The 55,886-nt window shown below is 68.4% G+C and carries 53 protein-coding genes (2 of these 53 running past the window's edge); 32 read left to right on the top strand and 21 right to left on the bottom strand.

All coding sequences use genetic code 11. The annotated features are described in order from the left end of the window. The 7 genes in view from J8I35_RS04715 to J8I35_RS04685 are tightly spaced (each overlapping or abutting the next) and all read left to right on the top strand, a layout consistent with a single transcriptional unit that may run on beyond the window. Positions 1-468, top strand: the 3' end of a protein-coding gene (locus tag J8I35_RS04715) for an ABC transporter ATP-binding protein (protein WP_089489048.1). The gene continues 615 nt to the left of window position 1, outside the view; only the last 468 of its 1,083 coding nucleotides appear in the window; its start codon lies beyond the left edge, outside the window; it ends in the stop codon at positions 466-468. Then, the gene (locus J8I35_RS04710; RefSeq protein ID WP_050014438.1) at positions 469-1,449 is read left to right on the top strand and encodes an ABC transporter permease; all 981 of its coding nucleotides are present in this window, start codon (positions 469-471) and stop codon (positions 1,447-1,449) included. Beyond that, entirely contained in the window at positions 1,446-2,240 is a 795-nt protein-coding gene (locus J8I35_RS04705; RefSeq protein ID WP_089436034.1) for an ABC transporter permease, read from the top strand. The genes J8I35_RS04710 and J8I35_RS04705 overlap by 4 nt, the downstream gene beginning before the upstream one ends. Continuing rightward, complete coding sequence (locus J8I35_RS04700; protein ID WP_209924635.1) at positions 2,240-2,587, top strand: (2Fe-2S)-binding protein; 348 nt, start codon at positions 2,240-2,242, stop codon at positions 2,585-2,587. The genes J8I35_RS04705 and J8I35_RS04700 overlap by 1 nt, the downstream gene beginning before the upstream one ends. Beyond that, on the top strand, positions 2,584-4,026 hold the full coding sequence (locus J8I35_RS04695) for an NAD(P)/FAD-dependent oxidoreductase (protein WP_209924634.1): 1,443 nt from the start codon (positions 2,584-2,586) through the stop codon (positions 4,024-4,026). Before J8I35_RS04700 ends, J8I35_RS04695 begins: the two co-directional genes overlap by 4 nt. Further along, the gene (locus J8I35_RS04690) at positions 4,019-5,170 is read left to right on the top strand and encodes an FAD-binding oxidoreductase (protein ID WP_050014434.1); all 1,152 of its coding nucleotides are present in this window, start codon (positions 4,019-4,021) and stop codon (positions 5,168-5,170) included. The genes J8I35_RS04695 and J8I35_RS04690 overlap by 8 nt, the downstream gene beginning before the upstream one ends. Further along, the gene (locus J8I35_RS04685; protein WP_209924633.1) at positions 5,167-6,213 is read left to right on the top strand and encodes an ABC transporter substrate-binding protein; all 1,047 of its coding nucleotides are present in this window, start codon (positions 5,167-5,169) and stop codon (positions 6,211-6,213) included. Before J8I35_RS04690 ends, J8I35_RS04685 begins: the two co-directional genes overlap by 4 nt. Positions 6,214-6,361: 148 nt before the next feature. Here the strand turns inward: J8I35_RS04685 and J8I35_RS04680 are convergent, their stop codons facing one another. From J8I35_RS04680 to J8I35_RS04670, 3 genes are read right to left on the bottom strand one after another with little or no spacing between them, the layout of a single operon-like run. Beyond that, a complete protein-coding gene (locus J8I35_RS04680; RefSeq protein WP_245170099.1) occupies positions 6,362-7,252 on the bottom strand; it encodes a hypothetical protein in 891 nt (296 codons plus the stop codon). Continuing rightward, the gene (tssI, locus tag J8I35_RS04675; RefSeq protein ID WP_209924632.1) at positions 7,218-11,072 is read right to left on the bottom strand and encodes a type VI secretion system Vgr family protein; all 3,855 of its coding nucleotides are present in this window, start codon (positions 11,070-11,072) and stop codon (positions 7,218-7,220) included. The genes J8I35_RS04680 and tssI overlap by 35 nt, the downstream gene beginning before the upstream one ends. Further along, the gene (locus tag J8I35_RS04670) at positions 11,073-11,342 is read right to left on the bottom strand and encodes a PAAR domain-containing protein (protein ID WP_209924631.1); all 270 of its coding nucleotides are present in this window, start codon (positions 11,340-11,342) and stop codon (positions 11,073-11,075) included. Positions 11,343-11,577: 235 nt separating this feature from the next. Here J8I35_RS04670 and J8I35_RS04665 point away from each other — a divergent pair, with 235 nt between their 5' ends. Then, positions 11,578-12,915 (top strand): MFS transporter, encoded by a 1,338-nt coding sequence (locus tag J8I35_RS04665; RefSeq protein WP_209924630.1) that lies wholly within the window; start codon positions 11,578-11,580, stop codon positions 12,913-12,915. A 119-nt stretch (positions 12,916-13,034) separates the two neighbouring features. Here the strand turns inward: J8I35_RS04665 and J8I35_RS04660 are convergent, their stop codons facing one another. Both J8I35_RS04660 and J8I35_RS04655 read right to left on the bottom strand, forming a co-directional pair. Continuing rightward, on the bottom strand, positions 13,035-14,045 hold the full coding sequence (locus J8I35_RS04660) for a 3-hydroxybutyryl-CoA dehydrogenase (protein ID WP_209924629.1): 1,011 nt from the start codon (positions 14,043-14,045) through the stop codon (positions 13,035-13,037). Then, the gene (locus tag J8I35_RS04655; RefSeq protein ID WP_209924628.1) at positions 14,042-15,148 is read right to left on the bottom strand and encodes an NAD/NADP-dependent octopine/nopaline dehydrogenase family protein; all 1,107 of its coding nucleotides are present in this window, start codon (positions 15,146-15,148) and stop codon (positions 14,042-14,044) included. Before J8I35_RS04655 ends, J8I35_RS04660 begins: the two co-directional genes overlap by 4 nt. Before the next feature lie 149 nt (positions 15,149-15,297). On the opposite strand from J8I35_RS04655, the gene J8I35_RS04650 reads away from it, so the two are divergent. Both J8I35_RS04650 and J8I35_RS04645 read left to right on the top strand, forming a co-directional pair. Next, positions 15,298-16,272 (top strand): AraC family transcriptional regulator, encoded by a 975-nt coding sequence (locus tag J8I35_RS04650; RefSeq protein WP_209924627.1) that lies wholly within the window; start codon positions 15,298-15,300, stop codon positions 16,270-16,272. After that, positions 16,269-17,300, top strand: coding sequence for a LysR family transcriptional regulator (locus tag J8I35_RS04645; protein ID WP_124652037.1), 1,032 nt, complete (start codon positions 16,269-16,271; stop codon positions 17,298-17,300). Before J8I35_RS04650 ends, J8I35_RS04645 begins: the two co-directional genes overlap by 4 nt. Before the next feature lie 38 nt (positions 17,301-17,338). On the opposite strand, the gene J8I35_RS04640 is transcribed toward J8I35_RS04645, so the two are convergent. After that, on the bottom strand, positions 17,339-18,457 hold the full coding sequence (locus J8I35_RS04640; RefSeq protein ID WP_124630840.1) for a porin: 1,119 nt from the start codon (positions 18,455-18,457) through the stop codon (positions 17,339-17,341). A gap of 410 nt (positions 18,458-18,867) precedes the next feature. On the opposite strand from J8I35_RS04640, the gene J8I35_RS04635 reads away from it, so the two are divergent. Beyond that, positions 18,868-20,271 (top strand): MFS transporter, encoded by a 1,404-nt coding sequence (locus tag J8I35_RS04635; protein ID WP_209924626.1) that lies wholly within the window; start codon positions 18,868-18,870, stop codon positions 20,269-20,271. Between the two features lie 215 nt (positions 20,272-20,486). Then, positions 20,487-21,464 carry a PDR/VanB family oxidoreductase gene (locus J8I35_RS04630; protein WP_209924625.1) on the top strand — a complete coding sequence of 326 codons (978 nt, stop codon included), beginning with the start codon at positions 20,487-20,489 and terminating at the stop codon, positions 21,462-21,464. 115 nt (positions 21,465-21,579) lie between these two features. On the opposite strand, the gene J8I35_RS04625 is transcribed toward J8I35_RS04630, so the two are convergent. Then, positions 21,580-22,497 carry a LysR family transcriptional regulator gene (locus J8I35_RS04625; protein ID WP_050014513.1) on the bottom strand — a complete coding sequence of 306 codons (918 nt, stop codon included), beginning with the start codon at positions 22,495-22,497 and terminating at the stop codon, positions 21,580-21,582. A 140-nt stretch (positions 22,498-22,637) separates the two neighbouring features. Between J8I35_RS04625 and J8I35_RS04620 the strand changes: the two genes are divergently transcribed. From J8I35_RS04620 to J8I35_RS04610, 3 genes are all read left to right on the top strand, one after another. Then, a complete protein-coding gene (locus J8I35_RS04620; RefSeq protein WP_209924624.1) occupies positions 22,638-23,921 on the top strand; it encodes an aromatic ring-hydroxylating dioxygenase subunit alpha in 1,284 nt (427 codons plus the stop codon). After that, positions 23,918-24,421 carry an aromatic-ring-hydroxylating dioxygenase subunit beta gene (locus J8I35_RS04615; protein ID WP_209924623.1) on the top strand — a complete coding sequence of 168 codons (504 nt, stop codon included), beginning with the start codon at positions 23,918-23,920 and terminating at the stop codon, positions 24,419-24,421. Before J8I35_RS04620 ends, J8I35_RS04615 begins: the two co-directional genes overlap by 4 nt. Positions 24,422-24,600: 179 nt before the next feature. Continuing rightward, a complete protein-coding gene (locus J8I35_RS04610; protein WP_209924622.1) occupies positions 24,601-24,987 on the top strand; it encodes a tautomerase family protein in 387 nt (128 codons plus the stop codon). A gap of 50 nt (positions 24,988-25,037) precedes the next feature. Here the strand turns inward: J8I35_RS04610 and J8I35_RS04605 are convergent, their stop codons facing one another. Further along, entirely contained in the window at positions 25,038-26,585 is a 1,548-nt protein-coding gene (locus tag J8I35_RS04605) for an ATP-binding protein (protein WP_209924621.1), read from the bottom strand. A gap of 153 nt (positions 26,586-26,738) precedes the next feature. Here J8I35_RS04605 and J8I35_RS04600 point away from each other — a divergent pair, with 153 nt between their 5' ends. The 5 genes from J8I35_RS04600 to J8I35_RS04580 all read left to right on the top strand — a co-directional run bounded on the left by J8I35_RS04600 (position 26,739) and on the right by J8I35_RS04580 (position 30,896). Further along, positions 26,739-27,932: an acyl-CoA dehydrogenase family protein gene (locus J8I35_RS04600; RefSeq protein WP_209924620.1), complete on the top strand. Its 1,194-nt coding sequence runs from the start codon at positions 26,739-26,741 to the stop codon at positions 27,930-27,932. Between the two features lie 96 nt (positions 27,933-28,028). Further along, entirely contained in the window at positions 28,029-28,406 is a 378-nt protein-coding gene (locus J8I35_RS04595; RefSeq protein ID WP_050014413.1) for a hypothetical protein, read from the top strand. A gap of 8 nt (positions 28,407-28,414) precedes the next feature. After that, positions 28,415-28,936, top strand: coding sequence for a nuclear transport factor 2 family protein (locus J8I35_RS04590; protein WP_209924619.1), 522 nt, complete (start codon positions 28,415-28,417; stop codon positions 28,934-28,936). A 32-nt stretch (positions 28,937-28,968) separates the two neighbouring features. After that, on the top strand, positions 28,969-30,093 hold the full coding sequence (locus J8I35_RS04585) for an amidase (RefSeq protein ID WP_209924618.1): 1,125 nt from the start codon (positions 28,969-28,971) through the stop codon (positions 30,091-30,093). 59 nt (positions 30,094-30,152) lie between these two features. Then, complete coding sequence (locus J8I35_RS04580; RefSeq protein WP_209924617.1) at positions 30,153-30,896, top strand: SDR family oxidoreductase; 744 nt, start codon at positions 30,153-30,155, stop codon at positions 30,894-30,896. 124 nt (positions 30,897-31,020) lie between these two features. Here the strand turns inward: J8I35_RS04580 and J8I35_RS04575 are convergent, their stop codons facing one another. Next, positions 31,021-31,653 (bottom strand): response regulator, encoded by a 633-nt coding sequence (locus tag J8I35_RS04575; protein WP_050014407.1) that lies wholly within the window; start codon positions 31,651-31,653, stop codon positions 31,021-31,023. 335 nt (positions 31,654-31,988) lie between these two features. On the opposite strand from J8I35_RS04575, the gene hpaC reads away from it, so the two are divergent. Then, positions 31,989-32,534 (top strand): 4-hydroxyphenylacetate 3-monooxygenase, reductase component, encoded by a 546-nt coding sequence (gene hpaC / locus J8I35_RS04570; RefSeq protein WP_124714549.1) that lies wholly within the window; start codon positions 31,989-31,991, stop codon positions 32,532-32,534. A gap of 11 nt (positions 32,535-32,545) precedes the next feature. Here the strand turns inward: hpaC and J8I35_RS04565 are convergent, their stop codons facing one another. Next, complete coding sequence (locus tag J8I35_RS04565; RefSeq protein ID WP_209924616.1) at positions 32,546-33,799, bottom strand: YbfB/YjiJ family MFS transporter; 1,254 nt, start codon at positions 33,797-33,799, stop codon at positions 32,546-32,548. Between the two features lie 179 nt (positions 33,800-33,978). Next, on the bottom strand, positions 33,979-34,524 hold the full coding sequence (locus J8I35_RS04560; RefSeq protein WP_209924615.1) for an alpha/beta hydrolase: 546 nt from the start codon (positions 34,522-34,524) through the stop codon (positions 33,979-33,981). Between the two features lie 115 nt (positions 34,525-34,639). Between J8I35_RS04560 and J8I35_RS04555 the strand changes: the two genes are divergently transcribed. The 3 genes from J8I35_RS04555 to J8I35_RS04550 all read left to right on the top strand — a co-directional run bounded on the left by J8I35_RS04555 (position 34,640) and on the right by J8I35_RS04550 (position 36,572). Further along, a complete protein-coding gene (locus J8I35_RS04555; protein ID WP_050014512.1) occupies positions 34,640-35,095 on the top strand; it encodes an Lrp/AsnC family transcriptional regulator in 456 nt (151 codons plus the stop codon). Between the two features lie 342 nt (positions 35,096-35,437). Beyond that, positions 35,438-35,560 carry a hypothetical protein gene (locus J8I35_RS34805; protein WP_006479692.1) on the top strand — a complete coding sequence of 41 codons (123 nt, stop codon included), beginning with the start codon at positions 35,438-35,440 and terminating at the stop codon, positions 35,558-35,560. 58 nt (positions 35,561-35,618) lie between these two features. Continuing rightward, positions 35,619-36,572: a leucyl aminopeptidase gene (locus tag J8I35_RS04550; protein WP_050014398.1), complete on the top strand. Its 954-nt coding sequence runs from the start codon at positions 35,619-35,621 to the stop codon at positions 36,570-36,572. Between the two features lie 16 nt (positions 36,573-36,588). Here the strand turns inward: J8I35_RS04550 and J8I35_RS04545 are convergent, their stop codons facing one another. Beyond that, positions 36,589-37,098, bottom strand: coding sequence for a GNAT family N-acetyltransferase (locus tag J8I35_RS04545; RefSeq protein WP_050014396.1), 510 nt, complete (start codon positions 37,096-37,098; stop codon positions 36,589-36,591). Positions 37,099-37,405: 307 nt separating this feature from the next. On the opposite strand from J8I35_RS04545, the gene J8I35_RS04540 reads away from it, so the two are divergent. Continuing rightward, positions 37,406-37,738 carry a type II toxin-antitoxin system RelE/ParE family toxin gene (locus tag J8I35_RS04540; RefSeq protein WP_124554435.1) on the top strand — a complete coding sequence of 111 codons (333 nt, stop codon included), beginning with the start codon at positions 37,406-37,408 and terminating at the stop codon, positions 37,736-37,738. Continuing rightward, on the top strand, positions 37,735-38,064 hold the full coding sequence (locus J8I35_RS04535) for a transcriptional regulator (RefSeq protein WP_006479699.1): 330 nt from the start codon (positions 37,735-37,737) through the stop codon (positions 38,062-38,064). Before J8I35_RS04540 ends, J8I35_RS04535 begins: the two co-directional genes overlap by 4 nt. 23 nt (positions 38,065-38,087) lie before the next feature. On the opposite strand, the gene J8I35_RS04530 is transcribed toward J8I35_RS04535, so the two are convergent. After that, entirely contained in the window at positions 38,088-40,106 is a 2,019-nt protein-coding gene (locus J8I35_RS04530; RefSeq protein ID WP_209924614.1) for an LssY C-terminal domain-containing protein, read from the bottom strand. A 114-nt stretch (positions 40,107-40,220) separates the two neighbouring features. After that, positions 40,221-40,673, bottom strand: a complete 453-nt coding sequence (locus J8I35_RS04525) for a hypothetical protein (RefSeq protein ID WP_124630851.1) — start codon at positions 40,671-40,673, stop codon at positions 40,221-40,223. Between the two features lie 333 nt (positions 40,674-41,006). On the opposite strand from J8I35_RS04525, the gene J8I35_RS04520 reads away from it, so the two are divergent. After that, positions 41,007-41,654 carry a response regulator transcription factor gene (locus J8I35_RS04520; RefSeq protein ID WP_050014388.1) on the top strand — a complete coding sequence of 216 codons (648 nt, stop codon included), beginning with the start codon at positions 41,007-41,009 and terminating at the stop codon, positions 41,652-41,654. Beyond that, on the top strand, positions 41,651-43,447 hold the full coding sequence (locus J8I35_RS04515; RefSeq protein WP_209924613.1) for a sensor histidine kinase: 1,797 nt from the start codon (positions 41,651-41,653) through the stop codon (positions 43,445-43,447). Before J8I35_RS04520 ends, J8I35_RS04515 begins: the two co-directional genes overlap by 4 nt. A gap of 161 nt (positions 43,448-43,608) precedes the next feature. On the opposite strand, the gene J8I35_RS04510 is transcribed toward J8I35_RS04515, so the two are convergent. Beyond that, on the bottom strand, positions 43,609-44,919 hold the full coding sequence (locus J8I35_RS04510; RefSeq protein ID WP_050014384.1) for an MFS transporter: 1,311 nt from the start codon (positions 44,917-44,919) through the stop codon (positions 43,609-43,611). A 123-nt stretch (positions 44,920-45,042) separates the two neighbouring features. Continuing rightward, a complete protein-coding gene (locus J8I35_RS04505) occupies positions 45,043-46,068 on the bottom strand; it encodes an ABC transporter substrate-binding protein (RefSeq protein ID WP_124630853.1) in 1,026 nt (341 codons plus the stop codon). A 237-nt stretch (positions 46,069-46,305) separates the two neighbouring features. On the opposite strand from J8I35_RS04505, the gene J8I35_RS04500 reads away from it, so the two are divergent. Next, the gene (locus tag J8I35_RS04500; protein WP_050014383.1) at positions 46,306-46,971 is read left to right on the top strand and encodes a response regulator transcription factor; all 666 of its coding nucleotides are present in this window, start codon (positions 46,306-46,308) and stop codon (positions 46,969-46,971) included. Then, entirely contained in the window at positions 46,958-48,382 is a 1,425-nt protein-coding gene (locus J8I35_RS04495) for a sensor histidine kinase (protein WP_209924612.1), read from the top strand. The genes J8I35_RS04500 and J8I35_RS04495 overlap by 14 nt, the downstream gene beginning before the upstream one ends. Positions 48,383-48,438: 56 nt before the next feature. Here J8I35_RS04495 and J8I35_RS04490 read toward each other — a convergent pair whose 3' ends face one another. From J8I35_RS04490 to J8I35_RS04470, 5 genes are all read right to left on the bottom strand, one after another. Further along, positions 48,439-48,888 carry a hypothetical protein gene (locus J8I35_RS04490; RefSeq protein ID WP_209924611.1) on the bottom strand — a complete coding sequence of 150 codons (450 nt, stop codon included), beginning with the start codon at positions 48,886-48,888 and terminating at the stop codon, positions 48,439-48,441. Between the two features lie 87 nt (positions 48,889-48,975). Next, on the bottom strand, positions 48,976-49,740 hold the full coding sequence (locus J8I35_RS04485; RefSeq protein WP_050014377.1) for an ABC transporter ATP-binding protein: 765 nt from the start codon (positions 49,738-49,740) through the stop codon (positions 48,976-48,978). Then, on the bottom strand, positions 49,737-50,594 hold the full coding sequence (locus tag J8I35_RS04480; protein WP_209924610.1) for an ABC transporter ATP-binding protein: 858 nt from the start codon (positions 50,592-50,594) through the stop codon (positions 49,737-49,739). The genes J8I35_RS04485 and J8I35_RS04480 overlap by 4 nt, the downstream gene beginning before the upstream one ends. Positions 50,595-50,605: 11 nt before the next feature. Next, a complete protein-coding gene (locus J8I35_RS04475) occupies positions 50,606-52,417 on the bottom strand; it encodes an ABC transporter permease (RefSeq protein ID WP_209924609.1) in 1,812 nt (603 codons plus the stop codon). Between the two features lie 34 nt (positions 52,418-52,451). Further along, complete coding sequence (locus J8I35_RS04470; RefSeq protein WP_050014373.1) at positions 52,452-53,645, bottom strand: ABC transporter substrate-binding protein; 1,194 nt, start codon at positions 53,643-53,645, stop codon at positions 52,452-52,454. A 355-nt stretch (positions 53,646-54,000) separates the two neighbouring features. Here J8I35_RS04470 and J8I35_RS04465 point away from each other — a divergent pair, with 355 nt between their 5' ends. Both J8I35_RS04465 and J8I35_RS04460 read left to right on the top strand, forming a co-directional pair. Beyond that, a complete protein-coding gene (locus J8I35_RS04465) occupies positions 54,001-55,014 on the top strand; it encodes a LysR family transcriptional regulator (RefSeq protein ID WP_209924608.1) in 1,014 nt (337 codons plus the stop codon). Next, a protein-coding gene (locus J8I35_RS04460; RefSeq protein WP_209924607.1) for an NAD(P)/FAD-dependent oxidoreductase crosses the window boundary here: on the top strand, positions 55,011-55,886 show its 5' portion. Its footprint extends 585 nt past the window's final position; the window shows 876 of its 1,461 coding nt (coding positions 1-876); its start codon is at positions 55,011-55,013; its stop codon lies beyond the right edge, outside the window. The genes J8I35_RS04465 and J8I35_RS04460 overlap by 4 nt, the downstream gene beginning before the upstream one ends.

The raw sequence follows: 55,886 nt of genomic DNA, 5'->3' as shown, positions 1-55,886 counted from the left end.
GTGATGGAAGCCGGCCGCATCACGCAGACCGATACGCCGTACCGCGCGTACGAACGCCCGGAGAATCATTTCGTGTCGCAGTTCATCGGCAAGGCGAACCTGCTGCCCGGCACGATCGTCGCACACGACGGCGACGCGATCCGCATCGACCTCGGACACGATCTCGCCGAGACCGGCCGCACCGCGCACCTGCCGCCGCGCGAACGCGACGTGCGCGTGGGCGACGCGGTGTCGGTCTGCATCCGCCCCGAGAAGCTGCGGCTGTGCGCGCCCGACGCCGGCCGCTTCGCCGCGACCGTCACGAGCCGATTCTTCCTCGGCAGCCAGTGGCTGTACCGCGTCGACAGCGCGCTCGGCGAAGTGCTCGTGTGCTGCCAGAACGAAGGCGCGGAGCCGCTCGAGGAAGGCGCGCCGGTCGGCATCGACTGGCACAGCGATGCCGTGCGCGTGATGCGCCGGGAGGCCTGAATGGGACAGCCTTCCCGCCCGCTCTCGACCGACGGCGCGCCGGCCGGGCTCGCGGCCGCCCCGGCCGCCGCCGATGCGGTATCGCTCCGCACCGTCGGCGGTAACGCGCCGCGTGCGAGCTGGCGCGCCCACGCGCCGCTGTGGCTGATGTGCGCGCCGGCCTTCGCGCTGTTCGCCGCGCTCGTGCTCGCGCCGCTCGCGATGACGTTCGTGCTGACGTTCTACCGGTTCGACCCGGCCACCGGCCCGATCGCCGCGTTCCAGTTCGGCAACTACGCGGAAGTGCTCGGCTCGTCGTACTTCCACACGATCTTCGCGCGCACGTTCGGCATCGCCGCGCTGACGACCGCGATCTGCGTCGCGATCGGCACGCCGGAAGCGTACGTGCTGTCGAAGATGCGCGACCCGTGGCGTTCGCTGTTCCTGCTCGCGATCCTCGCGCCGCTGCTCGTGTCGGTGGTCGTGCGCGCGTTCGGCTGGAGCATGCTGCTGAACACGAGCGGCCTCGTGAACCAGGCGCTCGGGCTCGTCGGGCTCGGGCCGTACAAGCTCGAATACACGACGTTCGCGATCGTGGTCGCGCTGGTGCACGTGATGCTGCCGTTCATGGTGATTCCCGTGTGGACCGCGCTGCAGCGGCTCGATCCGCAGACCGAACACGCGGCGCTGTCGCTCGGCGCGTCGCCGTTCACGACGCTGCGCCGCATCGTCGTGCCGCAACTGATGCCCGGCGTGCTGTCGGGCAGCCTGATGGTGTTCGGGCTGTCGGCGAGCGCGTTCGCGATTCCGGGCCTGCTCGGCGGACGCCGGCTGAAGGTCGCGGCCACGGCCGTCTACGACGAATTCCTCGGCTCGCTGAACTGGCCGCTCGGCGCGACGATCGCGGTGCTGCTGCTCGCCGCGAACCTCGTCGTGATGCTCACCTACTACCGCGTGCTCGAACGCCGCTACGCGCGCAGCCTCGGAGGCGCATCGCGATGAGAAAGAACGGCCCCTTCGCCCTTGCCTTCCACACGCTCGTGATCCTGTTCGTGCTCGCGCCGCTCGCGATCGTCGTGCTGGTCGCGTTCACGCCCGACGAAACGCTGACGCTGCCGACCCGCGGCGTGTCGCTGCGCTGGTTCCGCGCGATCCTCGACTATCCCGACTTCGTCACCGCGTTCGTCAACAGCGTGAAGCTCGCGTTCGCGTCGGCAACACTGTCGCTCGCGATCGCGTTGCCGGCCGGCCTCGCGATCGGCCGCGCGACGTTTCCCGGCCGCGCATTCCTGAACGGGCTGCTGCTGTCGCCGCTCGTGATTCCCGGTCTCGTGCTCGGCATCGCGCTGCTGCGCTTCTTCGCGCTGATCGGCGCGACCGGCTCGTTCGCGTGGCTGGTGCTCGCGCACATGATCGTCATCACGCCGTTCGTGATGCGGCTCGTGCTCGCGTCCGTCGCGGGCCTCGACCGCAGCATCGAGCAGGCCGCGTGCTCGCTCGGCGCGGACCCGTGGACGACGTTCCGCCGCATCACGCTGCCGATGATCGTGCCGGGCATCACCGGCGGCTGGCTGCTCGCGTTCATCAACAGCTTCGACGAGCTGACGATGTCGATCTTCGTCACGTCGCCGCAGACGGTCACGCTGCCCGTACGCATGTACATGTACGCGACCGAATCGATCGATCCGATGATGGCGTCGGTATCGGCGCTCGTCATCTTCATCACCGCCGGCGCGATGCTGCTGCTCGATCGCGTGTACGGCCTGAACCGCATCCTGATCGGCCAACATTGATGACGACTCCCGTTTCCCGTTCCCCCGGCATCGCGGACGACGGCGCGCAGTTCGTGCGCGTCGCCGAACGCGAGCGCGCCGCCGTCGCGTTCACGCTCGACGGCCGGCCTGCGCACGCGCTTGCCGGCGACACCGTGCTCACCGCGATCCTCGTCGCGCAGCGTCGCGTACGCGCCAGCGAATTCAGCGGGCAGCCGCGCGCGGGGTTCTGCCTGATCGGCGCCTGCCAGGACTGTTGGGTGCGCACCGAAGCCGGCGCACGCGTGCGCGCGTGCTCGACGCCGATCGCCGAAGGCATGCGGATTCTCACGGCCGCCCGGCCGGCCGCGACCGGAGACGCATCGTGAGCGCCGCACTGCAACCGGTGATCGTCGGCGCGGGGCCGGCCGGCGTGCGCGCGGCCGAGGCACTCGTCGACGCCGGGCTGCGCCCGGTCGTGATCGACGAGAACGCGCGCTGGGGCGGACAGATCTATCGTCAACCGCCGGCCGACGCCGCGTTCGTGCGCGGCAAGCGCACGCTGTACGGCTTCGAGGCCGCGAAGGCCGACGCGGTGCACCGGACGATGGCCGCGCTGCTGCCGCACGTCGACTATCGGCCGAACACGCTGGCGTGGTCGTGCGGCGCGGGCCGCGTCGACACGCTGCAGGACGGCCGCGAAGTGACGGTGCCGTACTCGCACCTGATCGTCGCGAGCGGCGCGACCGACCGCATGCTGCCCGTGCCCGGCTGGACGCTCGCGGGCGTCTATACGCTCGGCGGCGCGCAGGTCGCGCTGAAGGCGCAGGGCTGCGCGATCGGCCGACGCATCGTGTTCGCGGGCACCGGGCCGCTGCTTTACCTCGTCGCTTACCAGTATGCGAAGGCCGGCGCACACGTCGCGGCCGTACTCGACACGAGCCCGCTGCGCCGCCAGGCCGCCGCCGCGCCCGCGCTGCTGCGCATGCCGTCGATCTTCGCGAAAGGGCTCTACTACAACGGCTGGCTGCGTGCGCATGGTGTCGCGATCGAAACGGGTGTCACGTTCGAACGCGTGCTCGGCGAACAGCACGTGACGGGGATCGCATGGCGCGCCGCCGGAGACGACGCGCAGCCCACGCCACCGCGCGTGCTCGACTGCGATGCGCTCGGCCTCGGCTTCGGCCTGCGCGCCGAAACGCAGCTCGCCGATCTCGCCGGCTGCCGGTTCGAATTCGACCCGCTCAATCGCGCGTGGCTGCCCGAACGCGACGCGGCCGGTCGCACGTCGGTACGTGGCGTCTACGTCGCCGGCGACGGCGCGGGCATCGCAGGCGCCGACGCGGCCGAAGCGTCGGGCCGGCGTGCGGCGCTCGCGCTGCTCGACGATGCCGGCGTCGCATCGCGCTCGCCGCCCGGCCAGCCCGATGCGGCGGCGCTCGAGCGCACGCTCGCCCGCATCGGCGCATTCCGCGCGGGCCTCGAGGCGGCGTTCGCGCTGCCGGCCGACCAGGCTGCCCGCTGCCCCGACGACACGATCGTGTGCCGCTGCGAGGAGATCGACGCGGGCACGCTGCGCCGCTGCGTGCGCGAAGGCGCGGCGACCGAATTGAACCGGCTGAAGGCGCTGACCCGCGTCGGCATGGGCCGCTGCCAGGGCCGCATGTGCTGCGACGCGGCCGCGCTCGTGCTGGCCGCCGAAACCGGCCGGCCGCTCGCCGACGTCGGGCGGTTGCGTGCGCAACCACCCGTGAAGCCGTTCCCGATCTCGGCCGCGCTCGCGGGCGACGACGTCGCGGCGATTCCCGACGAGGCGCGCGATGAGTGAGATCCGGCATTACGACGTCGCGATCGTCGGCGGCGGCCTCGTCGGCGCGTCGGCCGCACTTGCGCTCACGCACCGCGGACTGCGCGTCGGGCTGTTCGAGCGGCGCGACTGCGGCGCGCAGGCGAGCGGCGTGAACTACGGCGGCGTGCGCTGCCAGGGCCGCCCGGCCGAGCAATTGCCGCTCGCGCTGCGGGCGCGGCGCATCTGGAATCACCTGCCCGAACTGATCGGCATCGACGGCGAATTCGTCGTGTCCGGCCACTTGCGGCTCGCGCGCAGCGATGCCGATCTCGACGCGCTCGACGCATACGCCGTGCTCGCCGGCGAACACGGCTTGCCGCTGCAGGTAATGCGCGGCGACGCGTTCCGCCGCCGCTACCCGTGGCTCGGCCGCGCGGCGCTCGGCGGCTCGCTGTGCGAGACCGACGGCCATGCGAACCCGCGCCTCGTGTCGCCCGCGTTCGCGCGCGCGGCCCGCGCAGCGGGCGCCGACGTGTTCGAGCACACGCCCGTCGACGCGGTTCATCACGATGGCGCACGTTTTCACTTGCAGGCGGGCGGTCGCGCGCACACCGCGACGTGGCTGATCAATTCGGCCGGCGCATGGGCGAACACGATCGCCGAACGCTTCGGCGAAGCTGTCCCGATGGAGCCGATCTACCCGAACATGTGGGTGACCGAGCCGCTGCCGCCGTTCATCGCGCACAACCTCGGCGTGTATGGCGGCGGCGTGTACGCGCGCCAGGTCGCGCGCGGCAACTGCGTGATCGGCGGCGGCCGCGGCCGCGGCGACGGCGAGTTCGGCCAGCCGTCGGTCGACACGACGCGCGCGGTGATGCGCGACGCCTGCGCATTGCTGCCCGCATTGCGCGACGCGCTGCTGATCCGCACGTGGAGCGGCGTCGAAGGCTGTACGCCCGACCACAACCCGATCATCGGCGCGAGCCGTACCACGCCGAACCTGCTGCATGCGTTCGGCTTTTCCGGCGGCGGCTTCCTGCTCGCGCCGGGCGTCGGCGACGTGCTCGCCGATCTCGTCACGACCGGCGAAACCGCCACGCCACTCGATGCATTCTCGATCGGCCGCTTCTTCCCCCAAGCCATGCCGGCCGCCCCTTTCCGTCAAGAGGAAACACAAAGATGAAACTGCTCGGAACGATCGCGGCCGCCGCCGCCCTCTGCATCGCAGGCGTCGGCGCGCCCGCGTACGCGCAAACGAAGACGATCTACGTCGGCATGAACGGCGGGCCGATGGAAAAGGCCTATACGAGCCAGGTGCTGCCCGACTTCGAGAAGGCGAACAACGTGAAGGTCGTGATCGTGCCCGGCACGTCGTCGGACGTGCTCGCGAAGCTGCTCGCGAACCGCAACAAGCCGCAGATCCACGTCGCGTTCCTCGACGACGGCGTGATGGCGCGCGCGGTGAGCCTTGGCGTGTGCCAGAAGCTCGACGATTCGCCGGTGCTGAAGGAGCTGTACCCGTTCGCGCGGATGAAGGACGACGTCGGCGCGGGCGTGCAGCTCGGGATGACCGGCATCGCCTACAACAAGAAGCTGTTCGCCGAGAAAGGCTGGGCGCCGCCGACGTCGTGGATGGATTTCGCCGATCCGAAATACAAGGGCAAGGTCGTGTTCCAGTCGGCGTCGAGCAGCACGTTCGGGCTGCACGGCTTCCTCGCGATCAACCGGCTGCTCGGCGGCAACGAACAGAACGTCGAGCCCGGCTTCGGCAAGTGGGCGAGCACGGTCGGGCCGAACGTCGTCGAGTACATCCCGAACTCGGCGAAGATCTCGGAGATGGTGCAGACCGGCGAGGCCGGCCTGTTCCCGCTGACGCCGACCGGCGTCGGCGACCTGCAGGACAAGGGCATCCCGGTCGCGTATGCGAACCCGAAGGAAGGTCCGGTGCTGCTGCTCGTCGACCTGTGCGTGGTCGCGAGCAATCCCGACCCGCAACTCGCGCAGAAGCTCGCTCAGTTCCTGCTGTCCGCGCCCGCGCAGACGAAGGCGGCCGAGGCCGGCAAGCAGATCCCGACCAACCGTCTCGCGAAGATGCCGGCCGCGATGCAGCAGAGCCTCGGCAACGTCGACGATCTGGTTCGCAAGGTGACCGTGGTCGACTGGACCGCGATCAACGCGCGCCGTGCGCAGTGGGATACGCGGTGGAACCGGCAGATCGAGCGGTAACGCGGGACGGCGTACGGGCGACGTGGCGCTGAGCGCGCCATGCCACGTCGCATGAAGGCCAGAATCGATACGCCGGGATGCGGGCGGGGACGTCCCGCAACGCGAGATTGTTGTCGGAAGCCCCGCCGCCCGTGCTGCAATTTTCAGGTCAGCCTTCCTTCATCCACTCCGGCTCCACATATTCCTTTACCCACATCCATTGACCCGGCTCAAACAAGTTCGTGTATTGCTTCCGTTCCGCTTGCTCCCGAGGGGTCAGCGTGCGGACATCGGGGAATTCATGTCCCTTCCGGATCATATGAATATCCGAACTGGAAGTCTTCGTGTATCCCTGCCAGATCCCCGTTTCAGGACACAGCATCCCCGTACACAGATTCATCAACCCGTATTTGTGGCGCTTCGCTTGTTGCTCTTCCAAGCGGCGCTGTTCGCGTTCCTCCGGTGTCAAAATCCTGTATATGCGGCTTATCTCAACTATCCACAGTCGCTGCGGAAAGGATCCATCCATCGGGTTGATGTAACCAAGATCGACGTCGATCGGAAATTTGCTACCCGGAACATCCTTTGATCGGTAACGAAAAGACTGCAAATTGGGAGCGTCGGGAGTGCGCCCCATTATTTCATTCCCGTACTCACGATTTCCATCCCCGTCAACCCAATAGTCCTCTAGTTGGAGGAGAGATTTGATTTCCGTATCAGGAAGATTGGCAACTCTTGCGTCCACGACAATTCTTACCCCAGCCGGAACAATTTTCACTTTATCGCGATCCTCACTGTAGTCCTCCGGATCGTCGCCAGTGGAAAATTCAATCTTCGTCCCGCGCAGCGCACGATTTTTGTATTTATAAAGAAACCCTTTTGCAGGAGGGTGCGTCCACGTCGTGTAGTTTGTCCCAAAGACAATATTCTTCGGATCGTATGGCGCATCATCGCGCAGGATTGCCATTGCTGTTTTAAGGATGGTGCGCAGTGCGACGCGCTGCTCTTCGTCGGTCGCCTGCATTTCAAATCCCTCCCCCAATGGCGTCAAGTGAAGCATCGTATCCTCCTGTGCATGTACCGGGGTTGCGCACGAAAGCACGATCAGGGCGGTCCCAATAGGCTTGCACCACTTCCGCACACGCATAAGCATCTTCTTCATGTAACTGGCTCCGGTATCCCTCTTCGAAACTCGCCATCTTCGCCGCCGTTTCCGGCGACACTCCCAACAGCTTGCACACCTCGGCTTGTGCAATTGGCACATCGGGTTTCATATAGGCTCCGCCCGTCTGATTTTGCATGTGCGAAATCATCCAGTAATAATGGAAAATCAACATGCGATGTAGCCCCGCCATCACACGCGTGTCATCTGGGATAGCGGCTTTTTTGGCTACGTTGAAGACATCCGTGCGCGTACCATCCTTGTAAACTTTTGTTGCATGGGAAAACATTGCATAATCGGCTGGATGTTGCCTAAATAGCGCCAACATCCAGAACGCCTGCTGGCAATGTCGCGCTTCGTGATAAAGCATGTCCGCGAATGCCTTCAGCGCCCCATCCAAGGCAATCGCATTATTCGATGATTTAACGATTTTATCTACTTCTCTCTCTTGGATAACTATTGTCCAGTACCTACCGACAAATGATGCACTGACATCAGAGCGCATGTTGTATTTGTCAACACCTTCCGTTGCATTAGCAATATCGATCTTTGGGGTCACTCCATTTGACCTCATTGGATCCCCTGAAGAACCTCTTGGTAATCCAAACGGACCCGTCGTAAGGGCGGTGCTCAATATATTTTCGACCGCAAGCGCGATGCTTTCCCTTGCCTCGTCCGATATCTCGCCGCTTAACGTATTGAACTTGCCCCACTCAATCCCATTGAGTGCCTTCTTGATCGCCGCCGTATAGGCCTTCGTCACCGGATACTCAACATCACGGCGCACCGGCATGTCTGGGGGCGTATCGCCCTGTTTCGCCCCGTCGATGAAGTGATGGAACCGCAACCCGAAGTTGAGTGGATCGCAGGTCGCGAACGCGGCCGGCTGACGCGCGGACGTCGCCCCCTGTTCCGGGGTGCTGACCTTCTTGCCCTTGATCGTCGTGGTGCGTTTGTCGGCGTTCGGCGCTTGCGCGGTGTAGGGCGTCGTGTTGTCGCGCACGATGGCGGCCCGGTTCACCGCAATCACCTTGTCCGGATCGCTCGCCGCCAGCAGTTCCACCGTGCCGAACGCGATGTCGTGGCTCGTCACCACATCCGTTTCGCCCAGTTCGTTACTCACCCCCTCCATCATGCGTCCGTTGTCGAGCGTGATCCGGTACGGCTGGTTCGGCAGTGCGAACCCGCTGTCATGCTCCAACAGCACGAAATGCGCCGCATACTGCCCGGGATTGTCGAGGGTGACCGGCACCCGCATGGGCCGCACCTGCGCATCGTCCGTCTGGTGACTGCCGGCATAGACCGTGTGCTCGCCGGCCGTTCGCACCACGTAACCCTGTTCGCTGATGCGAACCTCCGTACTGCCGGCGTGCAACACGATTTCCTCTGCCGCATGCAGGTGGATACTGTCGGTCGTGCTCGTGATCTGGATCGCCTTCCTGGCGCTCACGTCGACACCATCGGTCCGCGCCTCGATCCGCACTTTCCCCGCGGCGGCAATGAGCGCCACGCCCGCCTTGTGCACGAACAGCGAGAACGCATTCGACACGCTCGCGAACAGCGATCGCCCCACGGCAATCCCGACATGCCGGCCGCTCGTGACCGCCACATCCTCTGCGCTTGCAATATGCGCGCTACGTTCGGCCGCCAGACTGATGCCCGCCGACCCGGCCATCACAATGTCGGGTTCCGTCAGTTCCGGGAAGTCATCCGCACCGCGGGATGGTGTTCCCCGAATCGCATCGTGACGCGCCTTGATCGCACGGGTGATGTCGCTTTGGTCGGCATCACGTTGTTGTGCGTCGTGCTGTTGCGCCAGATTCGTAAGGCTTTCCTGCAGTTCGCGTGCTCGCGTCAGCCGGCCGATCGCCTCCTTGGCGTCCTTCGCGTGGCCGGGGCCACCCGATTGACCGTCCGTTGATATGAACAGTCCCTTCAACGCCCGAACGACACCCCAGTCGTCGGTGCGCAGATCGAAGCCTTTGCCGCGCGCGTCGTCGCGGCCTTTCTTCCGGGTGATGCGCCGAAGGTTGCCGAGACTCAACATCGACGCGCCCGCGTCGCTCGCAAGCTGCGTCTGGATTTGCTCCCGCGTATCGTCGATCGCCAGATGGCCGGATGCAATGCCGCCGAGTTCCCGGCCGCGAATGACCGATACCGCGTGATTGTTCGGCAAGTCCAGCGCGGGCTGGCGGAGCTCGTTGACGGCGCTACCGATGATCACCGGCAAGTCGGGGTCGCCGTAGTAGTGCGACACCGCCACTTCATGGCCGATACGCGGAACGAACGTCGCGCCCATGTCCACGCCTTGCCACGGCGACAGCACGCGCAGCCAGATACCCGAATGCTCGTCGTGCTGACCCTCGCGGTCCCATTGAAACTGCACCTTGACCCGGCCGTATTGGTCGGTCCAGATTTCCTGCCCGGCCGGGCCGACGACGATGGCTTTCTCGGGGCCGCCCATGACGGGCTTGCGAACGCTGCGTTGCAGACGGAACGGTTCGTTCGTCGGCAGCAATTCGAACCGTGCGTCAACGCGATAGTCCTGCGCGCCGCTGGTCCGTCCCGCGACTTCCTCGATGTCGAGCGCGCACGATACAACGAGGTATTCACGGTTTGCCGCCAGTTGCGGGTAGCCGGTGAGGGTAAAAGTGCGCCCGACCGTCAGGCCGCGCAGATTCCCTTTCCCGTTCGCGCGTCGCCCCGCGCAGCGCTGCGCGTCCAGTTGAACGTATGCGAAGTGGTGCGCTTCACGAGCCGTGTCGTTCGGTTGGCCCGTGAGCCCTTGCGCGCTCGCGAGCGGCTGGCTGTAATCGCCCCAACCGTATAGCTCGCCGTCGGCGCTTGCGCTCGGGCGAGGGTTGTCCACCACGGCCGCCAGATCGGCGCGCGGGCGTGTGTAGTCGTAATCCGTCAGGCTCACCCGGCCCGGTGTGAGGCGGCTGGTCACGGACAGCGTGTGAATGTGTTCCTCATCGATACGCCGACCACCGGGCGGCAGATAGCGCAGCGTCTCATAGGCGGCCCCGTGCGGGCGGTGACCGCCCATCGCGTCAGACAAGACCAGACGGTGACGACCGTCGTCATGCTCGAACCACCACCAGATTCCCCATTCTTCCCAGAGACGTTGCAGGAACGCCCAGTCCGATTCGAACGCCTGTCGCTGCACGTCGCGTTTCGGATAAACGCCCCGGAATGCACCCAGACGCTTGTCGACGGGATACGGATATTTCGAGAGCACCGCGTCGGTGATTTCAACGACGGTCATATCCTGGAACAAACGGCAATCCCGCGTGAGGGTCGCGCGATAGAGCCACGGGCGCAGCTCCAGTTCGTACAGGATTGCATCGCGATCCTGACCGGTCATTCGGGCCGCTTCGACCAGCCCCGTTATCTCGCGCGTGCCCGCGCCGATGTTGCCGAGCCCCTCGGCACCCGCGAGCCCCGGAATGAACTGCCCCTTGCCTTCAAGCTGGATCGACACGGTGACTTCCGTACCGACTAGTTTGTCCAGATCAACATCAGCTGTGCGACTGGGGGAGAACGCATAGGCGTCATCGGTTCGCAACGTGACGAGGTAGCGGCATTCATCGATTCGACCGATCGTTTCGGACCCTTGCAAGCGTACGGGAACGAAGACCGGCAGCGCATCCATGCCATAGGTCGGCAGCGCCGCACCCGCGAGTGACAGCGTGCGAGCTTGCGCAAACATCGTCATTTACACGGCCCCCGTCGTTAGCGGACCGATAACGATCGCACCGCAGCCGGTCTTGTCGCCGCGATAGCCGACGCGCCGGCCGCGATGTGTGCGCAAACCGGTTGCCAGCAGCGGGAAAACACCGCCGCATTTCCGACAACGAACACTATGGCCGTCAAGCGCGACGCCGACTCCGAGATGTTTCAGGTCGTTCGCGCATTCGATGACTTCGCCGCCATGATCGGTGGCGTCTCCCAGGCGAACCATTTCGTGGCCTTGTGCATTCTTCATCAGCGATCTCACATCTCACGTGGATCGAGATTGATAACGTGGAAATGCTGTGTCGCCTATAGGATGAATACGATTTTTCCGGTCCTGATCGCACGGCTGGTACGCACCCATCATTTGCCGGAGTGATGACACTCCCCTTTTTCTGCGGATTTGACCGGGGCCGGCGGGGCCGACAACACTAGCCCGCAGTGCTGCAACAGACGGCACGCGCCTGCCTCCCCCTTCAGAGTCCGCCATGTACCCGACCGACACCGTGCAATCCCCGAGCGCCGCCCGGCCGCTCGCCGACCGGCAACTACGCCGGATCGTCATCGCCTCCGTCGCCGGCAACGCGATGGAATGGTATGACTTTTTCGTCTACGGCACGGCCGCGGCGCTCGTGTTCGGCCACGTGTTCTTTCCGCCCGGCGCCTCGCCGCTCGCCGGCAGTCTCGCCGCGTTCGCGGCGTTCGCGCTCGGCTTCGTCGCGCGGCCGCTCGGCGGGATCGTGTTCGGCCACGTCGGCGATCGCTACGGGCGCAAGGCGTCGCTCGTATGGACGCTGCTGATCATGGGTGCGTCGACGTTCGCGATCGGCCTGCTGCCGACCTATGCGCAGGTCGGCCTGTGGGCGCCGGCCGCACTCGTCGTGCTGCGCCTGCTGCAGGGCATCGCGTCCGGCGGAGAATGGGGCGGCGGCGTGCTGATGATCAGCGAGAACGCGCCGCCCGAGCAGCGCGGCTATTACGCGGCGTGGAGCCAGCTCGGCGTGGGCGGCGGCTTCGTGCTGTCGTCGGCCGCGTTTCTCGCCGCGCAGGCGCTGCCGGACGACATGTTCCGCACATGGGCCTGGCGGCTGCCGTTCCTCGCGAGCATCGCGATCTTCGCGATCGGCATCTACATCCGCCGCCATCTGCCGGAAAGCCGCGACTTCGAGCAGGCCGGCAAGCGCGGCGCACACATGCACTTGCCGATCGTCGAGTGCGTCCGCCGTCATCCGAAGGAAATCCTGCTCGCGATGGGGCTGCGCGTGGCCGAGAACGGCGGCGCCTACATCTTCCTCGCGTTCTCGCTCGTCTATGGAAAATACGTCGGGATTCCGAACGGCACGATGCTGACCGGCGTGATGATCGCGATGGTCGTGGAGATGGGCGCGATGCTCGCCTGGGGCCGGCTGTCCGACCGGATCGGCCGCAAGCCCGTGTACCTGATCGGCGCGCTGAGCCTCATCGCATGCGCGTTTCCGTTCTTCTGGCTGCTCGACACGCGCGTGACGCCGCTCGTGTGGCTCGCGCTGACGGTCGGCACGGCGGTGAGCCACGGCGCGATGATCGGCACGCTGCCGGCACTCGTCGGCGAACTGTTCAGCACCGAAGTGCGCTACTCGGGCGTCGCGCTCGGTCATGAGGTCGCGTCGATCTTCGCGGGCGGGATGTCGCCGCTGATTGCGACCGCGCTGCTCGCGCGCTATCACGCGTCGTGGCCCGTGTCGCTGTTCCTCATTGCGCTCGGCCTCGTCACGGTCGCGACGCTGTGCGTGATGCGCGAGACGCGTGCCGTGCCGGCAGCCGGCACGCGCGGCGACACGGCATGAGCGCGCGGCCGGCGCCGGCCGCCGCACCCGCGTTGCCGGTGGGCGATTGGCGCACCGGTCCACGGCGCCACGTGCGCGCTTGCGCGGCGCCGCAAGCGCACGCAGCCGCAATGTTCAGGCTACGCGTCCCGGCCGCGCCGCGCGCTGTCGAACGCCGGCGCCAGCCCGAGATGGTCGAGCAGCCGCGCGAATTCGCCGAGCCGCTGGCGCATGTACGCGGGCACGTCGACCGCCGCATAGTCGTGGAAGCCGGCGCCCGTGCGCACGCCGTCGCGCCCGGTTTCCATGTTGCGCACGACGCTCGCGGCCGGCGCGAAGCGCGGGCCGATCTCGCCGGCCAGGTACTGCGACGCGTAGTACAGGATGTCGCAGCCGCCCCAGTCGATGAATTCGAGCAGCCCGAGCACCGCGAAGCGCGGACCGAAGCCGGTGCGGATCGCGATATCGATGTCCTCGGCGCTGGCCACGCCTTCCTCGACCATCCGCGCGGCCTCGTTCATCGCGAGCGCCTGAATGCGCGGCACGATGTAGCCGGGCGCCGGCCCGCAGATCACCGGCTTCTTGCCCACGCGTTCGAGCAGCGCTGCGACGGTGTCGACAACGGCCTGATCGGTCGCGTCGCTGCGGCTGACCTCGACGAGCGGCATCAGCAGCGCGGGGTTCAGCCAGTGCGCGTTCAGCATCCGCGCCGGATGCGCAACGTGGCGCTGCAACTCGGTGACGACAAACGTCGACGTGGTCGACGCGATCGTTGCGTGCGCATCGACGTGTTCGCCGAGCCACCGCAGCGCGTCGACCTTTGCATCGAGCACTTCGGGCAGTGCTTCGAACACGATATCGGCATCGCGCACCGCGTCGGCCGCGCCGTCCCGCGCCACCAGTGCGATGCGCGCGGCGACGGCGTCGGCCTGCGCGGCATCGATGCGGCCGAGCGCGAGCTGCGCATGCAGCGGCCGGGCGATCTCGTCGCGCGTGCGCGCGTCGAACGCGCGACGGCCAGCCGCATCGCGCGGCTTGAAGTCGATCAGCGTCACGTCGAGGCCGGCAAACGCGAACACGAGCGCGATGCCCTGCCCCATCCGTCCCGCGCCGAGCACGTGGATGCGCGTCACATCGTCGGCCGCCTTCATGCCGCGTACCCCGCATCGACCAGCGCGCGCAGCGCGTCCTTCGACAGCGCCGCGAGCCCGAGCCGCTCCAGCGTGCGGCCTTCCGCATACAGGTCGCGCCCCGCGACCGCGCTCGCGATGCTCAGCAGCCCCTGCGCGACGGGCGTCGGCACGCCGGCCCAGCGCCCGCACGACACGATGAACGACAGCCCGAGCCGGGTATCCTCGAGCATGTAGCGATGCGTGCGCAGATCGATCTTCTCGCGCCAGTCGCCGCTATCGGTCAGCTTGCCGTGCGCGCCGCGCCCGTACATCCACTCGTCGCCGTCGGTCGCGTAGTGATCGGCGAGCGGGAAATGCGGCGCGCGATAGCCGAGCGCTTCGCGCACCGCGATGCGTTCGGCATCGAGCGCGTTCGTCACGCGGCGGATCGACGGCTGCGTGCCTTCGTTGTGGATGTCCCACGCGTCGAAGTGTTCGAGCGGCCCGGCGTTCATCAGGATCAGCGGCGGATGGATCACCGGGCCCGCATTCATCAGCGCGCCGGACAACGCATCCTCGACCGGCTCGACCGACGGATAGCCGGCGCGCAACACGTCGAACGCCCAGCCGGCTGCATTCACCGGCCACACGCCGGTCGGCAGGCGCGTCGCGTACGCGCTGATCACGACGTCGTTGTCGCGATACTTGCGCACCAGGTACGGCAGCGTGCCTGTTTCGGCGAACGCGACGCGCGAACGGTTGCCGGCATCGGCCGCCGCGCGGGCGAACACGGCGCTGCCGAACGTGCCGGGCGGCAGGAACACGACCTGGCCGTCCTCCAGCAGCGGCGCGACCTGCGCGGCAAGCGCGTCGTGCGACGTGGCCGGCAACGGCACCACGACGAGTTGCGCGCCGTGCAGCGCGGCGGCCAGATCGTCGGTCAGGCGGATCGCGCCCGGCGCATCGCCGAGCGGCACCGCGCGCTTGCCGCGATAGTCGGTGACGTTCAACACGCCAAGCGCGCGCAGCCGCGCGTGCGGCTCGCGATCGCGCCGCCACCACGTCACGTCGTGACCTTTTTCGAGCAGGTCGATGGCCGCCGCATGGCAGCCGTGGCCGCCGCCCAGAACACATACCTTCATCGTCTTCTCCTGGTGATCGAGTACGCCCGAGACTACGCGACCGCCTGCGCCGCGTCGCTTCAAAACACGCAACGACGCGCCCGTTCGCGCAACGCATTCGCGACGCTGCGCAAGCCGACGCGCCCCTGCATCCGCTACGAGGTCTATCAATGGACATCGCCCTTTCCCGCCATGCACCGAACCGGCTCGGCACGCTGCACGCCCCCGACGAAGTCGAACGCGCGGTCGCGCATCGGCTCGGACCGCACCGGATGGCCGCGTCCGGCCGCGATCCGTTTCGCGCGGAGCTGTACGAGGTGCCACTGCATCACGGCGCGCTGCTCGAACTCAGCTACGGACGCGAAACGCGCATCGAGTTCGGCGAAGACGCCGATCACTTCCTGTTCCGGCTGACGCTCGCCGGTGCGTGCGAGCTGCAGGCCGGCAACGTCGTCGCGTACGCCGGCCCCGGCGCGCTGACCGTGTCGTCGCCCGCGCTCGCGAGCCGCCTGCGCACGAGCCCCGATTGCCGCAATCTCGTGCTGCGGCTCGAACGCGGCGCGCTCGAACGCAAGCTGCAGGACATGCTTCGCGCGCCGCTCGCGCGGCCGCTGCAATTCGACGTGGCGGCCGGCGGCGCCGGCACGGGCGCCGCGCTCGTGCTGCCGACCTTCGAGTACCTGTGCCGGATCGGCGCGCAGCCGGGCATCGGCACCGTGTCGCCGATGTTCGGCACCGACCTCACCGCGTGGCTGATGTCGCTGCTGCTCACGCACCTGCCGCATTCGTACAGCGACACGCTGCTGCGCGGCACGCCGCCGCTGCCGGCCCATGTGCGGCGTGCGTGCGCTCACGTCGATGCGCACCTCGACGAACCGCTCGCGCTCGCCGCGCTGGCGGCCGTCGCGGGCGTCGCGCCGCGCACGCTGCAGCATGCATTCCGCGCGTTCCTGCACACCACGCCGGCCGCGTACGTGCGCGAGCGCCGGCTCGCCGCCGTGCACGCGGCGCTGCAACGCGGCGACGCGCGCAGCGTGACCGACGTGCTGCTCGCGCACGGCATCCATGGCTTCGGCCATTTCGCGAAGGCGTATGCGCGGCGTTACGGCCACGCGCCTTCCGTCACCGCGAGGCAAGCTCGATGACGCACTCCGCCCCCGGTCGGCCGACGGCCCGCCCCGAACCCGCGCCGCACGACAGCGACGCCGCCGACGGCCTGCGTGTGCAGGATCTCGATCTCAACCTGTTGAAGACGTTTCGCGCGGTGTATGAAGAGCGGCACGTCGGCCGCGCGGCGCTGCGGCTCGGCGTCACGCAGCCGTCCGTCAGCTATGCGCTCGGCCGGCTGCGGCTGATGTTTCGCGACGCGCTGTTCGTGCGCACCGGCACCGGCGTCGAGCCGACCCCGCGCGCGCAACGGCTCGCGATCTCGGTCGACAAGGCGCTCGCGATCCTGCAGCACGTGCTCGACGAAGGCTCGCGCTTCACGCCCGACAGCACGCAGCGCGTGTTTCGTCTGCACATGAGCGATTTCGCGGCGAGCGCGTTCCTGCCGACGCTGCTCGCCGCATTCGACCGGCGTGCGCCGGGCGCGGTGATCGAGACGCTGCACGTCGACGAGTGCCAGCTCAACGTCGCGCTCGAATCCGGGCGCATCGACTTCGCGCTCGGGCATTTCGCCGATGCGTCGAGCCACTTCCAGCGCACCGCGCTGCTGCACGAGCACTGCGTGCTGCTGATGCCGCGCCGCACCGCCCAACGCGTCGGGCTGCCCGACGATTTCGTGCTCGACGGCACGGCGCCCGACGCGCTGCGCTTCGTCGCGGTCACGTCGCATCCGCAGTCGATGCAACTGCTCGAACGGCACGAACTGATGCCGCGCGTGCGCGCCGCGCTGCCCGATTTCATGGTGGTGCCCGCGTTGCTGCAGGACGGCGATTACGCGCTGATCCTGCCGGAGACGATCGCGATCACGTTCGCGGCGCGCCAGCCGTGCGTGCTGTACGAGATCGCCGGCGCCGGCGAATGGGCCGTCAACGCGTACTGGCATCGGCGCTTCGATGCGGACCCCGGCCATCGCTGGCTGCGTGCGCTGCTGCTCGAGCTGTTCAATATCGGCGAGCAGGCGCCGTTCGATGCATGGCTCGCGCCGCAGCCGCCTGCTTGCGCGTAGCGGCTCGAGCGAGCATGGGCACGGGTCCGCCGGCACGCTCAGAACGACGTGAGGATGCCCGCGACGAGCGAACTCGCGGTCGCGCCCGGCTTCGCCACCGCGACGCCGCCGCCCGCCGCGCCGTTGACGACGAAGCGCGCATGCGCGCCGTTGCGCACCATCGCGGCGCCCGTGTACAGCACCGTGCGCTTCGACAGCGGATAGTCGAAGCGGATGCCGTACGAATCGGCGTTGCCGTCGCTATCGGCGACCTTCCGGTAATGGCCGACACTCAGCAGCAGCGACGCGCGCCCGATCGGCACCGTCGCGCTGAGCTCCATGATGTCGCTGTGCGGATACGCGCTCTGGCTGTCGATCGCGGTCGCGACGTCGGGACCGCCGCGATGACGCAGGTACAGCGCGGCCACCTTCACGACGCTGAAGTCGTACGAAATCGCGCCGAGCGTGTAGTTGCCGTTCGCGGCCGTGCTCGCTGCACCGAGCGTCGATGCGGCGACCGGGCTGAACTTCTGCTGCATGATGTCGACGTCGACCGACAATCCGCCGCGCACATAGTTGATGCCGGCGCCATACGTATCGCCGAGCGTCGCCGGCTGCCCGGCCGCGCCGTTGGCGCCGCGCGCGGCCATCGCGCGCAACAGGAAGCCCGCGTAGCGCGGCGACGTGTAGCGCATCGAGTTGCGCACGCGCAGGAACGCGGGCCCGACGAAGTTGTTGGTCGCGTTGCCCCATGCGAGCCCTGCGCCGAGCCCGGGCAGGCTGTACGTGACGAGCGTCGTATGCAGGATCGTGTAGAGCTCGCCGAACTGCACGCCGCCGAACGGCCCCGTGATGCCGACCCACGCTTCGCGGCCGAACAGCGCGCTGCTGTTCGACAGTGCGCCGCTCGCCGCGTTGAAGCCGTCCTCGAGCTTGAAAATCGTCGCGTAGCCGCCGCCGAGATCCTCGACGCCCTTCAGCCCCCACTGCGACGCCCACAGGTTGCCGCTGCCCATGCGCGTCACGTGGTTCGGCCCGGCGTTCGCGTATTCGATCGCGGTGTCGATGCGGCCGTAGAGCGTCACGCTCGATTGCGCGACCGCAGGCAGCGCGTTGCACGCGAGCAGCGCGGCGAGCGGTACGGCAAGCCGGAAGGCTCGCCCGTTCGAATGGTTCATCTGCGTCGTCCCGTAGAAGTTGCGGCGCCTGTCGGCATCGCGCCGCTTGATGTGAAGCGCGTTCGCTTTCGGATGCGAACGCTGCCGATCAAAACCGGCCCGAGTCTAGGAACGACAATTTCGGACGTCGACGCAATGCGCTCTATAACGCTTATAGACGCGCCGCATGACGCGCACGGGCCCCGCCGCACGCGCGCTGCGCGGCGGCCCGCGCGCACGGCCTCGGTGTTTTCTTTATCCGGGTCGGTAAATATCCGTGTGGCGCGGCTGTCACTCCGGCTATGGCGGCCGAATTTGGCCGACTACGCTGCGTCACCGATCGTGTCATCCGCACGCTTTCGCGCCGCGACGGCGCCCGGCCCGCGAGGCCGATGCCGCGCTTTTCCACCGCCCGCTCCTGGAGAACCCGCATGTCCGCATCCACGGCCCGCGCTGCCGACGGCAAGCGCTATACGTACGAATGGTATGTCGTCGTCATCTGCATGCTCGCGTACGTCTTTTCGTTCGTCGACCGCCAGGTCCTCGTGCTGATGATCGAACCGATCAAGCGCGACCTGCACCTGTCCGATACGCAGTTCAGCCTGCTCAACGGCTTCGCGTTTTCGCTGTTCTATGCGGTGATGGGGCTGCCCGTCGCGTATCTCGCCGACCGCTATGCGCGCCCGCGCATCATCTCGCTCGGCATCGCGCTGTGGAGCATCGCGACCGCCGCGTGCGGGCTCAGCCAGCACTTCGTGCAGATGTTCGTTGCGCGGATGGGCGTCGGCGTCGGCGAGGCCGCGCTGTCCCCCGGCGCGTATTCGATGCTCGCCGACTACTTCCCGAAGGAGAAGCTCGGCCGCGCGATCGCCGTGTATTCGCTCGGCTCGTTCATCGGCGGCGGCATCGCGTTCCTGATCGGCGGCTACGTGATCGCGCTGCTCAAGCATGCGAGCGCATTCACGCTGCCGGTGGTCGGGCAGGTGCATGCGTGGCAGGTCACGTTCCTGATCGTCGGGCTGCCGGGCATCCTCGTCGCGCTGCTGTTCGCCGCGACCGTGCGCGACCCGCAGCGCAAGGGGCTCGCGCAGGATCGCTCGGGCGCCGTGCGGCGCGTGTCGATGCGCGATTCGCTGCGCTTCGTCGGCATGCACCGCGCGACCTTCTCGTGCCACTATCTCGGCTTCTCGTTCTACGCGATGACGCTGTATTGCCTGCTGAGCTGGACGCCCGCGTTCTATATCCGCCGCTTCGGAATGACGGCCGTCGAAGCCGGCTACACGCTCGGCATCGTGCTGCTGGTCGCGAATACGGCCGGCGTGTTCTGCGGCGGCTGGCTCAACGACTGGCTGCTGCGGCGCGGCCGCGGCGATGCGCCGATGCGCGCCGGCGCGATCGGCGCCGCCTGCATGGTGATTCCCGCGACGCTGTTCACGCAGCTCGACAGCCTGCCGGCGTCGCTCGCGATGCTGGTCGTCGCGATGTTCTTCGCGTCGTTCCCGATGCCGACGTCGACCGCCGCGATGCAGACGCTCGCGCCGAACCAGATGCGTGCGCAGATCTCCGCGCTGTTCCTGCTCGTGTCGAACCTGATCGCGCTCGGGATCGGCACGACCGTCGTCGCGCTGTTTACCGATCGCGTGTTCGGCGCGCCGGCCGCGGTCGGGCACTCGATGTCGATCGTCAACGTCGCGGCGGCGACGCTCGCCGCGCTGCTGCTCGCCGCTGGCTGCCGCCACTATCGCCGCAGCCTCGAGCGCGAACGCGGCCACGCGTCGGCATCGGCTTCGGCCGATGCGGCCGTCGACGGCGGCAACGCCATTGCCGCCCGCTGAGGTCGCGCGGTTCACCGATCGCGTGGTCGGCGCACCGGCCGCGCGATTGCCGCACCGCTGACCGGCGACGATCGACACGCCCACCATCATCCATCCCGCTTATTCCGGCATCGATTTTTAATCGATTTGATTTATGCGATGACCGTCCCTATTCTCGATCGCATGACGGCGCGGGGCTCCGCCGCGCCGCGTTTCTCTACCCCACGGAATTTCCCATGCAAGCGAACCGCCACCTGGTCCGGATCGACACGCTGATCGACGCGGCGCAGGACATCCGCTGTTTCCGGGTCTCGCGCGTCGACGGCCAGCCGTTCGACGCGTACGAACCGGGCGCCCATATCGACGTCACCGCGCCGTCCGGCATCACGCGGCAATATTCGCTGTGCGGCAACCCCGACGAGCGCGGCAGCTATCTGTTCGCGGTGAAGAAGGAAGCGCAGTCGCGCGGCGGCTCGCGTTCGCTGCACGACGACGTGAGCGTCGGCGCCGAATTGTGGATCGGCACGCCGCGCAACCTGTTTCGTCTGACCGATGACGCGAGCGAGCACGTGCTGATCGCGGCCGGCATCGGCATCACGCCGCTGCTGTCGATGGCGTATGCGCTGCACCAGCGCGGCGCGCGTTATCGACTGCACTATTTCGCGCGCAGCCGCGACCATGCGGCGTTCGTCGACGAACTGTCGGCCGAACCGTTCGCGTCGCACGTGACGTTCCATTACGGTGTCGAGCCCGATGCGATCGCGGCCGAACTCGGCCGCTGCATCGAGTCGATTGATCTGGAAGCGCATGTCTATACGTGCGGCCCCGGGCCGTTCATGGATGCCGTTGTCGCAGCCGCGGCCAAGCGAATCCCGGAAGACGCGATTCATCTCGAACGCTTTGCGGCGGAACCCTCCGCGACGGTCACTGCGGATGCCGCTCCAGCGGAAGACTTCGAAGTGCGCCTGCAACGCAGCGGCCAATCGGTGCGCGTCGCGCCCGATACGTCGATCGTCGACGCACTCGCGAAGATCGGCATCGAGGTCGATACGTCATGCGGCGAAGGCGTGTGCGGCACCTGCATGGTGCCCGTCATCGACGGCGAACCCGATCATCGCGATCACTGCCTCAGCAAGGCCGAGCGCGCGAGCAACACGGTGATCTGCTGCTGCGTGTCGCGCGCGCGCTCGGCGGTGCTCGTACTCGATCTCTGATGCGCCGAACGCGCCGCCATGTTGCCGCGCCGATCTACTGATCGACTCATGTAAAGATGCGCGGCCGACGGACACTCCGCCACCGCGGTTGCGTCGGGCACGAGCCGCCCGACCGTCATTCGTCGAAACGCTCGACGATCTCGGCGAGCAGCGCGCGCATCCACGCATTGCCCTCGTCCTCGTGAAAGTGCTCGTGCCAATGCATCGTCACCGGCGCGGGCGGCAGCGTGACCGGCAGCGCATACAGGCGGAACGCGTTGTCGCGGTTCAGGATCTGCGCGAGCCGCTTCGGCAGCGTCGCATACAGATCGGTGACCGACAGCACGCTCGGCAGCGCGACGAAGTGCGGCACCTCCAGCGCGATGTTGCGACCCACGCCCTGCGCGCGCAACGCGTCGTCGAGCGCGTGGTGGCTGTGCTCGACCGATTTCACGTTGACGTGCGCGGCGCGCACGAACTGCTCGAGACTCAGCGCGGCGGCCGTCGGCAGCCCGCGCCGGCGCCCCGTCATGCACACGTAGGTTTCCTCGAACAGCACCTGGTGGCGCGTGCGCGGCATCAGCTCAGGCAGGTTGCCGATCGCGAAATCGAGCCGGCTCGCGCGCAGCGCCTCCTCGATCTCCTCCACCGGCAGCGGCTGCACGCTCAACGTCACGCGCGGCGCGCGCTCGCGCAGCGCCTGGCAGATCGCCGGCAGGTACGCCATCTCGCCCGCATCCGACAGCGACACCCGGAACGTGCGCGTGCTGGTGGCCGGATCGAAGCGCTCCGCATAGCGCAGCGCGACGCGCACCATGTCGAGCGCCTTGCCGACGATGCCCGCGAGTTCGAGCGCGACCGGCGTCGGCTGCATGCCCGAGCGCGTCCGCACGAACAGCGGATCGTCGAACAGCGTGCGCAGCCGGCCGAGCGAATAGCTGACGGCCGGCTGCGACAGCGCGAGCCGCTCGCCGGCCTTCGTCAGGCTGCGTTCCTCGACGATCGCCTGGAATACGCGCAACAGGTTCAGATCGAGATGATCGACCGACGTCATCGTGACCTCCATCATTTGCCACATTTATTTGATTATCAATTTTAGATCAATTTGACCGATATGCGGCAGAAGACGAGACTGGTCTCCGGACGCTGCGCCCAGCGCGGCCCGATTTTCGCGACTCTTTCCCCACGACGACGATGAGCGACATTCCCTACCAGACGATCGACACCCGCGCGTTGCATGGTCTCGCGCAGCCCGACCGCATCGCGCCCGCGATGTATCACGATCCTGCGCTGTTCGAAGCCGAGCTCGACCGCATCTTCTACCGCACCTGGATCTGGGTCGCGCACGACAGCGAACTGCCGAACCCGGGCGACTTCATCACGACGACGATCGGCCGCCAGCCGGTAATCGTCGTGCGCGACAAGACCGGCGAGGTGAACGTGCTGCAGAACCGCTGCCGCCATCGCGGCGCGACCGTGTGCGAATCGCACAAGGGCAACGCGAAGGGCTTCACGTGCCCGTATCACAGCTGGTCGTACGCGCTCGACGGCACGCTGCGCGCGCTGCCGTACGGCGACGGCTACGAAGGCGTGTGCGAGAAAGGCGACCTGCCGCTCGTGAAGCTGCGCGTCGGCGTGTACCAGGGGCTGATCTTCGCGAGCTTCAACGATGACATCGAACCGCTCGAGGATTTCCTCGGCGGCGCGAAGCCGTGGATCGACCTGTTCATGAAACAGGGCGCCGGCTACCCGATCAAGGCGAACGGCGAGCACAAGTTCAAGTTCAAGGGCAACTGGAAGATCCAGCTCGAGAACACGACCGACCTCTATCACTTCCCGGTCGTGCACAAGTCGTGGATGAAGTCGATCGACGACGAGACGGCCGCCGCGATCACGAGCTTCATGACGAGCGAGCACGCGTTCTGCCGCGCGCTCGGCAACGGCCACAGCCTCGCGGTGCTGATGCCCGAGCTGATCGATCTCGACGATGACGACGGCGCACCGCTGGCCGAACGCTTCGCGCCGCTCGCGGCGAAACTCGCCGAACGTCACTCGCCCGACGAAGTGCGCCGCATCGTGCGCTCGCTGATGGGCGTCGGCTTCAACCTGAACCTGTTCCCGAACCTCGCGCTGTCGATGGCCTTCTTCCGCGTGCTGCGGCCGATCTCCGCGAACGAAACCGAGATCCGCCACGTCGCGCTCGCGATGGACGGCGGCCCCGACGAAGCGAACCGCGAGCGGCTGCGCATCCACGAGCACTTCCAGGGCCCGTTCGGCTTCGGCAGCCCCGACGATGCGGAAGCGTGGGAGCGCGTGCAGCGCGGCGCGCAGGCGGGGCCCGACGTGCCGATCCTCGTGAATCGCGGGCTGAACCGCGAGACGACCGCCGCGAACGGCGAAAAGACCGCGCATGCGACCGACGAGACCGGCATGCGCGAAGCCTACCGGCAATGGCGCAACATGATGGAGCAGCAATGATGGACGACCGCAACGCCCTCTTTTCCGAGCAGACCTTCGCCCGCGCGGTCGAATTCGTGTGGCGCGAAGCCGAGATGCTCGACCGCCGCGACTATCGCGCGTGGCTCGACCTGTGGGATCCGACCGGCCACTACGTGGTGCCGATCGATCCCGACGCGACCGATTTCGCGGCGACGCTGAACTACGTGTTCGACGACCAGGACATGCGCGAGAAGCGCGTGCAGCGGATGGTGTCCGGCTATTCGGCGTCGGCCACCGACGCGGCGCGCACGGTGCGCACCGTATCGCGCTTCACGCTGGAAAGCGGCAGCGCCGATACCGTCGAGCTGAAATCGGCGCAGGTGGTGGTCGCATACAAGCGCGGCGTCGCGACGCTGTTCGCGGCCGACGTCACGCACAACCTGCACGTCGATGCCGAAGGCGAGATGCGGATTGCGGAGAAGGTCGTGCGCCTGATCGACTCGACCGAAGCGCTCAGCGCGATCGGCTTCCTGCTGTAAGCCGCGACCGGTTCACCGTCGCCAGCGCAATGGTGAGCCGGGCACCTTCACCGGTGAGCGGCTGCCGGTTCGCCGTCGCCCGCGCAAAGGTGAACCGGTCACCTTCACCTTTCAGCGGCGACCGCTTCGCCGTCGCTCGCGCAACGGTGAGCCAGCCACCTTCACCTTTCCGGACCCTCATGCCCACACTCGAAGTTTTCCTGCCGACCGGCCATGACGACGCGCGCAAGGCCGAACTGATCGCACGGCTCAGCCACGCGACCGTCGACGCGATCGGCGCACCGATCGAATCCGTGCGCGTGCTGCTCACCGAACTGCCCGCGACGCATATCGGCCTCGGCGGCCGCAGCGCCGCGGACGGCGCGCCGCCGTCGCTGCCGGTGATCGTCGCGATCCTAATCGCCGGCCGCACCGACGCACAGAAGCGCGCGCTGATCGCCGCGCTGTCCGATGCGGGCGCGAACGTGCTCGACGCGCCGCTGCAGGCGACGCGCGTGATCATCAAGGACATTCCGAACACCGACTTCGGCATCGGCGGCCAGACCGCGCGGGCGCTGGGGCGCTGACCATGCGTCGCGCGTCGCCGCCCCGCCGCAATGCGCCGACGCGGTTGCGCTCACCCGTCGGCGAGCGGCAGCGTCACGCGGCAGTCGAGCCCGCCGCCTGCGGCCGGGCTCGCGGCGATCCGCCCGCCGTGGCGCGTGACGATGCTCTTGCACAGCGACAACCCGATCCCGTTGCCGCCGGCCTTCGACGACGAGAAGCCGTCGAACAGCCGGTCGTGCGCGCCGGCGTCGATGCCCGGCCCGTTGTCGATCGCACGCAACTCCGCATGGCCGGCCACGTTCGCGGTGCCGAGCGTCAGCGTGCGCGGCGCGCACTCGCAACTGGCGAACGCCTCGATCGCATTGAACGCAAGATTCAGGATCACCTGCCCGATCAGCACGCGCTCGCAGCGGATCGGCAGCGGCGCGTCGGCCTGCACGATCGCAACCGTCACGCCGGCCTCCTTCGCACGCAGCTCGATGAAGTACGCGACGTCGGCGAGGATGTCGCGCAGGTCGGCCCGCACGACAACCGGCTCGCGCTTCACGATGAATTCGCGCACGCTCTTGATGATCAGCGCCGCATGCTCGGCCTGCCGGTCCGCGCTGCGCAGCCCCCAGATCGCGTCGTCGACGGCGCCGTTGCCGTTCAGCCGCCGCACCGCGCCTTCGATGAAATTGCGCACGGCCGCGAGCGGCTGGCTCAGTTCGTGCGCGATCACGGTCGCCATCTCGCCCATCGCGTTGTAGCGGCCCGCGTATTCGAGCATCCGCGCCTCGGCGCGCCGCGCGTCCTCGATCGCGACTTCGTCGCTCACGTCGCGAAACTGCACGAGCAGCCCGTCGAGATCGCCTTCGATCTCGACCTGCCGGCACAGGATGCGCAGCCAGCAGGCGGCGCCGTCGCGCCGCACGATCCGGTAGCGCTGCGGCGCGGACGGGCACGCGGACGGCGCGTCGCGCAACTGCGCGACGAGCCGGTCGCGATCGGCCGGCGAGCAGTAGTCGAGCACCTCGCCGAGCGGCTCGTCGGGCGCGAGCCCGAGCACGCGGCGGCCCGACTCGCTGATGAACTGCACGCCGCCGTGCGGCGTCACGACCGCGATGCCTTCGTCGAGATCCTGCATGAACTCGCGCAGCCGCGCCTCGTAGCGGCGCAACTGCTGGCGGACCGCCTCCTCCGCACTGATGTCGCGGAACTGCACCATCACGACGTCGCGCCCGCGCAGCGGCACGTAGGTCGCGGTGGCCTCGGACAGCATGTCGACGCCCGTGCGCGACCGATAGCACCATTCGTACACCTGCGGGCCGTCGACGAGCGCACGATCCCACGCGCTCACCGCGATCTCGCGCCGGTACTTCGGCTCGGGACGCGTCATGTCCTGCGCCTTCAGCGGCAGCAGTTCCTCGACGGAAAAGCCGAGCGCGATGCACGCGGCGCGATTCGCCCACACGATCGCCCGGGTGCGCGCGTCGTGCAGCAGCACGCAGGTGGTCAGCGCGTCGAGCAGCCGGTGGAAATCGTCTTCGTCGGGAAAACTCATGATCGGATTCGGAGGAAGGCGCGCGGCATCGCGCGGCCGGGAACCCAACATAGCACCGGCGCGCGCAGATCGCATCTGAAGATTTCTTTAGGCCGGCACGGAGCGTCACCAGTCGCGCGGCCCAACGCACCAATTGCTGCGTGTTTTCGGCGTTTCTAGACTAGGGTCTGTTTGCATATGAAACGCACATGCGAATGCCCGGAATCGCCCCATCCCCAGGAGACTTTCATGCCGCAAGCCGCCCTCGCCATCGAATCCGCGCCGACCTCGCCGCCCACCGCCAGTCCCGCGGCCGCGCCGTTGTCGCCGCTCGACGCGGTGATCGAAACCGTCGCCGCGCGCCGCGACGAATTCGACCGGCTGTCGCACGTGCCGCGCGACGTGATCGCGCTGTTCAAGCAAGCCGGCATCTATCGCGCGGGCACGCCGCGCCGCTTCGGCGGCGACGCGCTCGCGCCGACCGCGTTCCTCGACATGATCGAACGGATCGCGACCGCCGACGGCTCGGCCGCGTGGGTCGCGAGCTTCGGTTCCGCGAACGTCTACCTCGCCGCGCTACCGCTCGACACGCAGGCCGAGCTGTACGCGAGCGGCCCCGACCAGGTATTCGCCGGCGGCCTGTTCCCGGTGCAGCCCGCGCAGGACGCGCCCGGCGGTTGGCGCGTGAACGGCACGTGGAAATTCGCGAGCGGCTGCAAGGGCGCCGACTGGCTCGGCGTCGGCATCGCCGTGCCGGGCGCGCAGGACGCCGCGCCGAACAAGCCGCGCACCGCCGTGTTCCGCGCCGCGGACGTCGAGATCGTCGAGAACTGGAGCGTGGTCGGCATGCAGGGCACCGGCAGCCACGACCTGCGCGTGAACGACCGCTTCGTGCCGGAGGCGTGGACCTTCGTGCGCGGCGGCGAAGCGACCGTCGACGAGCCGCTGTACCGCTATCCGACCGTCGCGTATGCGGCGCAGGTGCTGGCCGTCGTCAACCTCGGCCTCGCGCGCGCGGCGCTCGACGTCGTGAACCGGATGTCGGGCGGCCGCCAGACGACGACCGGCGCGCCGCGTCTCGCCGATCGCGCGTATTTCCGCATCGAGCTCGCGAAGGCCGAGGCGCAACTGCGCTCGGCGCGCGCGTTTTTCTACGATGCGACCGATTCGGTGTGGCAATCGATTCTCGCGGGCAACCCGGTGACGCCCGACCAGGTCAGCCTGCTGCGGCTCGCGGCCACGCAGATCGCGCGCGAAGGCGCGAGCGTCGTCGAACGCGCGTACCGCCTCGGCGGCACGGCCGCGATCTACCGGTCGCATCCGCTGCAGCGGCTGCTGCGCGATGCGATGGTCGTCACGCAGCACGCGTTCCTCGCCGAAGGCAACTTCGACGGCGCGGGCGCGGTCTTCACCGGCGTCACGCCGTTTCCCGGCTATCTGTAACCTGCATCGCCCGAAACTTTCGATGAACGCGCATGAAGCCGCCGCACCGTCGCCGGCCGGCTCATGCGCCCGACCGATTCCTCTGGAGAACCCACTATGTCCGATTCGAATCCGCTGCCGCTGCGCGTGCTGTTCTGCTGCGGCGTGTCGCAGAATTTCTTCGACCTGCCGCGCGAAAAGATCGGCGAAGTATGGCAGGCGTACGGCGCGATGCTCGCGGCCGTCGAAGCGATGCCCGGCGTGCGCGTGCTCGGCGTGATGGACGACGACCGCCTCGTGGTCGGCCAGGCCGACGGCGCACCGTGGACCTTCTACATCATGGCCGACGTCGCCGATTTCGACACGACGGTCGCCGTGTGCAACCTGTACCGCACGACGCCCGTCGGCGAATACAACCTGTGGCGCTACGGCAAGATCGAGGCACGCGTCGGCCGCGCGCTGACCGTGCCGCCGGCCACGAAGCCCGCGGCGTGAGGCGCGCGATGACCGATCTGTCTGCGGCCGCGATCGACGCGCTCGCACAGCGCGTCGCGGCGCTCGACGCCGAGCGCGCGGTGCGCGCGACGATCACGCGCTACATGGCGCTGTGCGACGTACCCGAAGATGCGGGCGAAGGCCCGTCGCTGGCGGAACTGTTCACGTCCGACGCCGTGTGGGAAGGCATCGGCCCGCGGTACGCGCGGAAGTTCGGCCGTCTCGAAGGCCCGGCCGCGATCGTCGCGATGCTCGGCCGCTATCTTCCGCCCGATCCGCATTTCTCGGCGAACCTGCACTTCCTGACGTCGGAGTCGATCGAGATCGGTGTCGACCATGCAAGCGCACGCGGCCGCTGGATCATGCTCCAGGCGTCGCGCTACGCAGACGATTCGGCCGAGCTGATCGCCGCGCGGCTCACGATCGATTTCGCGCCGTGCGCCGACGGCGCCGCCTGGCTGATCCGCCATTTCCGCACCGAACGCGTGCTCGACGGCCCGTGGCCGCTCGCCGCCGCGCCACGGTCCTGAACCCTTCCACCGTATTCGCACGCCATCGCACCATGACAGGCTTCATCGACACCTTCACGCTCGGCGGCCCCGGCCCGACGATCGCGATCAAGGACACGATCGACATCGCGGGCTATCCGACCCGCGCGGCAAGCCGCGCGCTCGCCGATGCGCCGCCGGCCGTCCGACACGCGGACGTGGTCCGCCTGCTGCTCGACGCCGGCTGGCAGATCGCAGGCAAGGCGAACATGCACGAGCTCGCGTTCGGCATGACCGGCATCAACGACTACACGGGCACGCCCGTCAATCCGCAGGATGCCGCGCGCATTCCCGGCGGCTCGTCGAGCGGCTCCGCGTCGCTCGTCGGCCTCGGCGCCGTCGACGCGGCGCTCGGCACCGATACCGGCGGCTCGATCCGCGGGCCGGCCGCGTGCTGCGGCGTGGCCGGGCTGAAACCGACGTTCGGCCGCGTGTCGCGGCGCGGCGTCGCGCCCGCGGACACCACGCTCGATTGCGTCGGGCCGTTCGCGCGCGAGATCCGCACGCTCGTCGCGGTGATGGCCGCGATCGCGCCGGACTTCGATCGCGCGCAGGCGACCGCTTCCGTTGAAGGCGGCACGGTCGCCCAACTCGCCGTCGAAACCGATCCGGCGATCGCCGCCGCGCTCGATGCGGCCGTTCGCGCGTCGGGCCTGCGTTCGCATACGATCGTGCTCGATGCAATGCCGGCCGCGTTCGCGGCGGGGCTCACCGTGATCAACGCGGAAACGTCGCGCGCGTTCGGTCACCTGGTCGCGACCGGCAAGCTCGGCGCCGACCTCGATGCGCGATTGCGTGCGGCCGCAACGACCGCGCCTGCGGCATTGAAGGAAGCCGAAGCCGTGCGCGCACGCTTCACCGCACAGATCGACGCCGCGCTCGAACACGCGGACGTGCTGGTGCTGCCGACGCTGCCCGCGCTGCCGATCACGCTGCAGCAGGCACGCGACGGCGTCTCGGTAATCGCGATGTCGTCGCTGATCCGCCCGTTCAACCTGAGCGGCCATCCGGCGCTCAGCCTGCCGCTGCCGCTCGCCGGTTCGCCGTTGAAGGCCGGCTTGCAGATCGTCGGACGCAAGGGCGCGGACGAACGGGTCTGCGCAATCGCGGCACACTTCGAAGCCGCGCTCGCCGCATGAACCACGATACGGGCGCCGCTTCCCTCGGCGTGCGCCCGCGAACCACGGAACTCCATACCATGTCAGACAGAGTCGTTCTCGTCACCGGCGCCGCGCGCGGGCTCGGCGCCGTCATCGCCGAACGCTTCCATGCGGCCGGCTATCGCGTCGCGCTGGCCGACATCGCCGCCAACGCGATTCACGCGCATGCACGCGAGCTCGATCCGAGCGGCGAACGCGCGATCGCGCTGCCGCTCGACGTCACGTCGAAAAGCGATTTCGAAGCCGCGCGCGATGCGCTCGTCGCGCGCTGGGGCACGATCGACGTGCTCGTCAACAACGCGGGCGCATCGAAGGTCGTGCCGGCGATGGAGATCACGGCCGAGCAGTTCGACCAGGTGATCGACGTGAACCTGCGCAGCGTGCTGTTCGGCTGCCAGGTGTTCGGCCAGTATTTCGCGCAGCGCGGCGCGGGCCGCATCGTCAACATCGCGTCGCTCGCCGGGCAGAACGGCGGCTCGGCGACGGGCGCGCACTATGCGGCCGCGAAAGGCGGCACGCTGACGCTGACCAAGGTGTTCGCCCGCGATCTCGCCGCGCAGGGCGTGACCGTCAACGCGATCTCGCCGGGGCCGCTCGATCTGCCGATCGTGTACGAAAGCGTCGCGCCGGAAAAGCTGCGTCAGGTGCTCGCGAGCCTGCCGGGCGGCAAGCTCGGATCGGCCGGTTTCGTCGCGGATGCGGCCGTGCTGCTCGCGTCGGGCGACGCGCATTTCGCGAACGGCGCATGCTGGGACATCAACGGCGGGTTGTACATGCGCTGAACGGTACGCACGCATCGGACGCGCGGTGTGCGTGCGCGGTGTGCGTGCACATCGGCTGCGTCGCGTGCGTTGCATGCTTCTCGTGGCCCGGATGCGCAAGCCGATCCGCGCACAGCCCCGACCGCTATCGAGACGCCTCCCCATCGTCGCCCCACACGACCATCACGTCGCGCACGAGCGCGGCGATCGACGTCGCGCCGAGCTTCTCCTTGATGCTCGCGCGATGCACGTCGACGGTCTTCACGCTGATCGACAGGTCCGACGCGATCTGCTTGCTGCCCTTGCCGTCCACGACGCCGCGCAGCACTTCCTTCTCGCGCGCGGTCAGCGCATCGAGCCGCTGGCGTAGCTCGCGGTGGCGCTGGCTCACCGCATGCCGCTGCTGCGCGAGCCGCAGCGCGCGCTGCACGCGCTCGAGCATCTGCTGCGAGTTATACGGCTTCTCGACGAAATCGATCGCGCCGTTCTGCAGTGCGCGCACCGACATCGGAATGTCGCCGTGTCCGCTGACGAAGATCACCGGCAGCGTCGCGCCGCGCGCATTCAGTTCGGCCTGCACGTCGAAGCCGCTTTTCTCCGGCATCCGCACGTCGAGCACGAGGCACGCAGGCAGGTTCACGTCGAAGCGCGCGAGAAAATCGGCCGCGTTCGCGAACCCTTCGGACGCGATGCCGACCGATTCGAGCAGCCACGCGAGGGACGTCCGCATGCCGCCGTCGTCGTCGACGATGTATACGATCGGTGCGGGTGACGTCATCGGGGTGTCTCGCAAAATATCGGTATCGGTATCACGCGCGACGCAGAGGTGAAGCCCGCGTCGTTCGTCGGGGGTATGCGGCACATCATAGCGAGCCGAAAATCCGCTGAATACCCCTTCACGTACCGCGTGAACGCACAACCGCTCATTTTTTCGCGCAGCGTGCCGCGCATCTAGGTAGAACCTTTAGATGCGTTGGCGCGAACGCCATCTTCGTCATCGTTCGTGCGAATGGTCGGCCGCATTTTCGCGGCGTACGCTTGGGTCATCGTCGGCCGAGCGATGCTGCATCGACAACACCCGCGATCGCCGCCTTCATCCAACCAGGAGCGCCCATGTCCGCCACGATCGATACCCCGCAACCGGCGCGCGTCGAACCGACCGACGCGCAAAAGGCCTTCCGCCAGGCGATGGCCCATCTCGGCGCGGCCGTCAACGTGATCACCACCGCGGGGCCGCACGGCCGTTGCGGGATCACCGCGAGCGCCGTGTGCTCGGTCACCGACGCGCCGCCGACGCTGCTCGTGTGCCTGAACCGGTCGAGCGCGATGCATGCGACCTTCGAGCGCAACCGTCAGGTCTGCATCAACGTGCTGCCGGCCGAGCACGAGCTGCTCGCGCGACACTTCGCGGGGCTCACCGACCTGCCGATGGAACAGCGCTTCGCTCTCCCCGTGTGGGATCGCGGCGAACGGGACGTGCCGGTGCTGCGCGATGCGCTCGCGAGCCTGCAGGGCACGATCGCCGAGATGAAGGAAGTCGGCTCGCATTCGGTGATGTTCATCGAGGCGACGTCGATCCGCGTGCGCGACGACGGCGACAGCCTGATCTACTTCAGCCGTGCGTTTCATCGCGTGTCGCGCACCGCATGCGTGCGGTGACGGGTGCTTGGCTACGCGGACGTGCTGCGCAGCGCGCGCTGCCCGGCCGCGAATGCCGCGCCCGCGAACAGCGTGAGCGCCGAATACACGAGCCCGCGCGCGAGCCCCGCGCTGTCCGACACCCAGCCGATCGCGACCGGCCCCGCGATCTGTCCGAATGCGAAGACGGTCGTGAATGCGCTGATCCCCTTGGCCCAGCCGTCGGGCGGCAGGTTGTGCCGCACGAAGGCCGTCGTCGACGCGACCGCCGACAGGAACGTCGCGCCGAACAGCAAGCCCGATGCGAATGCGGCGGCCGGATGCACGAACAGCGCGGGCATCAGCGTCGCGACGCCGAGCAGCGCGTTGAGCACCGCGAGCGCCTGGCCGCCGCGCATCCGGTCGAGCAGCCCCGACCACAGCCGCGCCGACACGACGGTCGCGACGCCGAGCATCACGTAGAACGCGGCGACGACCGAGCCGCTCATCCCCGCGCCGCGCAGCAACGCGACGATGAACGTCATGTAGCCGATATAGCCGACGCCGAACAGCGCGTAGCCGGCCAGCGCGAGTGCGAAGCGGGCCGGGCTCGCGGCAGCCGCCGGTTTCGCACCGTCGGCCCGCGTGGCCGGTGCCGCATGGGCATGCTCGATGCGGCGCGCGGCCGACACGGCGACTGCCGAGAACAGCACGCACGCCGTCGCGAGTGCGAACCACGCGGGCTGCCAGCCGTGCACGCGTGACACGAGCGTGGCCGGCACGAGCAGCGACGACGCGACGATGCCCCATCCGGTGCCGCCGTAGTAAAGGCCGAGCAGCAGCCCCGCATCGCGCGGCGACGCGGAGGCGAGCCGCGCGGCCAGTACGCCGCCGCTGATGAAGATCAACGCGCTGCCGACACCCGTCGCCAGCCGCTGCGCGAGCAACGCGTGCATGTCCGGCGTGAGCCCGCCCGCGGCCATCAGCACGGCGGTCAGCGCGCAGCCGGCCGCGAGCAGCGTGCCCGCGCGCCGGCGCCGCGACAGCAGCGGGAAGGCAAGCGCGCCGATCAGGTAGCCGGCCGCGTTCGCCGTATTCAGCGCGCCGGCCTGCGCGAACGTCCAGCCGAGATCGGCCTTCATCGGCGGCAGCAGCAACGCATACGAAAAGCGTGCGAGGCCGAGCGCGATCGCGCTGCCGAGCGACAGGCAGATCGCGAGCCGCCACGCGGCCATGCGGCCGGGATCGGTGGCGTCGGCGTCCGGCCGCGAGCGACCGTCACGCTCCGGTTGCGGCACTGCACGCATCGGGGTGTCTCCTTCGTTGTTCGATTCCGGGGCTTGCGCCGCCGTCGGTCGATCATACTGGAGCCGCCACGAAATCGGCACGCGCGGCAGCGGCACAACCGCGACGGCCGCCGCGCCCGGTTCCCGCTCCCCGACACGACGGCCGAACACCGCGGGAAACCAGCCGGCGCGGGCGCGCGCTATCGCCCGAGTCCGGCCGCAAACGCCGCCAGCAGCGCGCGCCCTTCGGGCCATCCAGCCAGCCCGGACGCCGCGTTCAGATGGCCGCGCGCGCCGAGCAGAAGCGGCGTCGCACCCTGTTCCGTTGCCCATTCGAGCGCGCGCCCCGACGGATCGTACGGATCGTCCTCGCTCGCGATCGCCAGCACAGGCACGCGCCCGAACCCACTGTTCGGCAGGTTCGCGAACGCGGCGGCGGCAACGGGAAAGCGCGGCCCTGCCGGGTCGGGCACGGCCACGAGAAACGCGCCGCGCACCGCCCGAGCCGACACGGCATGCCAATGCGCGAACAACAGACAACCCAGCGAATGACACACCACGAGCGGAGGCACCCCGGCGTTCGCGACGGCCTCGTCCAGCGCCGCCGTCCAGTCGGCCAGGTCGGGCGCGTCCCATGAAGCCGGCGCGATGCGCGCGGCGCCGGGCAACGCCGCCTCCCAGTGGCTTTGCCAATGATCCGGTCCCGAATTGCCGATACCCGGCACGATCACGATCGCTCGATTCATCACTCCCTCCATCGACGAAAGCCCAGAGTGTGACCACGCATCAGTCGGCATGGAATGGCAAGTCATCGGTTATTGGGACAAAATGCCGATGAATCAACGGTACCGGAGGACCGTCATGCCGGAAGAAGCACTGGATCGCCTGGATCTTGCGATCCTCGAAGCGCTGCAGGACAACGCGCGGACGCCGCTGTCGGAAGTCGGCAGGCGCATCGGGCTGTCGCAGCCGGCCACGTCGGAGCGCGTGAAGCGGCTGGAAGAACGCGGGATCATCGCCGGCTACGGCGCACGGATCGATCCGGCCGCGCTCGGGTTGGGCATGATGGCGATCATCCGGCTCAAAACGACTCACGAGCACATCAAACCGGCGCTGCGCACGTTTGCCGAGATGCCGCATGTCATCGAAGTCCACCGCATGACCGGCGAGGACTGCTTTCTGCTGAAGGTGCTGGTGCCGACGCCGGGCCAGCTCGAAACCCTGATCGACGCGATTGCCCGCTTCGGCGCGGTCACGACTTCGCTGGTGCTGCGCTCGGAACCGACGAAGGCGATCGGAAAGGCGCTGCTCGGATGACGTTCGCATGCGGCTTTCTTTAACGACATAAAGTGCAGCAATCATTTCAATTGAACTCAAATTAAAAATTACCGAATTCAATTCGGCGTTCTGGATTTGAATTCACTAAAAAAAGATGCGCGATCTGTCGCTCGTTTTATCCATTTTTCCAATATGTGAATCGAAAACGCCCGTGTTTAGCGCACTTCAGCTAAAAACAATGCGACGCATTGCATTCGTAAATTCATCAGACTAATATCGACGCCACTCGCCCGGCATTCAAAAAATTCCGAACGAGGAGCGGCCATGTTTTTTGCCGCGCTTTCATGTTGAATCACTCATGTTCACCACAGGAGAATTGACATGCAGGAAACCCAGCAGATCGAATTGCTTGACTGGATGCAGGAAGACACGCACCCCGAGGCCGTCGACATGATGGTCGAGGACGCCGTGGTGCCGTTCGGCACCGCGCTCTGGCCGGTCTGAGCGGGCCACCCGTTCTCGCGGAAGGGCCTCGGCCCTTCCGCCGCTTCCGGAGATACGCATGCTGAACCTGCACCGCGCGCTCGGTTTTCACCCGGCGCTGCGCGACAAGCTGGCACGCGGCGAATCGGGAAAACTGCTGGTCGGCTATGACACCCGCAACCGCGACACCGCGTTGCGCGCCTTTTCCGCCCTGCCCGATTCGCTCGACGCGACCACCCTCTGCCTCGAAAGCACCGCACCCGCCGATATCGCCGCCGCACTCGACGACGCCGACCTGTTCGTGCTGCTGTACGACTCGTCGTGCCTGCCGACGCCGTCGCCGAGCGGGCCGCCATTTCTCGCCGCAATCCGCCCCGCGATCGTCGAACACTGGGGCAAATCGGTTTTATTCAAGGATTACGGCCCGCACCTCGACGAGGCGTTCGCCGAATCGCTCGACGACATCGCCGCGCGCAACGGCCGGCTGATCGAGGCCGCCGCACGCGCGTCGCAGATCCGCTTCATCGACGAAGCCGGCAACACGCTGACGGGCTCGCTCGCGCCGGACCAGAAATGGACGAGCGTGGACGGCATGGGCAACCTCGACGTCGTGCCCGGCGAGATCGCGACGCACGTGACGGACCTGAACGGCACCGTCGTGTTCAGCGGCACGTTTCTCGGCACCGTGCCGTTCGCGATCAAGTACAAGGTGGCCGAGCGGCTCGCGACGCTGCATGTCGAGCACAGCACGATCGTCGATTTCGACACCGACGATGCGGGCTTCCGGCGCGATTTCACGACCTATCTCGACCGGCACGCGAATCATCGGCGGATCGAGGAATTCGGCATCGGCACGAACCTCGGCATTCGCGGCCTGTACGGCCGCAACGCGGGGTTCGAGGAACGCCATCCGGGCCTGCATCTCGGGCTCGGCGGCGGCGAAAACGGCAGCCACCATCTCGACCTGATCTTCGCGCGCGGCACGCTCGCGCTCGACGAACGGATCGTGTTCGACGGCGCGTTCGCCGTCTGACGCGGCGGCGGGTTGCTCAGGCTTCGGCGGCCGCCGCGTCGCCGAGCCACTTGAACATCACGAAGCAGTCGACGAAGCCGAGCCGCGCGTGACGGTATGCGCGCGGCACCCGGCCGACGATCTCGAATCCCAGCTTCTGCCACAGCGCGACCGCGACCGCGTTCGTCGCGACCACCGAATTGAACTGCATCGCGAGGAAACCGCGCTCGCGCGCCATCTGCTGCGAGTGTTCGCACATCAGGCGCGCGACGCCGCGTCCGCGCGCGGCCTCGCTCACCATGTAGCCGCAGTTGCTCACGTGCTTGCCGGGCCCGGCCGCGTTCGCCTTCAGGAAATACGAGCCGAGCACCACGCCGTCCTCTTCGGCGATCCACGTGCAGAGCGGCGCGTCGAGCCACTGTGCGCGCGCCGCTTCCTGGGTCGGCTCGGGATCGAATGCATAGGTTTCCTGAGCAGCGACGATCGCGCGGTAAGTCGGCCAGAAGCGCGCGAAATCGTCGTCGGTCATCGGGCGAATCGTGATCATGCGGGGTCTCTCGTGAGGTGATGTCGGCAGGCCAGACGGGCGAACGAGCGATCGTACCGCGATTCATCGACGGTCGCCGTTATCGCCGCGCTGCGCTGCGATACGCGCGTCCCGTCGCACCATCCGTAGCGGCCATTTGGCCGAATCGTCACGCGCCATCCCGGATGAAAAAATGATCGTCGTCCGGGAAGCCCGCTCCACGCCCTCGAATCCCGAACGATGAAGACGCCGCATGCTCATCGGCCGCCCAGCCATTGCGATGTGAACCGCCCCGCTCCATTTACCTTTTTGTAGCTTATAAGTTACAATGCTCTCCAAGTTCGAACTTCTTCGCTATCAACGCGACGACGGTCGCGAGCCGTTCACCGAATGGCTGAACGCCGTCCGTGACAAGCCCGCGCAGGCGCGAATCCGCGAGCGGCTGCGCCGCGTGCAGACCGGCAACTTCGGCGATTGCGAGCCGGTCGGCGAAGGCGTGATCGAACTGCGCGTCCATGTCGGCACCGGCTATCGCGTGTACTTCGGCCGGCACGGCGGCGCCGTGGTGCTGCTGCTGTCCGGCGGCGACAAGGCGAGTCAATCCGACGACATCAGGCGCGCCAAGGAACACGGGTCGAACTGGAAACGGAGGCAAACATGAACAAGCTCAAAGGCGCGGTATCGCACCACGATGCGGAAGTCGCCGAACTCGGCGCCGACCGCGAGCTCGCGGTCGCCTATCTGCGCGTCGCGATGGAATCGCTCGACGATCCCGACAACCGCGCGGCCGGTCTGCTCGCGCTGCGCACGGTCGCGGAAGCATACGGCGGGCTCGGCGCCGTCGCGGCCGAAGCCGGCATCAGCCGCGAATCGCTGTATCGCACGCTGTCTCCGAACGGCAACCCGACGCTGAAAACCCTGCTCGCGGTACTCAAGACCGTCGGCCTGCGCCTGTCCGTCGTTCCCGCGCAGCCGTCGCACGCGTAAGGGCGCGCGTCACACCTGCCCCGTCACGGCTGAACCATCCACACCAGCAGCATCTGATCCGGCGCGGCCGTCATCCCCGCCGGCGGATGCGCGATCGTCGGCTCGACCGCCAACGCGTGTGCGATCGTCGCCGCATCGTCGATCGTCGTCGTGTGCACGATCGTCATCAGCCGCGCCGGCCGGCGCAGCGTTTCGCGATACAACGCGCCATACCACAGCGGCCGCATGCCGAGCGCATCCTGCAACACGTACGGATAACGCCACAGCCGCAGCACGAAGCGGCTTTCCGGGTGGGCGGGATCGACGCGGACGAACACGCGTCGCGTGCTCTCGCCGTGCGTATAGCGCGGCAGCACGGGCAGCGTATCGGCGGGCGCCTGCGGCAATAGCCAACGCAGCGCGGTGGCCGGCGACCACGGCGTCGCGCGCTGCCAGCCGGCCTGCGCGAGATGGCGGTCGAGCGTGTCCGACGTCGCGCTCCATTGCAGCGGCAGATATTCCTCGCGGTCGCCGCCGATCTCGGTGCGCCGCGCCGGCACGCGCTGCCACCCGCCGCGCAGCCACTGGTCGACGGTCATCGCGACCACGTCGCCGACATGCGGACGCGCCGCGCGATCGAGCTGCCACTGCGCGGGCACCGTCCATACGCCGGCCGTCGCGAGCACGACGACGACCGCGACGAGCGCGCCGCGCGGCTGCACGTGCTCGCGCACGCGCCAGTACGCATAGGCGCCGGCGAGCAATGCGAACCAGGCGAGCCCGAGGCTCCATCCGCCCAGCAAGCCCGACAACCAGGTATCGCCGACGTACAGCCGCGCGAAGCCGCCGAGCACGATCCACAGCACGACCGCCGTCACGACCGGAATGCGCCAGCGCGCGGGCCGGTCGCGCGCCAGCACCCAGCCAAGGCCGCTGCTCGCGAGGATCGCGAACGCGGCGTCGCCGTCCGGCAGCGGCACGTGCAGCGCGCCGGGCGGCAGGCTCGCAGGCGTCGCGCCGGGCGCGCCCGCGCCGAACACCGGCACGAGCACGACGGCGACGCCGACCGTCGCGAGCCACCATGCGGCCGTCAGCCAGCAGCGATGGATCATCAGCCAGACGAGAAACGCGGCCGCGACGATCAGCCCCGTGTCGTGTCCGTGCAGCACGGCGAGCGCGCTCATCGCGGCGTCGGCGGGCGGCGTGCGCAGGTGCTGCAGGAACGCGTACAGCGCGATGTCCGCGTGCATCAGCGGATCGTTCGCGACGACGTCCTGCACGATCCCCGCGAACAGCCACACGCAGCCGACGAACAACAGCGCGAGCACGGGCACCGCGCCCGGCAGCCCGCGCAGGTACGCGATCCCGTCGTGCAGCCGCGCGCCGAACCGCGGCCAGCGGCGCACGCATGCGTGCACGGCTTCGGCGAGCGCACGACACAACAACGGCCAGCCGCGCCGCAGCGCGACGCGCACGCCGATCCACACGAGCGCGACCAGCGCGGCCACGACCAGCAGGATCGCGGCGACTCGCACGCTGATCGCCGCGGCCAGCGCGGCCGACGCGCCGAACAGGATGCCGGGCGCGACGTGCACGGGCGCCCACACGAGCGCCGAGATCACGTTGACCGGATAGAACAACCGGCGCGGCAGCGTCGCGCAACCGACGACGACCGGTACGACCGCACGCACCGGCGCGAGAAAGCGCGCGAGCACGATGCTCTTCATGCCGTGACGCAGCACGAATTCCTCGCCGCGTGCGTACGCGTTCGCCGAGCCGAAGCGCGCCCACGCAGTGCGGATCATCCCGCGGTAACGTCGGCCGAGTTCGTAGCTGATCCCGTCGCCGATCACCGCGCCGACGGCCGCGACGCCGATCGTCGCCCATGCGTCGAGCGCACCCGCGCCGATCAGCGCGCCGGCCGCGAACATCACGGCGCCCGCCGGCACGACCGTGCCGATCAGCGCGATCGCCTCGGCGCACGCGGCCACGAACACGACCGCCAGCACGAGAAGCGGATGCGCGCCGATCGCGCCGATCCACGCATGGATCGTGTCGCTCATCGCACACTCCCGAACGGTGCGGCCCGATGCGCGAACAGCGGGCCGGGAGGGGCATTGGATACGTTCATCGCGACATGCGCACGCTCGCGCCGGCGTCGGAGGCTAGGGGGTGGGTCAATCGAACTCGTGTTGCCGCGCGTCGGCCTCGAGCGGTGCGTCGTGGTAGCCGACCGTCGCGATCTCGTGCAGGTAGCGCGCAAGAAACGCGCCGATCGAGCCGGCGGCCTCGTATTGATGCACGTGACGGAACTCGTGGGTCAGCAGCCGGCGGGTGTCCTGCCCGCGCAGCACGTACACCGCATGACCGAGCGTGAGGCCGATCGTCCCGGGCGACAGCAGCCCCGTGTCGCGGGCGATCGCGGCAAGCGTCGGCGTGTCCGGAAACGGCATGCGCTCGACCGTCATCACGCGAATCCGCTCCGGCTGCGCGACGCCCACCGTGCGCGCGTCGTCGGCCTGCCCGAGGGTCAGCGGCGCGCCCTGCGCGAGCCCGCGCGCCGCCTCCGCTTCGGCCCAGGCAACGGCGGCAGGCAGGGCGGACGGCAGGATATCGGCCAGCTCGATCATTGCAGGACTCCTCGGTTCGCGCAGATGGCATCGGGCACCAGTTTAGTCCCGAATCGGAGCGGTTCGCGGGGCGAGCCGTCGATGCCGCGCCGGCCCGCGTCCGGTGCAACGATCATCCGGGAATACCCTGATTCGCGTACGCTGCGCACGATACGCTTGCCGGTAAATTATTTCGTCGCAGTGCGCATTCCGCGATCAACCCCCTTGAAAATTTCTCGAACGAGTACCGTTTTCGGGTTCGGGGGCATATATTGGTCAGAAGAACGGCCGCGGCGACAACCGGACAGCCACGACGGCAACGCGCGGCGTCATCCCGAAGAGGACCGCTGGAAGATGATCAGGGTAATTCTGGCTGACGATCACGCAGTCATGCGGGACGGACTGCGTCACATTCTGGAGATGGCCGGCGGTTTCGAGATCGTCGGCGAGGCGAGCGACGGCTCGGGCACGCTCGCGCTGGCCGAACGCATGGCCGCCGACGTGCTGCTGCTCGACCTGTCGATGCCCGCGCCGACCGGCATCGAGCTGATCCGGCTGGTCAAGCGCCAGGCGCCGTCGCTGCGCACGCTGGTGTTGACGATGCACGCGGAAGCGCAGTACGCGGCGCGCGCGTTCAAGGCCGGCGCCACCGGCTACCTGACGAAGGACAGTGCGACCGCCGAACTCGTCGAGGCCGTCGGCAAGGTGGCGGCGGGCGGCGTCTACGTGAGCCCGTCCGCGGCGGAAAGCCTCGCGCACACGCTGCGCGCACCGGCTCAGGCGCTGCCGCACGAGCGACTGTCCGCGCGCGAGTTCGACGTGATGCGCCGCATCGTCGCCGGTCAGACCGTCACGCGGATCGCGTCCGAACTCGCACTAAGCGCGAAGACGGTCAGCACGTACAAGACGCGGATCCTCGAGAAGATGGGGCTGCCGCACGAAGCCGCACTGGTCCGCTACACGGTGCGCCACGATCTCGACCTCGGGGCCGACGACGCATGATGGCCGCCTTCCGCTTCCCGCCCGCACCGCCGTCGGACAACGACGATCCGGACACGTCGCGCCTGTTCATGTCGTCGCTGCCGCCGGGCCGGCGCGAAAGGCGGCTCGCGCTCGCGACGGTACTCGTGTCGGCCGTGATCTTCGCCGCGCTCGCGCCGTTCGCGGCGATGCCGCTCGCGCCCGGCTGGGCGTTCATTCCCGTTTACCAGTCGGCGATCGTCGTCAACGACATGGTGACGGCCGGCCTGCTGCTCGGTCAGTACGCGATCCTGCGCGAGAAGCCGCTGCTCGTGCTGGCGGGCGGCTACCTGTTCACGGCGTTCATGGCCGGCACGCACATGCTGACCTTCCCCGGGCTGTTCGCGCGGACCGGCCTGCTCGGCGCCGGCGAACAGACCACCGCATGGCTGTACCTGTTCTGGCATGGCGGCTTTCCGCTGTCGGTCGCCGCGTACGCGCTGCTGCGCGCGACGTCGCGCGGGCATCCGGCCCCGAGCCCGGCCCCGCAGCGCCGCGCGGCGATTCCGGTCGGCCTCTGCATCGCCGCCGCGATCGGCGCGACGGTCGCGCTCGCGCTGCTCGCGACCGCCGGCCACGACCTGCTGCCGCGCATCATGAGCGGCAACCGGATGACCGCGACGATGACGAAAGCGATCACGGTCGTCTGGGGGTTGAATCTCGTCGCGCTGATGCTGATGTGGCGGCAGCGGCGCCGCCATTCGGTGCTCGACCTGTGGGTGATGACGGTGCTCGTCGCGTGGCTGTTCGACATCGCGCTGTCGTCGATGCTGAACCACGGGCGCTTCGATCTCGGCTTCTACGCCGGGCGCGCGTACGGCCTCGTCGCGTCGGGCGTCGTGCTGTTCGCGATGCTGTTCGAGAACGGCCGGCTGCACGCGCAGACGGTGCGCGCGCTGGCCGGCGCACGCTTCCAGCATCTGCTCGTCGTGCAGAAAAGCGCGCAGCTGAACGACGCGAACGAACGGCTCGAACAACGCGTCGCCGCGCGCACCGCGCAGCTGAGCGCGTCGAACCGCGACCTGCGACGCGAAGTCGAGGAGCGCGTGCGCGCGGAGCGGGCGTTGCAGGCGTCGCGCGAGGAGCTGCGCGAGATCGCCGCGATCAGCGCCAGCGCGCGCGAAGCCGAGCAGCGCCGCATCGCGCGCGAACTGCACGATGAACTCGCGCAGTCGCTCGCGGCGCTGAAGAACGATCTCGAATGGCTGATCGACCGCGTGCCGCAGGACGACGCATCGCTCGCACGCAAGATCGCGGCGATGCATGCGCTCGCGCGCGGCGCGGTGGCCGCGACGCGCCGCATCGCGTCGGACCTGCGCCCGCTGATGCTGGACGATCTCGGCTTCGCGGCGGCGATGCAATGGCTCGTGGAGGATTTCCGGCACCGTCACGGGATCGCCTGTTCGCTGCACGTCGAGCCGCCCGAACTGCAACTCGACGAACCGTATGCGACGGCCGTGTTCCGCATCGCGCAGGAAGCGCTCGCGAACGTCGCCCGGCACGCGGCCGCGTCGCACGCGGACGTCGAGCTCGTGTGCGGCAGCGAAGCGATCGCGCTGACGATACGCGACGACGGCGCGGGCTTCGATCCCGCGGTGCCGCGCAAGTCGGCTTCGTTCGGGCTGGTGGGGTTGCGCGAGCGTGCGTATCTGGTCGGCGGCACGCTGCGGATCGCGACAACGCTCGGCGAAGGCACGACGGTGGAGGTCGAGATTCCGCGGGTGCCGGCGCCCGTGGCGCTCGCGCATGGCGGGCACGGGGTTTCGCGGGGCTAGACGGGCGGCGGGAGACGCCGGACAACGATGGCCTGGTCGACCGCCTTCGTCGAGCGCGCCGCTTTCAGCATGCGCTCGAGTACTTGCCGTCGAACCGGCATGCGTCGTCCTGTTTCAGGATCATCGAAAACCGGCCGACGCTGCGATAGCGCCGCACGCCATCACGCCCGCGCCGCGACCATCCCCCGCTCCGAGCGCGTCCACGCGACCAGCGCACCGACGCCGAGCAACGCGAGGCACACGATCGGCACGATCATCGGCCCGAACGCGGTGCCCGTCACCTTGCCCGCGAACGGCATCAGGTTCTGGCTGAAGAAGCCGCCGAGGTTGCCGATCGAGTTGATCGCGGCGACGCTCGCGGCCGCCCGCGCGCCGGTGAAGTAACGCGGCGGCATCGACCAGAAGCACGGATACAGCAGCGGGATGCACGCGCCGCCCAGCACGAGCGCGATGAAGCGCAGCGGCGTCGACGGCAGCACGAGGCTCAGCAGGAAGCCGAGCGCGCCGAGCGCCGCGACGATCGCGATCGTGCGGAGGATGCTCTTCGCGCGACGCAGCTTCGCCGGCAGCCACACCAGCAGCACCACCGCGAGCGCCCACGGCAGCATGCTCAGGAAGCCATTCGTGGTGCTCGACACGCCGAACGATTTCACGAGCGTCGGCAGCCAGTACGTGACGCCGTACAGCGACGTCGACATCAGCATGTAGGTCGCCGCGAACAGCATCACGCGCGGATCGAGCAGCGCCTTCCACGGCTGACCGTGCTCGGCCTGCGCCGGCTTCTCGCGCTCCAGCGCGGCCGCGACGATCTGCTTCTCGCGCGCGTCGAGGAACGGCGCTTCTCGGAACGACGCGGGCAGCACGCGAAACACGACGATCGCGACGACCACGGCCGGAATGCCCGTCGCGACGAACACCCACTGCCAGCCCGCGAGCCCCCACACGCCGTTCAGGCTCAGCAGCACGCCGCCGACCAGCGAGCCGAGCATGTTCGCGAGCGCGCTGCCGAGCGTGAAGATGCCGAGCACCTTCGCGCGGTAGCTCTGCGGAAACCACAGCGTCAGGTAATAGATCACGCCCGGATAGAAGCCGGCCTCGGCGATGCCGAGCAGGAAGCGCAGCGAGCAGAACGCGGGCATCGACGTCGTGAAGCCCATCAGCACCGTGATGAGCCCCCACGTCAGCATGATCCGCGCGAGCCACACGCGCGCGCCGTAACGATGCAGCGCAAGGGTGCTCGGCACCTCGAACAGCAGGTAGCCGATGAAGAACAGCGACGACGCGAGCCCGAACGCGGCTTCCGTCATCCCGAGGCTGTGCACCATCTGCAGTTTCGCGAAACCGACGTTCTGCCGGTCGATGAACGCGATCAGGAACATCACGACGAGGATGGGCAGCAGGCGCCGCGCCATCTTCGACATGATGCGCTGTTCTTCGGCGGACGCGGGGTCCAGGGTGTCGGTAGCGTTCACTTCAGGCTCCTTGGGTGAATCGGTTGCATATCGGTTGCTTGTCGGTTGAATCGGCGCCGCGCTTGATGAACGCGCGGGCGTCACGTGGTTCGATAAACGGACTCGGATCGCGGCCCGCGTGGCTCAACCCGACCGGTAGTCGTCGAGCATCGGCGCGAACATCTCGTGCCACGCGCGCGGCTTCGCCTTGATCGTGCCGGCGAGGTACAGGAATTCGACGTAGTCCATCAGCTGGTTCGGCAACACCGAGAAGCGCGTGTCGGGCGCGGCGAGCATCCGCATCACGTCGTCGTGCGACACGCCGACGCCCGACGACGACGCATAGAGCGCGGCCGCCGCGCGCGGGTCCTGCGCGATCATTCGATTCGCCTCGTCGAGCGCGCCCAGAAACGCGGCGGCGAGCGCCGGCTCCGCATCGACGAGCCGCTTCGGCGCGAACACGACGTCGAGCGTCAGCGGGCCGAGCACGTCGACCGAATTCACCACGCGATGGATGCCCGGCTGCCGCAATTCGAGCGTCGAGAACGGCGGCGACGTGAAGTGCGCGGTCACGCCGTTCTCGCGGCGGATCAGCGCCTGCATCGCCTGCGGATGCGGCAGGTTCACGGTGATCGAATCGAGTTGCGCGAAATGCGTCGGGCCGAGTTGCCGGCTCGCGACCATCTGCAGCACGACCGCCGACAGCGACGTGCGGATGCCCGGCACCGCGATCCGGTCGGACGGCGTGAAGTCGCGCAGCGACACGAGGCCCGCGCGGTTCGCGTTCAGCGACAGCGACGTGGTCGACAGCCCGCTGACGCCGATCACCTCGACGTTCGGAATGCCGCGCGCCCGCGCCCACAGCTCGATGAAACCCGGCGCGCCGGCGGCCGCGAAATCGAGCGTGCCGGCCATCATCGCGTCGTTGACGGAATTGCCGCCGTCGAGCAGCACCCATTCGACCGCGACGTCGCGCACGCCGCGGCGCGCCGCATGCCGCTCGAACAGCCGCTGCTTCTCCATCACGAGCAGCGGCAGGTACAGCACGCCATAGCCTTTCGAGATCCGCACGGTGCGCGGCTTCGCGCGCACCCGCGCCGGCGCCCCGAGCACGCCCAGCACGCCGAGGCCGGCTGCGATCAACGCGCGGCGGCGCGGCGACGTCGTCATGCGCGCGCCGCCGTGCAGCGGACGGCCTGCGGCCACGCGCAGGCCGGCGTGGCGCCGCGGCGCGCGTTCGTCGTGCCCGTGACATGCTGCATGTTGCCGTCTCCATGAATATTTCTGGTATTAATGCCGTCCTTGCATCCTGCTTCCGGCTCGACACAGGTTATCGGCCGAGTCTGAGAAAATGCTGACATCCCGGCCCCGGGAAAACCCCTAACCCACCTACCTTCAAACGGCACCATGCGCATTCTCGTCGTGGAGGACGATGCCGAAATCGGCGCGGCGATCCGCAGCCGTCTGGCCCGGCTCGGCCACGCCGTCGATCTCGAAACCGACGGCGCGACCGCGAACGGGCTGCTGCGCGTCGAGCGCTTCGATCTCGTCGTGCTCGATGCGAACCTGCCCGGCATGGACGGCTTCACGGTACTGCGCAACCTGCGCGCGACGGGCAGCACGACGCCCGTGCTGCTCGTCACCGCGCGCTCGGCGATCGACGACCGCGTGAGCGGCCTCGGCCTCGGCGCCGACGACTACCTCGTGAAGCCGTTCGACTACCGCGAACTCGACGCACGCGTGCAGGCGCTCCTGCGCCGCAACAGCGGCCATGCGAACGACGTGCTGACGCTCGGCGGCCTCGTGATCGACCGCAGCAGCCGTCTCGCGGAACTCGACGGCCAGCCGCTGTCGCTGTCGCGCCAGGAATTCGCGCTGCTCGAAATCCTCGCGAGTCGCCCGCAACGCATCTTCTCGAAGGAAGAACTGCTGAACCAGTTGTTCAGCTTCGGCAACGAGCCGACCGCGAACGCGGTCGAGCAATACGTGACGCGCGTGCGCAAGAAGCTGCAGGGCAGCTCGGTCGAGATCCGCACCGCACGCGGGATGGGGTATCAGATTGCCGCGCATTGACTGGTTCCCGAAGACGCTGTTCGGGCGCACGCTGCTGTTCATCGCGCTCGTCGTCGCGACCGGCGCGCTCGCGCTCGCGGCGATCGCGCGCTACTACGCGGGCGTCGCGGCCGAACGCGCGTACGACCAATTGCTCGCCGGCGCATCGATCCAGGTCGCCGAAAACCTCTACGTGCAAGGCGGCGTGCTCGCGCTGAATCCGCCGGTGGCCGCGCTGTCGACGCTGTCGCGCTACGACCTCGTCTACTACAAGGTGGTCGATTCGCGCGGCGTGGTCGTGGCTGGGTACCACGATCTCGCGAGCCCCGCGACGCTCGCCGCCGCGAAGCAGGGCCCCGCGTTCGCGAACGCCGTCTACCAGGGGCATCGGGTGCGCACCGCGACGATCGCGCGCTTCATGCCAGAGGAAAGCACGCCGGGCTGGGCGCTCGTGACGGTTGCGCAGACAACCAACGCGCGCCAGCAGCTGACGAACGACATGAGCATCAAGGTATGGACGCTGATCCTGCTGATGAGCGTCCTCGCGATCGGCGCGAGCGGCCTCGCGATCCGGCGTGGCCTGCGCCCGCTCGCGCAGATCGGCACGATCATCGCCGCGCGCGACCCGGCCGACCTGCGGCCGGTGGCCGTCGATACGCCGAGCGAGATCGACGCGATCATCGGGTCGATCAATGGCCTGATGCACCGCCTTGCCGAGCGGATCAACGCGATGCAGCGCTTCATCGCCGACGCCGCGCACCAGATGCGCACGCCGCTCGCGCGGCTCGATGCGCAGATCGAGCTGCTCGACGGCGAATCGGATCCCGCGCGTCATGCGGCGCGGCTCGATGCGTTGCGTGCGACTTCTTCGGACGTCGGCCGGCTCACCGGCCAGTTGCTCAATCATGCGATGGTGATTCATCGCACCGAGGCCGTGCCACTGCAACCGGTCGAACTCGTCACGCTCGCGAAAGAGGTCCTGGGCCGCACGATTCCGCTCGCCGGCGAACGCGACGTGGCCGTTGCGTTCGCGAGCGACGCGCCGCACGCATGGATCGACGGCGATGCGATCAGTCTTCAGGAAGCGCTGTCGAACGTGCTGCACAACGCGCTGCTGCACGGCCACGCGGACGACATCGTCGTGTCGGTCGCGACCGCCGGCAATGCAGAGGGCACGGTGACGCTGACCGTCACCGACAACGGGCGCGGGATACCGCGCGAGCACTGGGACGCGGCGTTGCAGCCCTTCGTGCGAATCGCGCCGGACGGCAGCGAGCGGCGTACCGGGTCCGGCCTCGGGCTCGCGATCGTGCAGGAAGTGATGAAGGCGCACGGCGGGCGCGTGGGGTTTGCGTTTCCCGATGCGGGCGGGTTCGCGGTGGTGCTGACGTTTCCGCGCGCGGCGGCGACGCACGCCGCAAGCGTCGCTTAGGCAACCGCAGATCCGGCACACGCACGTTCGATCGAACGCCGCCGCGCGACACGCGTTCAGTCGTCGCTGCCGCGATCGTCGTCGGCGTTGCGCTGCGCGTGTCGCGCAACCAATTGATCCAGCTCGTCATACTGGCGCTCGCAGAACAACCGGCACAACGCATCGACATCGACGCGCTTTCTCACGTCGATCGTGTCGACGTGCTGCTCCAGCTTGCCCTTGCCGATGCCGAAGAGCCCCTTCTTCATCCGCATGGACACCGCATTCAACTGGAAGCCGTCCGAATGCGCATCCGTCAACGCGGTCACCCACAGCTCGCGCTGATCGTCGGCATGCTGCAGCACGAGCGCCGGCAGCGGGCCGTCCTGCGTCTCGTTCCATTCGACGTGCTGAGCAGCCCAAGGGAACGCATCGAACGCATGAACGAACGACGCGTAGTCGGTCGCGCCCTGCTGATCGAGCTGGTTGAAATCGTAGCCGACTTTCTGGATGGAATAGGTCAACATGGCGCGGTGCTCTCCGTGGTATCGATCGCGACAGAACGCCAATCTACTCCACATTTCGCGGCGCCTGGCAGCGCCTGCTTGCGCCGCCTACGCCGCCACCGCCTCCCCACCGAGATACGCATCGCGCACGCGCTCATCGTCGAGCAGCGTTTTCGCGGGCCCTTCGAGCACGACGCGCCCCGTCTGCAGCACGTACCCGTAATGCGCGATCTCCAGCGCGAGGCTCGCGTTCTGCTCGACCATGAACACCGTCACGCCTTGCTTGTTGATCGCGTCGATCAGCTCCAGCACCTTGTCGACGTACAGCGGCGACAACCCCATCGTCGGCTCGTCCATGCAGATCAGTTTCGGCCGCGCCATCAGCGCACGCGCCATCGCGAGCATCTGCTGCTCGCCGCCCGACAGCGTGCCCGCGCGCTGAGCGAGCCGTTCGCGCACCCGCGGAAACAAATCGAGCACACGCGCGTAGTCGTCGGCCACCGCCGCACGATCGCCGCGCGTGTACGCGCCCATCAGCAGGTTCTCGCGCACGCTCATGTCGCCGAACAGCCGCCGCGCCTCGGGCACGGCCGCGATCCCGCGCCGCACGCGCTGCGGCGTCGCGAGCGCGGTCACATCGTCGCCGTCGAAACGCACGACGCCGCGACGCGGACGCATCAGCCCGAGAATCAGCTTCATCGTCGTCGACTTGCCGCTCGCGTTGCCGCCGAGCAGGCTGACGATCTGCCCGCGGCCGACTTCGAAATTCACGTCGAAATGCACCTGCACGGGCCCGTAGAACGTGTCGAGGTGTTCGAGTTTCAGCAGCGCGTCGGTCATGGTCGTATCGGGTCCGGAAGATTGCAAGCTCATGCGGCCGCCTGCGCGGCGCGCTCGGCCGGCGTGCCGCCCGCATGGCGGCGGCCGAGATAAGCCTCGATCACGCGCGGATCGTGCCGCACGTCGCGCGGCGCACCTTCGGCGATCTTCACGCCGTTGTCGAGCACCATCACGCGGTCGGACACGCGCATCACGAGCTCGAGCTTGTGCTCGATCAGCAGGATCGTCAGCCCGCGCGCCTTCAGCGACTGGATCAGTTGCAGCATCTCGGCCGTCTCCGTCTCGTTCATCCCGGCCGTCGGCTCGTCGAGCAGCAGCAGGCGCGGATGCAGCGCAAGCGCGCGGCCGATCTCCACACGCCGCCGGTTCGCATACGACAGGCTGTGCGCCGGATGATCGATGCGCGGCGTGAGCCGTTCGCCGAAGCCGGCGACGATCGCGCGCGCTTCTTCGCGCAACGCGGTCTCTTCGCGGCGTACCGACGCGGGCCGCACGAGCGCGCGCCACACCTCGGCGGCCGCGCCGAGCGCCGGCCAGCCGGGCCGCGCCGCGCGCAGCCGCGCATGCGCGCCGATCAGCACGTTGTCGAGCACGCTCAGGTTGCCGAACACGCGGCCGTGCTGGAACGTGCGCGCGATGCCGAGCGCCGCGAGCCGTTCGGGCGCGGTGCCGGTGATGTCGCGGCCGTCGAACGTCACGCGGCCGGCATCGGGCCGGTCGGCGCCCGTGATCAGGTTGAACAGCGTCGACTTGCCCGCGCCGTTCGGGCCGATCACGCTCAGCAGTTCGCCGTCGGCGAGCGTCAGGCTCGCGCCGTCGAGCGCGGTCACGCCGTCGAAGCGGCGCGTCAGGCCCTGCACGTCGAGCAGGGATCGGGTGGTCGTCATCGCATTCCTCCTCACACCGTGCCGAGCAGGCCCTGCGGCCGGAACCGGACGAGCAGCAGCAGCACGAGGCCGTAGATCAGCATCCGGTAGTCAGCCGCCCAGCGGAACAGCTCGGGCAGCCCGATCAGCGCGATCGCGCCGACGATGCCGCCGAGCACGTTGCCGAGCCCGCCCAGGATCACCATCGTCAGCGCGAGGATCGACACCTGCGAATCGAAGGTCTGGTGATTGATGTAGCTGTACAGATGCGCGGCGATGCCGCCGCTCACGCCCGCCGCGACGCCGCCGACCGCGAACGCGATCGCCTTGTAGCGGTTCGGCGCGATGCCGTGCGCACGCGCGGCGACATCGTCCTCGCGCACCGCGCGTAGCGTGCGGCCCAGATGCGAACGCAGCAGCCGCACCTGTACGAGCGCGAACACGACGAGCACCGCGAACGTGAACCAGTACGCGGCGCGCGCGGTCGTCGCCCACGGCAGCGGCTCGATGCCGGTGATGCCGAGCGGGCCGCGCGTCAGGCTGTCCCAGTTCAGGATCACGAGGCTCACCACTTCGCCGATCCCGAGCGTCGCGATCGACACGTAGTGCCCGCGCAAGCGGAACGCCGGATAGACGAGCAGCGTGCCGAACACGGCGGTGATCGCGCCCGCGCACGGAATCGTCACGGCCGGCGACCAGCCGAGATCCGACGACAGCAGCGCCGACGCATACGCGCCGATCACGAGCAGCGCGGCGTGGCCGAGCGAGATCTGCCCGACCGTACCCGCGACGAGCGTGAGACTCAGCGCGAGCAGCCCGTACAGCCACGCGTTGGTCAGCGTCTGCAGCACGTAAGGCGATGCCCCGAGCCACGGCAGCACGGCCGCCGCCGCGATCAGCGCGACGAGCACCGGGCGCGGCACGCGCACGGCTTTCGCGGCGGCGAGGAAGGTGCCAGTCATCGGCTCCGGCGGCAGCGCACGGTTCGCACTGAACAAGCCGTTCGGCCGCCACACGAGGAAGACGATCAGCAGTCCGAACGCGAACAGGTCTCGATAGCTGGTGCCGAACAGCGCGACGCCGTAGCTTTCGACGAGACCGAGCAGCAGGCTGCCCGCGATCGCACCCGGCACGTTGCCGAGCCCGCCGATCAGCAGCGCGACGACGCCCTTCAGCGTCGCCTGGAAGCCCATCGCCGGATCGATGCTGTTGTAGTACATGCCGACCAGCAGCCCGCTCACGCCACCGAGCGCGCACGCGATCGCGAACACGGTCTGGTTCACGCGATCGACGTCGACGCCCATCTGCAACGCGGCGTCGCGATCCTGCGCGGTCGCGCGCACGGCCCAGCCGAGCCGCGTGAAGCGCAGGAAGCCGTACAGCAGCGCGGCCGCCGCGATGCCGATGCCCGCGATCAGCAGGTCGAGCGAGCCGAGCGTCGCGCCGGCGATCCGCACGTGCCAGTCGGGCAGCGGCGTCGGCACCGCGCGCGGGTCCGCGCCGAACGCGAGCTGCGCGAGCTGATCGAGGATGAAGCTGATGCCGATCGTCGCGAGCAGCGGCGCGATGCGCGCGGCGTGGCGCAGCGGCCGCAACCCGATTCGCTCGATCGCGATGCCGAGCGCGCCGCACCCGACCACGACCGCCGCGAGCGCAACCGGCAGCGGCAGCCCGAAGCGCGTCAGGCACAGCCAGCCGATGAACGCGCCGACCATGTACACCGAGCCGTGCGCGAAGTTGATCAGGTGCGACACGCCGAAGATCAGCGCGAGCCCGACCGCGAGCAGCGCGTAGATGTTGCCGACGATGAGGCCATTGAGCGTGTAGTCGAGCCAGGAAGCCATCAGGATGCGTCCGTCATGTGCGTGCGGTTCGGGTTCAGCGCGCCGCGAGCTGCGGCTTCGCGCCGTCCCACAGCGCCCACTGCCCCTGCTTCACGACCAGATACACGGTGCGCGCGCCGGCGACGCGGCGCGTCTGCGGATCGAAGCGCACCTTGCCGAAGATCACGCTCGGCACGTCGCTGATCTTCGCGAAGCCGTCGTGCGCGGCCTGGCGCGTCGTGCCGTAGCGGCGCAGCACTTCCGCCGACAGGATCAGCGCGTCGTACGCGCGCGCGACGAACGAATCGGGATCGGCGTGGAATTTCGCGCGATAGCGCTGCACGAACGCCTGCACCTCGGGGCGCGGTTCGGCCGGGAAGAAGTTCGATTCCGTATAGACGCCTTCGACGGCCGTACCGCCCAGTTCGAGGAACTTCGGCGAATACACGGAGCCCACCGCCGCGATCGGCAGCGCGACGCCCGACGTGCGCGCCTGGCGCACGATCTGCGCGCCGTCCGCGTAGTACGAGATCAGCACGATCGAATCCGGCTTCGATTCGCCGATGCGCACGAGCGTCGAGCGGAAATCCTTCTCCGCCGGCTGGTAGCCTTCGGCCGCGACGACCTGCGCGCCGAACCCCGTCACCGCCTTCGCGAAGATGTCCTTGCTGGTGCGGCCCCAGTCCGTGTTCAGGTACAGCACCGCGATCCGCTTGAAGCCGAGTTCCCTCACCGCATAGCGCGCGAGCAGCGGCTGTTCCTCCGCCTGGCTCAGCGCGGTGCTCCACAGATAGTCGCCGCCCTTCGTGAAATCCGGATGCGAATTCGTGAAGCCGAACTGGATCAGTTGCCCGCGCTGGTAGATCGGCGACGCGGCCATCGACGTCGCGCTCGAGAAGTCGCCGAGCTCGATCGCGATGCGCGGATCGGCGACGAACTTCTGCGCGATCGCCACCGCCTGGCGCGGGTCGCTGCGACTGTCCTGGAAGTCGATCGCGAGCGGCCGGCCGTGAATGCCGCCGCTGCCGTTGATCTCGTCGAGCGCGAGATCGAAGCCGCGCTTCCACTGCTCGCCGTATTGCGCGTCCTGGCCCGTGAGCGGCCCGCTCGCGCCGATCACCACCGGCTCGCCCGACACGCCGGCCGCGAGCGCACCGCCTGTCGACAAGCCCCATGCGGCGGCGAGCGCCGCCACCGTGCCCAGCACGCGCCACCATGCGCCGCGCGCGTCGTTCCCCGAAACGTTCATGCGTCCCCCTGCTTCAGTCAATCGAAAAGAGTGAGGGCATGTAACCATCGGGTTCAGGACGATCCAACGAAGTTTTGCGCATATCGATATCGCACGCGGCGCGAAGCGGATAACGCTCATGATCGATCCAGGCTACCCGCTGCCTCGATCGACATGCCGGCATGCGTCGCATCGCGTTGATTCGATTGGCCTTTCGTTTTTGTCACCCCGCGCAACCGGCGCGCATGCGCGCATGGCCGGCCGCCGCGACGATCGCGCGCTTCGCAGTTTTCCCGCTGTCGATAGCAAAAATCATTATATGAATCGCGCATGCTTGCACTCCTACAATGCGCAAATCGCATCATCGGAACGCGTCATGGAGTTGCATCAACTCGAAGCCTTTTCCGCGGTCATGTCGGCCGGCAGCGTCACCGGCGCGGGCGAACTGCTCGGCCGCTCGCAGCCGGCCGTCACGCGGCAGATCCAGGAACTCGAAGCCGATCTCGGCTACGCGCTGTTCGACCGGCACGGCCCGCGCGTCACGCCGACGCGGCGCGCGTTCCTGCTGTACGAGGAAGTCGAACGCTCGCTGGTCGGCCTGCGCGCGATCGAGGCGCGGGCCCGCGCGCTCGGCGACGACACCGCCGAACCCGTGCGCATCGCGGCCACGCCGTCGCTCGCGGCCACGCTCGTGCCGACCGCGCTCGCCGCGCTGCCCGACGATACGCATGCGCCGCACTACCAGTTGCGCAGCGAATCGGCCGAGCATGTGGTGCACGAGGTGCTGGCCGGCACGGCCGATGTCGGCGTCGTCACGCTGCCGATGGCGCATGCCGGGCTCGACGTGCACTGGATCGCGCAGACGCCGTGCGTCGCCGTGCTGCCGGCCGGCGATCCGCTCGCGGCGAAACCTTGCATTGCGTTGCGCGACCTCGCGCGGCGCCGCATCGTGACGGTCGCGAACCGGCATCGGCTGCGCCAGCGGATCGACGCGGCGTTCGCGGCCGCGCGTGTCGAGGCGCGCGTGTTCATCGAAACCAATGCGTCGCTGAATGCGGTGATGGCCGCGCGCGCGGGCCTCGGGATCGGCATCGTCGATCCGGCAACCGGCGTCGCGCTGCCGGTGGACGGGGTCGTCGCACGCCCGCTCGACGTCGACATCCCGTTCGCGTTCGGCGTCGCGACGCCGGCCGGCAAGGCGCGCACGGCGGCCGTCGATGCGCTGCTCGACGCGCTGCGCCGCACGACGCGCACGCTGCTCGACGATGTGATTTTTCACGACGCCGCCGCGCACGATGCGCTGCTGCGCGGCGACCGGCTGCGCACCGAACGCACGGCGCGCCCGCCTCGCCCGACACGAACCCGCCGCGCGCGCTCGGAGGCCGCATGACGACGCCGCTCGACGCACTCGAAGCACGGCTCGCGCAGGACCTGCGCTGGCTCGACCTGCCCGCGCCGTCGTGGGTGCCGCCACGTGACGTGGACGGCGCGCGCGTGCTCGACGTCGCGATCGTCGGCGGGGGGATGGCCGGGCTCGCGGCATCCGCCGAACTGCGCCTGCTCGGCATCGACAACCAGTGCGTGATCGATCGCGCGCCGGCCGGCTACGAAGGCCCGTGGGTCACGTTCGCGCGGATGGAAACGCTGCGTTCGCCGAAGCAGCTTGCGGGCCCCGCGCTCGGCCTGCCCGCGCTGACGTTCCGCGCGTGGTTCGAAGCGCAATACGGCCGCGACGCGTGGGATGCGCTGTACAAGATCCCGCGCGCGCAATGGATGGACTATCTGCGCTGGTATCGGCGCGTGCTCGACCTGCAGGTGCGCAACGACACGACGCTCGTCGCGCTGCGCCCGCGCGAGGACGGGCTGCTCGCGCTCGACGTGCGCGGCAACGGCGAAGCGCAGACGCTGCTCGCGCGGCACGTCGTGCTCGCGACCGGCCGCGACGGCCTCGGCGGCCCGTACGTGCCGCCCGTCGCGCAACGCGCGCCGCGCACGCGCTGGGCCCACTCGTCGGAGCCGATCGATTTCGCCGCGCTCGCGGGCAAGCGCGTCGGCGTGGTCGGCGCGGGCGCGTCCGCGTTCGACAACGCGGGCACCGCGCTCGAAGCGGGCGCCGCACGCGTCGACCTGTTCTTCCGCCGCGCGGACATTCCACGCATCAACAAGCTGACCGGCATCGGCAGCCCGGGCCTCGTGCACGGCTACGCCGATCTCGACGACGCGACGAAATGGCGCTTCATGCACTACGCGCTGACGTCGCAG

Source organism: Burkholderia sp. CpTa8-5 (genome assembly GCF_017815045.1).
In the GTDB taxonomy this organism is placed as follows: Bacteria; Pseudomonadota; Gammaproteobacteria; order Burkholderiales; family Burkholderiaceae; genus Burkholderia; species Burkholderia sola.
The sequence above is the reverse complement of the archived record's forward strand: the minus strand, read 5'-3'. Positions and strand labels throughout refer to the sequence as shown.

Excerpts from the sequence above, each read along its gene's own strand:
- J8I35_RS04615 (WP_209924623.1), top strand. The coding sequence starts at position 23,918 with ATGATGGACGACCGCAACGCCCTCTTTTCCGAGCAGACCTTCGCCCGC.
- J8I35_RS04650 (WP_209924627.1), top strand. The coding sequence starts at position 15,298 with ATGGACATCGCCCTTTCCCGCCATGCACCGAACCGGCTCGGCACGCTG.
- J8I35_RS04575 (WP_050014407.1), bottom strand. The coding sequence starts at position 31,653 with ATGACGTCACCCGCACCGATCGTATACATCGTCGACGACGACGGCGGC.
- J8I35_RS04690 (WP_050014434.1), top strand. The coding sequence starts at position 4,019 with ATGAGTGAGATCCGGCATTACGACGTCGCGATCGTCGGCGGCGGCCTC.
- J8I35_RS04490 (WP_209924611.1), bottom strand. The coding sequence starts at position 48,888 with ATGTTGACCTATTCCATCCAGAAAGTCGGCTACGATTTCAACCAGCTC.
- J8I35_RS04580 (WP_209924617.1), top strand. The coding sequence starts at position 30,153 with ATGTCAGACAGAGTCGTTCTCGTCACCGGCGCCGCGCGCGGGCTCGGC.
- J8I35_RS04465 (WP_209924608.1), top strand. The coding sequence starts at position 54,001 with ATGGAGTTGCATCAACTCGAAGCCTTTTCCGCGGTCATGTCGGCCGGC.
- J8I35_RS04550 (WP_050014398.1), top strand. The coding sequence starts at position 35,619 with ATGCTGAACCTGCACCGCGCGCTCGGTTTTCACCCGGCGCTGCGCGAC.
- J8I35_RS04595 (WP_050014413.1), top strand. The coding sequence starts at position 28,029 with ATGTCCGATTCGAATCCGCTGCCGCTGCGCGTGCTGTTCTGCTGCGGC.
- J8I35_RS04500 (WP_050014383.1), top strand. The coding sequence starts at position 46,306 with ATGCGCATTCTCGTCGTGGAGGACGATGCCGAAATCGGCGCGGCGATC.
- J8I35_RS34805 (WP_006479692.1), top strand. The coding sequence starts at position 35,438 with ATGCAGGAAACCCAGCAGATCGAATTGCTTGACTGGATGCAGGAAGAC.
- J8I35_RS04605 (WP_209924621.1), bottom strand. The coding sequence starts at position 26,585 with ATGCGATCTGCGCGCGCCGGTGCTATGTTGGGTTCCCGGCCGCGCGAT.
- J8I35_RS04585 (WP_209924618.1), top strand. The coding sequence starts at position 28,969 with ATGACAGGCTTCATCGACACCTTCACGCTCGGCGGCCCCGGCCCGACG.
- J8I35_RS04505 (WP_124630853.1), bottom strand. The coding sequence starts at position 46,068 with ATGACGACGTCGCCGCGCCGCCGCGCGTTGATCGCAGCCGGCCTCGGC.
- J8I35_RS04685 (WP_209924633.1), top strand. The coding sequence starts at position 5,167 with ATGAAACTGCTCGGAACGATCGCGGCCGCCGCCGCCCTCTGCATCGCA.
- J8I35_RS04660 (WP_209924629.1), bottom strand. The coding sequence starts at position 14,045 with ATGAAGGCGGCCGACGATGTGACGCGCATCCACGTGCTCGGCGCGGGA.
- J8I35_RS04680 (WP_245170099.1), bottom strand. The coding sequence starts at position 7,252 with ATGCTTCACTTGACGCCATTGGGGGAGGGATTTGAAATGCAGGCGACC.
- J8I35_RS04540 (WP_124554435.1), top strand. The coding sequence starts at position 37,406 with ATGCTCTCCAAGTTCGAACTTCTTCGCTATCAACGCGACGACGGTCGC.
- J8I35_RS04600 (WP_209924620.1), top strand. The coding sequence starts at position 26,739 with ATGCCGCAAGCCGCCCTCGCCATCGAATCCGCGCCGACCTCGCCGCCC.
- J8I35_RS04555 (WP_050014512.1), top strand. The coding sequence starts at position 34,640 with ATGCCGGAAGAAGCACTGGATCGCCTGGATCTTGCGATCCTCGAAGCG.
- tssI (WP_209924632.1), bottom strand. The coding sequence starts at position 11,072 with ATGACGATGTTTGCGCAAGCTCGCACGCTGTCACTCGCGGGTGCGGCG.
- hpaC (WP_124714549.1), top strand. The coding sequence starts at position 31,989 with ATGTCCGCCACGATCGATACCCCGCAACCGGCGCGCGTCGAACCGACC.
- J8I35_RS04665 (WP_209924630.1), top strand. The coding sequence starts at position 11,578 with ATGTACCCGACCGACACCGTGCAATCCCCGAGCGCCGCCCGGCCGCTC.
- J8I35_RS04545 (WP_050014396.1), bottom strand. The coding sequence starts at position 37,098 with ATGATCACGATTCGCCCGATGACCGACGACGATTTCGCGCGCTTCTGG.
- J8I35_RS04470 (WP_050014373.1), bottom strand. The coding sequence starts at position 53,645 with ATGAACGTTTCGGGGAACGACGCGCGCGGCGCATGGTGGCGCGTGCTG.
- J8I35_RS04635 (WP_209924626.1), top strand. The coding sequence starts at position 18,868 with ATGTCCGCATCCACGGCCCGCGCTGCCGACGGCAAGCGCTATACGTAC.
- J8I35_RS04670 (WP_209924631.1), bottom strand. The coding sequence starts at position 11,342 with ATGAAGAATGCACAAGGCCACGAAATGGTTCGCCTGGGAGACGCCACC.
- J8I35_RS04560 (WP_209924615.1), bottom strand. The coding sequence starts at position 34,524 with ATGAATCGAGCGATCGTGATCGTGCCGGGTATCGGCAATTCGGGACCG.
- J8I35_RS04610 (WP_209924622.1), top strand. The coding sequence starts at position 24,601 with ATGCCCACACTCGAAGTTTTCCTGCCGACCGGCCATGACGACGCGCGC.
- J8I35_RS04485 (WP_050014377.1), bottom strand. The coding sequence starts at position 49,740 with ATGAGCTTGCAATCTTCCGGACCCGATACGACCATGACCGACGCGCTG.
- J8I35_RS04530 (WP_209924614.1), bottom strand. The coding sequence starts at position 40,106 with ATGAGCGACACGATCCATGCGTGGATCGGCGCGATCGGCGCGCATCCG.
- J8I35_RS04590 (WP_209924619.1), top strand. The coding sequence starts at position 28,415 with ATGACCGATCTGTCTGCGGCCGCGATCGACGCGCTCGCACAGCGCGTC.
- J8I35_RS04645 (WP_124652037.1), top strand. The coding sequence starts at position 16,269 with ATGACGCACTCCGCCCCCGGTCGGCCGACGGCCCGCCCCGAACCCGCG.
- J8I35_RS04640 (WP_124630840.1), bottom strand. The coding sequence starts at position 18,457 with ATGAACCATTCGAACGGGCGAGCCTTCCGGCTTGCCGTACCGCTCGCC.
- J8I35_RS04655 (WP_209924628.1), bottom strand. The coding sequence starts at position 15,148 with ATGAAGGTATGTGTTCTGGGCGGCGGCCACGGCTGCCATGCGGCGGCC.
- J8I35_RS04700 (WP_209924635.1), top strand. The coding sequence starts at position 2,240 with ATGACGACTCCCGTTTCCCGTTCCCCCGGCATCGCGGACGACGGCGCG.
- J8I35_RS04710 (WP_050014438.1), top strand. The coding sequence starts at position 469 with ATGGGACAGCCTTCCCGCCCGCTCTCGACCGACGGCGCGCCGGCCGGG.
- J8I35_RS04565 (WP_209924616.1), bottom strand. The coding sequence starts at position 33,799 with ATGCGTGCAGTGCCGCAACCGGAGCGTGACGGTCGCTCGCGGCCGGAC.
- J8I35_RS04475 (WP_209924609.1), bottom strand. The coding sequence starts at position 52,417 with ATGGCTTCCTGGCTCGACTACACGCTCAATGGCCTCATCGTCGGCAAC.
- J8I35_RS04480 (WP_209924610.1), bottom strand. The coding sequence starts at position 50,594 with ATGACGACCACCCGATCCCTGCTCGACGTGCAGGGCCTGACGCGCCGC.
- J8I35_RS04515 (WP_209924613.1), top strand. The coding sequence starts at position 41,651 with ATGATGGCCGCCTTCCGCTTCCCGCCCGCACCGCCGTCGGACAACGAC.
- J8I35_RS04535 (WP_006479699.1), top strand. The coding sequence starts at position 37,735 with ATGAACAAGCTCAAAGGCGCGGTATCGCACCACGATGCGGAAGTCGCC.
- J8I35_RS04520 (WP_050014388.1), top strand. The coding sequence starts at position 41,007 with ATGATCAGGGTAATTCTGGCTGACGATCACGCAGTCATGCGGGACGGA.
- J8I35_RS04620 (WP_209924624.1), top strand. The coding sequence starts at position 22,638 with ATGAGCGACATTCCCTACCAGACGATCGACACCCGCGCGTTGCATGGT.
- J8I35_RS04625 (WP_050014513.1), bottom strand. The coding sequence starts at position 22,497 with ATGACGTCGGTCGATCATCTCGATCTGAACCTGTTGCGCGTATTCCAG.
- J8I35_RS04705 (WP_089436034.1), top strand. The coding sequence starts at position 1,446 with ATGAGAAAGAACGGCCCCTTCGCCCTTGCCTTCCACACGCTCGTGATC.
- J8I35_RS04525 (WP_124630851.1), bottom strand. The coding sequence starts at position 40,673 with ATGATCGAGCTGGCCGATATCCTGCCGTCCGCCCTGCCTGCCGCCGTT.
- J8I35_RS04630 (WP_209924625.1), top strand. The coding sequence starts at position 20,487 with ATGCAAGCGAACCGCCACCTGGTCCGGATCGACACGCTGATCGACGCG.